Source organism: Streptomyces kebangsaanensis, assembly GCF_001906585.1.
In the GTDB taxonomy this organism is placed as follows: domain Bacteria; phylum Actinomycetota; class Actinomycetes; order Streptomycetales; family Streptomycetaceae; genus Streptomyces; species Streptomyces kebangsaanensis.
The window spans coordinates 147,969-192,822 of record NZ_JUJA01000058.1 but is presented as its reverse complement, the minus strand read 5'-3'; the positions used below and the strand labels follow the sequence as shown (position 1 = coordinate 192,822).

Sequence of the window (44,854 nt, the reverse complement as noted above, 5' to 3'; positions counted from 1 at the left end):
CCTGGATCCACCGCGTAGCGGACGGGCCGTGGACGGAGAAATCAGAAGAGGTGCCCGCTGACCTGGGATGATGGGAGTTCCTACGCTTCCACCGGTCCCGACCTGCAAGGCACCTCTCAAGTGAAATCGTCCCACAGCCCGGCGCGGGTGTTTGCCGCGTTCGACGAGCCGAATCTCATCGCGCATGCCGGACTGGTCCCGGTGATCCGGCTGGCCGAGCGGTGCGGCCTGCCGGCTCTGGTGGCCGAGAAGGTCAAACTGACCGGCGCGGCCAACGGCGCCGGCACGGCCCCCGACGCGAAGGCGATGAGCATCGTGGGCGGCATGGCCGCCGGCGCCGACTCCATCGACGACCTGGATGTCCTGCGGCACGGAGGGCTGCGGAAGCTCTTCGCAGGGGTGCGGGCACCGTCCACGCTGGGCACCTTCCTGCGCGCCTTCACCTGGGGACACGTCCGGCAACTCCAGTCCGCGACAAGCGCGTTCACCTGCAACCTGGCCGCCCACACCGGACTGGTGCCCACGACGGACGAGGTGGTGTTCGTCGACATCGACTCCAAGGTCAAGCAGGTCTACGGCCCGGCCAAGCAGGGCGCCTCGTTCGGCTACACCAAGGTCCGCGGGCTGCACTTCCAGATCGTCACGGTCAAGACGTCCACCTGCGCGCCGGTCATCGTCGCCACCCGGCTGCGCAGGGGCTCGGCGGGCTCCGGCAAGGGGGCGGCGAGTCTGCTGCGCGAGGCGCTGACCACGGTGCGGGCCATGGGGATCACCGCACAGATCATCGTGCGCGCCGACTCGGCCTACTTCTCCCACAAGGTCGTCGCCGCCTGCCGTCGGGCCGGCGCCCGCTTCTCGCTGGCCGTCGCGGTCACCAAGACGATCCGCGAAGCGATCGCGTCCATCGCCGAGGACGCCTGGACGCCGATCCGGTACACCGACGCGATCTGGGACGCCGAGGAGGAACGCTGGATCTCCGACGCCGAGATCGCCGAGATCCCGTTCACCGCGTTCACCAGCAAGAAGAAGCAGTTCCACACCACCGCCCGGCTGATCGTCCGCCGCGTGAAGCGGCTGAACCCGAAGACGGTGCCCGACGGACAAAGTGAGCTGTTCGCGGTCTGGCGCCATCATGTGGTCTTCACCGACAGCACCTTCGTCCTGACCGACGCCGAGCCCATGCATCGTGCTCACGCCGCGGTGGAACAGGTCTTCGCCGATCTGGAGGACTCCGCCCTGGCCCACCTGCCCTCGGGGAAGTTCACCGCGAACGCGGCCTGGCTCACCCTGGCCGCCACCGCCTACAACCTCACCCGCGCGGCCGGACACCTCGCTTCCGCCTTCCACGCACGGGCACGGACCGGCACGATCCGCCGTCATCTCATCGCCGTTCCGGCCCGCATCGCCCGCCCGGGACGACGAGTAGTGCTGCATCTGCCCCGACGCTGGCGCTGGGCCGACGACTTCACCGACCTGTGGACCGCCACCGGGCAGCGGATGCAGACCTGACCAACCGGACCCCCGCCCGTCCACGATCTGGAAGACCTCGGAGAACCCGCCACCGGAACGGCCATCCGGAAACCCGCCCTGCCCGGAACCGAAAATCCACCCCGAAACCAATCACACCGCGCGATCAAAGATCACGCGGTGGATCGAGGCTGAGGTTTCACGGAACTGTGCTGGAAGAAGATGCAAACGAAGTAGGCGGTGTAGTAAGTGACGTCGGCACCTGATTTCACTGCTTCTCCGCTGCTGAGGAAGGAAGCCGGGCTTTTCCTGTCCCAGTGTGTAGCCGTGCAAGGTGTCTCTGGGCGGCGGGCTCTGAGGCGTAGTGGCGCTTCATCTCGGCCCCGAGTTTGCGGCTGGTCATGATGAGCGACCGCACCGACTGTCGGTCTCTTACGAGGGCCTGTTCGCCCATCGTAAGGGCCTGCTCCAAGTCCCCCTCGCGCGCCGCCGTGGCGCCCAGCGTGACGTGGGCCTCAGCGTTGCACATCGGCGAGCGTTCGGTGCCGTCGAAGTCCGTTCTTGCCCTCAGCGCCTCTTCGGCGAGCATGCGGGCAAGCTTGCCTTCGCCGACGAGTGACATTTTCTCAGCGAAATGATCTACGCGAAGCGGCATGAACCACTCCATGCGTGAGCAGGCCGGACGGACTGGACCCGGCCGCGGACAGACGTAAAGCCCCTGGTAGGACAGGTCTCACCACAAGATCATGTCCGTAACCGTCAGAGGCTTCACGTTGGTCACCCATGTTGCCACGCTCGACGTCCCGGGCCACGTCGTGGAGCACCTCTCGCGCCTGCTGGCCGCGCACCGGCGGCGAATCGGCACTCCGCGCGGCAGCCGGGCGCTCGGCCCGTTCCGCCAGGCGGTGCTGGTCCTGCGCTGGTTCCGCGAGGGGGGCTGCGTGCACTGCCTGACCCGCGACGCGGGCATCTCCCGGGCCACCGGCCACCGCCACCTGCACGAAGGCATCGACGTCCTCGCCGATCAGGCCCCCAACCTGCACGAGATCCTGGACCACTACCGACACGCGGGCATGACCCACGTGATCCTGGACGGCACGCTCATCGAAACGGACCGCCTCGCCGGCGTCCGGGACAACGACAACGACTGGTGGTTCAACCAGAAGCACAAGGCATTCGGCGGCAACATCCAGTTCCTGGCCGCCCTGGACGGGGCCCGCTGTGGATCTGCGACGTCGAACCCGGCTCCACCCCCCGACATCACCGCCGCCCGCATCCACGCCCTGCCCGGCCCTTCGGGCGGCGGCCGACGGCCTGCCCACCCTGGCCGACGAGGGCTACATCGGCGCCGGGATCGGTATTCTCCTCCCGGTCCGCCGCCCGAAGGGCCGGTCCGAAAGGCCCTGGACGCCGACACGCGCACCACGAACAGCCTGATCAGAGGCGTCCGTGCACTCGGCGAACGCGCCGCAGCCGAGCCCAAGCAGCGCCGGCGAACGCTGCAGCACGTCACCCTCAGCCCCAGCTGGATCGGCGACATCGCCCGCGCCGCCCTCGTCCTCAACGGAATCTGGAAGTGATCACCGCTGAGAAAACGTCAGTGACCCGAAATTCCTCGTAGGTGCACCTATCGCGCATCCTGGCGCCTCTGGAGGAACAGACGTGATGTGGCAGAACGCGGAGCAACAGCCGGGCATCGCTGCGGCCGTCATCGTTCACGAGGGACGTGTACTGATGGTGCGTCGCCGTGTCAGTGAAGGTTCGCTCTCCTGACAGTTCCCGGCCGGCAAGGTCGAACCTAACGAGACACGCGAAGACACAGCCGTGCGTGAGACACAGGAGGAGACCGGCCTGACCGTGGCTGCTGTGAAGCTGCTCGGCAAGCGGGTCCACCCGAAGACGGGCTAGCTGATGTCGTACACCGCGTGCGAGGTAGTGAGTGGCACGACCCACATCGCGGCCCCTGCGGAGCTGGCGGAGCTTGCCTGGGTGGCCCATGGCGAGATCCCGCAGTACGTGCCGTACGGGCTGTTCGAGCCTGTGCAGGAGTACCTCGACGCACCCCTGCCGCCCTGAGAGTCGGTCGCCCCTCGACCGGCGGTCGGAAGTTCCTCCCAGCCGCCAGCCTAGTTCGCGGTCGTGGTCACTAGCGGGCGGTTTTCCGGGCGTCGAACGGTATGGCATCCGGTTGTTGGACCGTAACCGCCTGGAGTGGTAGAGCGGCGAGGGCCGGGCGCGGCCGGAAGTGCTTGGGGATGTCTGGCGCCCCAAGCGCCTGCCTGGCCTGTGACCGAGCGGACACGTACGTCAACTCGTGCGACGGCCGGTTCTGTCTCGGCTGACTTCCGCTCCGCTCGCCGCCCCTGAACCGGCAAAGAGCGATGAAAGCTCGCAGCCCGGCCTCCCCCTTCGCGGACATAGGGAAGGCCGGAAGATATCTCGATACACCTCTCGATGAGGTGGTTACGCATGTAAATCACCCGATGGGATGAACACATGCGGATAGTGGTCGCTCAGCCTCAACGACCGGTGGCAGTTTTCCTCCTGCACGTCGGTGGTTCGTCACCGTCGTCCGCCTCATGCCGCCGACGGCGGAGCAGGAGCAAGTCGCGAGATGCCCAGGCACCACAAGGGGTGCTGTTCGGGCTGATCCTTCTACGGGCGCTGGCAGTCGGATCGTACGGAGCGGAACACGCCGCACTCCCACGGGGAACGGCTTGCATCCCGCTGGCGCGAGGCTTCGGCTTTCGGGCGCGTGTCACGCTCCCGCGGAGGCGGAGCGTGCTTTTCGCCCGGCGCCTGCCGGGAGGAAGGCGGTAGTCCCGTGGCCAACAAACGGCCCGACGGCGTATACCCATACATCGGCACCGAGACCTGGGCTAAGCACCTGGCGGACGGCATCGAGAACACCTGCGAGCAACAGGGCGTGATCCCGCCGCCGCGTACTGCGATCATCGAGGGCCTCGCCACCGCTCTCGGCGACACCGAGATCAAGAAGATCGTGGCCACCGTAGGGGGGAAGAAGGTCCTGCGCCCCAACACGTGGCGGCTGGTGCAGGCAGGCGCCGACACGGTGCTCCTCCTCATCTGTGACGTCCACGGTGCTGCCGTGGTGCCCTGGGACCTCAACGACCGTACGGTTAGCTCCTGGACACCGCCCAGTCCGGAGGCAACGCGGCGCGTCTCAGCCCTCATTGCCGCCGAAACGGCGTTGGAGAAGGCCGAGAAGGAACAGAAGATCGCCGAAAAGGAGCGCGACGCCCGCCGCCGCGCACCCGGCGACGAGACCCATGCCGCCGAGGCGCTCGCCGCCGCCGAGGAGAAGTTCGCTGAGGCAACCCGGCACGTGAGAGACGCCAAGCGCGAACGCGACGCTCTCCTGGCCGCGCTCGGGCACCGTCGGCCCCGCCCCGTAGTACAGGCGGCGGACAACAACGGCCAGCCCATGGCAGCCCTGACGCTCGCGGAGCAACCCTACGAGGTGGCCGTCCACATCCAGCGCTACGCTGCGGCCACCCTGCGGCGTGCAGGTAAGACTCGAGGCTACGACCTTGCTGAGTCCTTGGTCGCCTCAGGCCAGCTCTCTCGCGGCATGAGCGTGCTTCAGCAGTGGCAGATCAAGACTGCCGACGGCACCTCCTCCAGGCTGTGGCGGATGGTTGCGGTGACCGCTAACAACCGGGCACTGGCCCGCCTCGACATCTTCGGATTGCGCCCGGAACACCTGGTCACCGGCATGCCCCAGTCCCTGTGTCCGCTGCCGAAGGAGAAGAACGACCCCACCCTGCTGCTGCTCAACCAGCGCGAGATCCTCAACCGCGTCTCGGCCCGCCTCAACGAGACCAGCGCCGTTGCGGAGACGGAGCCCGAGCACGCAGCCCGGCGTGCCGCCAAGATCGCCACCGTTCCGATGGAGATCGTCATCGGTTGCAGCAAGCCAGAGGCGCTGGAGCACGTGCTACGGGCCCTGAACGTCAACGACCACCTGCGCGGAATCCAGCCCTATGACGAAGACGCACGCCTGATCGCCCTGTTCGCCACGCTCGTCGACGCGTACGCCAGGGAGGGCCTGCTCGGCGTGGTGCTCGCCGACACCTTCCCCACTGCGCGGGGGGTGGACCTGCTCGATCTGGGCGGCGTACGTGATGCCCTGACCGCGAATGGGCCGCTCGACCCGCTGGCATCCCTGTTGCCGCCGGGCGAGGAGGTCTCGCCGGTCACGATGCGGGATGTCGCCATCCGGGCCATCACCGCGCTCGTGTTCCCGGAGGTTCCTTCCGCTCCGCCGTCGACGGGGAAGCGCCAGGTCCGTGACACCGGATTGTTCTGGCCGATTGTGCAGGGAGCCCTCCAGGAGCCGGCGTGGAGCCAGATCCGCGCCAAGGCCGCCGAGGCCCGCACGAGGCTGTGGTCCGCGGCCATCGCCCAGCTGTACCTGCACCGGGAAAACATCCTCTCGGCGCTGGGCTTGTTCGGAGTGCAGGAGACCAAGGAAGGGTCCGGGCAAGACCCGAGGTCGCTGAAGGACCTCTTCCTCGGGGCCGAGGCTGGCGATCCCACCGCGTGGGCCGCACTGGTCCGCCGGATGGCGCCGAACCTGATGCATGCTCCTGAGCCGCTGATCACACCCGGCCAGGGCAGCGAGGCGGGAAACAGCCGCAAGGGTGTGCGCCGTACCCCGTCCAGTGCCCTCGCGGCCTTGACGCTGGCGTACACCGAGCAGACCCCGCACATCAGCAGGGCGCTCCTCCTCGCCTTCGCGCGGGCCGTGTTGGAGCACCCTGATGCGACGGAGGCACCCGAGGCACCCGAGGGCGGCCAGCCGGTCTGCTACGGCGAACGGTACTGGGACGAGGCGGCACGAACCGCGATCGTGCCGGGGATGGTGCTCGTCCCGGACATCGGCGGCCGCCCCACCTCCTTCGTCGCCGACAAGGCGTGGTTCGACGAGATGTTCCCCGTGGAGTTGGGCCGCGCCACACAGAGCCATGCTGCTGGCGGCGCGAGCGGAGGGCTGTCGACTACCAGGACCACCGACCCCGCCGACGCCAGCACCACGGTGCACGAAGACGTGCCGGTGGACCCGCGCGATCAACTGGCCAACCTCCGAAGGGAATTGCCGGCCCGCGTCGAGTTGGTTGAGGGCAGCTACCAGAGCGCGGTCGCCGCTGCCGACGCTTTGCTCGCCGACTTCGAGGAGGCACGCCGTCTGCGCACCCAGTTGGGCGAGGAACCGCTGCCCGCCGACCAGCGGATCGCGTGGATGGAGAAGCTTGTGAAGGCGCGTGATGCCGCGCAGACCAGCGTGTCAGCCCTGAAGCAAGTGGAGAGCCTGATCCTGCAGATTTAGAGGCGCCGCGGGGTCAGTCATGGACCCGGCCTTCACCGTTCACCTTCATCATCTGTGAAGCAGCCGGTACCGCTCAGCGCCCGGTCTCTCCGACAGAGAGACCGGGGGCCGCGTCGTCCGATGTCAGTGTGCCGCACGACCTCGTCGCCTCATTCGCCGACTCCCTCAGTTCCACCGCACCGGTCCTGCGTCGGGTGCTGTCCGAGAGCACTCAGGACCGGCTCTTGCGAGCGCCAGCCGGCTGACAACCGCTGCTCTCGCACCCGGCGCAACCAGCCCGGCCTCCTCGACTTAGGAGGCCGGGCTTTGTGCGCAAAGTCCGTAGCTACGACAGTCCACGCCGGGTCCCGGATCGGCCCGGTGCCTGCTGCAATGCAGGGTTGGCCGAGTGCTGGGTCGTGTGGGCGTTGGTCAGAGCGTGGCTGGTGTCGGCCAGCAGGTCGGCGGTCCGGCGCAGACGCCACACCAGCACGTCGCTCATGGAGTCCGCGGTGTCGAGTTCCCGCCGCCCGGCGGCGTCGGCCAGGAGGGCTGTGGGGTCGTGGCCGGCGGCCTCGGCGTCGGTGAGGGTCGCGGCGAGCGCGTACCAGCCGGGCTCGGTGAGGACCTGCTCCGCCAGCTCCGGCACGGCTTCGCGCAGCACTGCTGTCTGCCGCTGGAGGAGAGGGCGACCCAGGCGCCGACCGCGCTGGTAGAGGGCGCCGAGAGGCTGGGCGGCAGCGGCCTGGTAGGCGGCACGCAGGTGCTCGGCGGCCTGGCGGGCGGCGGCGGCCTGCTGGGCGTGGCCCTTCTTCGCGTGCCAGTGGATGGCGGCGGTGACGAGGAAGAACAGCATGTCGATTGCCATGGCAGTGGTCGCGCCGTCCTCCCCGCGGCCGAGGGCAGGTCCGCCGTGGACGAGGTCGCGGGCGGCCTGCCGCAGCGCCCGGTTGCGCCCGTGCTCGGCTCTTACGTGCGAGCGGGAGGCCCGCTCGAACGCGATGGCGGCATCACGCAGTTCCGCCCGGGTGTGGGCGGCGGACGTCTTCGCGAGCGCGTCGAGGACCTCGCCGGTCGAGGCGATGTGAGCGGCTGCCACAGCGTCGTCCCCGTCTTCGAGGACGATCACGACCTGCCAGGCTGCGGAGGCAGTCCGTCGTCGAGCGGCGGACGGGTCGCTCGGGGCCGTATGCAACGGCGGATCGGCCGGCGCGGCGCCCTGGTCGTCGCTGTCGGCCGACCAGCGCTCCCGGATCCGGGGCAGGGACAGATCCGGCGCCAGGCGCGCACCCGGGTAGAACACCGGCTCGCCGTGCGCGTTGCGGTCGTCGGGGAGGGCGACCTTGTAGCCGAGCAGGTCCCCAGAGGGGGCGATGCGCTTGCGGATCAGGAGACCGGCGGCGGCCAGCCGATCGAAGAACTCTCCCTCGCTCGTCGCGCCGGCCACCGCGCGGCGCACGGTCTCCCGTAGTTCTTCCCGCGCGGTGCGCTCGCGGCCTTGGCGGTTGGCCTTGTGGCGTTCGGCGCTGGTGGGGCGCTGGGCGGCGGTGCCGTCGCCCTTGTTGAGCCGGTGCAGGCCCAGCTCTGCTTCCAGAGTGCGGGCTTGGGCTTGGACGCGGGCGGCGTCGTGGTGGAGGTCGGGTTTGTAGCCGTCCTCGCGGACGAGGGTGGCGACGATGTGGATGTGGTCGTCGGCGTGCCGGACGGCCGCCCACCGGCATCCCGCGCCCTGGTCGGGGTCGTCGATGCCGGCGGCGGCGACCATCTGGCGGGCCACCTCGCCCCACTCCTCGTCGGTCAGGATCCGGTCCTCGGCGGCGTTGCGGACGGACAGGTGCCACACGTGCTTCTTCGGTCGCTCGGCCCGGTCGGTGTTCTCCACGGGCTGGTCCAGAAGCTGCTGGAGCTGTTTGAGGGTGGCGGACGGGTTCCGGCCGGGGTCGGGAGCGTTGTGGTCCCAGGAGGCGACCAGATGCGGGTCGATGTGCTCCTCGTGCTTCCCGGGTCCGTATAGGTAGGACAAAAGGCCGATGGTGCGCTGCCCGCGCTTCTGTATCCGGGGGATCATGCTGCTGTCCGAGGGTGGTCAGTGGGAATGGCGGTTGTGGGTGTCGTGGCAAGTCAGGTCAGTGCTGGTCCAGCAGCCGGTCGGTGGCTGCCTGTACGCGGGTCACGGCGCGCTGGACCGCCGCGACGACCGCGTCGATCTCTGCTGGTCGGCCACCGGAGTTGATGGCGCGGGCAATCTGGTTGAGGTTGTTGCCGACCTGGCCGAGGTGCCGGCGTGCGGCGAACAGCTCGGCGATCAGCTCGCGTTGGCCGGCGATGGCAGCGGCGGTGTTGTCGAGGTCGTGTGCGGCGGCGAGGCCGCTGCGGGCGAGGAAGGCTGGCAGGCTCGTACGGGTCGCGCTGGCGGCGGCGGAGAGCTGGGTCTTCTCGTCGTCGTTCAGGCGGACGCTGCACACGTAATCACGCTTATGCGAGGGCGGCTTCGGCGAGCGCTTGCGCGAGGTCTTCTTCGCGTCGTGGCGCTTGCGTGGTGACGGTTTCCCCTCAGGCTGCGATCCGCCCTCGGTCGCTGCCTCACGGGCCAGCACCTCCCGGTGCTGGTCCGCTCCCGCCACCCTCGGGGCGGGCTCTGGCCAAGTCGCCTTCCCCGACGGGGAAGAGTGTCTTGGCCGATAACTTGCTCCGCCTGGGGCCAGGGTGGTGGTCTTCGGGCGCGTGTCGTCGGCCGTTTCGTGGTGTGGCTGGTGCATGGACTCTCTCTGGGCGGGTGGTTTGAACTGTGTCTCATGCTGTGGCGGTGCGGGGCTCGCATGGCGGGAGGACTGGGGTGCGGGACGGCGCGGGGTGGTCCTGTGCTCTGGGTCGGGCTCAGTGCGGGGACCGGTCCCCGGTTCCTGTGGCTCATCAGGTTCGGGGACCGCGTGCTGTCGATCGCCGATTTGCCGGTCCCGGAGAGGCGGAGGACATGTGGTCCCGGTCCCCGGTAACCGACGTACGGCCGCATCACAGGACCGCTTTCCGCGGCCTTGTAGGGCGGTGACCTGCTGCTTTGCCGCGACCGGTCCCCGTATCCGATAGGTCCGTTGGGGACCGGTCCCCGAATCGAACGGGGACCGCTCGCTGTTTGACGGGGACCGTCCCCGGTTTCGGGTGGCCACGGTCCCCGGATGGGACGTCCGGTCCCCGCGTCGTTGCTGCGTCGGTCCCGAGTGGTCCCCATGCCGTTGGGGACCGGTCCCCGGTCCCCTGGCTCGGTCCCCGATGAGGCCGGTCCCCGTTTCTGGACGGCTGCGCTCTGCGGGTCTGGCCGTGCGGCGGCCGGGCCTCGTGGAAGGTCAGGCGGGGTGGTGGCGGCGTCGGTCGGGGCCGGTGAGGACGACGCGTTCGGTCATCTCGGCGAGGCGGGAGGCGACGCGGTCGCCGAGGGTGGTGCGGAGTTCGGCGGTGGGGAGGTTGGTGGTGATGAGGGTGGGGAGCAGGTGCTCGTACCGGTGGTTGATCAGCCGGTAGGTCAGCTCCTCGGTCCATTCGCTGGTCTTGGCCGCGCCGAGGTCGTCCAGGAGCAGCAGCGGGCTCCGGGCCAGGGTCTGCAGGTCGCGTTCGGCGTCGTGGCCGGCGCGGGGGCGCAGGCGGGCGTGGAGGTCGGCGGTGGTGGTGGCGTCCCAGCGCAGGCGGACGCCGCGGGCGAGGAGGGTGCGGACGGCGCCGTATGCCTGGTGGGTCTTGCCGGTGCCGGTGGGGCCGGCGATCAGCAGCGAGGGGCCTTCGGCGATGCCGGGTCCGCCGGGGCCGGGGCGTCCGGCGCGGGCGATCTCGTCGGCCCAGGCGGTGACCTGCGGGTGGTCGGCCAGGGCGCGGCGGTAGCGGGCGGGGATCCGGGCGTCGGCGAGCTCCAGCGCGGTGACGGGCTCGGCGTGCGCCTCCTCGACCGCTGCGGTGGCGGGGTCGATGCCGCGGCTGGCGAGGATGCCGTTGAGCCGGTCGGCGAGCGGGCCGACCCGGTGGGGCTCTCGGGTGAGGGCGGCGGTCAGAGGTCACCTCCGAAGGCGGCTTCGACGTCGGTGGGGTTTGTCCACGCCCTGTGGACGGCGGGCGCGGCGGGGGTGGCGTTCATGGCCTCGTGTACGAGGCTGGGCAGGGTGCTGGGGTGCAGGCCCTTGGCGCGGTGCCGTTCGAGTCCGGCCCGGATGTGGGCGGGGGCGATGCCCTCCTCCAGCAGCTTGCGCGCCTCCCGGCCGAGACGGCCCAGGACGTCCCTGGGCGGGCGGTGCGTGCAGGCGGCGGCGTACTCGGCGATGAGCTGCTGGGCCGAGACGGTGTCGGGTGCGGGGGCGCTCGCGCCCCCCGAAGGGGTATCTCCTAGATCCATGATCCTAGGTCCTAGATCCAGACCGTGAGGCGTCACTGCTCCCTCACTGAGTCCTCCCTGCTCCCTCACGGAGGGCTCCGTGAAACCGTCCTGACCTGCCCTTTCGCTGTCGACGGCGGGATTCACCGCAGGCTCGCACGCCTGCCCGGAGCCCTCATGGAGGGGTCCGTGAGGCTGCGGTGCGGGCTCCGTGATGCCGGCCCCCGCAGCCGGCGCGGCGACTCCTGGTGCCGTGCCGGGTGGTGTGTCGTGGTGCGGGCAGGCGGGGAGGCGGCTCACGCTGGGCCGGTTGATCTTCTGATGCTGCCGCCAGGTGACGATGTGCAGGTAGCGCTTGTCGTCCGGGCCCGTGTAGCGGCAGATCAGGCCGGCGTCGGCGAGTTGGGCGAGGTCCTTCTCGACGTCGGCGGGCGTGTGCTCGGGGCGCAGGACCCACAGCTGCCCGGCGATGATCGCGGCGTGGTCGCGGTGGCGGCCCTGGTCGTCGGCCTGGGTGAGCAGGCCGAAGAAGGTGCGCTCGGCAGTCAGCGTGACGGCGGCCAGGGACTCGGAGACGAAGGCTTCGGGCTTGATGGTGCGGATTCGTGCCAAGAGGGGCGGTCCTCACTCGGTGGCCGGCGGGCTGGGTGCCCACGGCTCACCGTCGGTCGGGGCGGTACGGGCGTGAAGGGCGGGGAGGCGTCCGGCCGTTGGCGCGGGCGCTCTGATGACCGCTCGTGCTTTCCGGGCCGCCGTCAACATAGCCACACCCGGGTCGCACAAGTCCAGCCCTCTCCGGCGCAATCTCTGACGGCAGAAATACCGCTGGAAATCGAGTCGGAGATGGCGGTGCGAAAACGGTAGGGCACGATCGGCGGTTGACCAAATAGTTGCCCCGCATCCCGAGCCAGAAGGATCACATCGGGAAGCCGTTGACCTACTGCGAGCGACGAAGCTACAACACAACACCCCGCGTCAGAGAGGGTCTCTGATGTCGGGACGTGTTCGGGGATCCGGCCCTTCGGAGCATCCCGACCGCCTCGCTCACCGATTGAGCGCGGCGCAACATAGCCGACGATCGCCGGTTAACCAAACCGGCGAATGCACGCTACAACTTGGAGCCATGGCAGCACGATTTCTGGAAATAGGGCCCGCAGGAATGCTGGCGGCTCGCACCATCGAAATCCTCCGCACGGAACGCGGCCTTGGGCAGCGCCGACTCGCCGCGCGGTGTACCGCTTTGGGCCGTCCTATGTCCAACACGATGCTGTCCCGCATCGAACTCGCCAAGCGGCGATGCGATATCGACGACCTCGTCGCCATCGCCGAAGCCCTGCAGGTATCACCCCTCGCCCTCCTCCAGGGCACGGGCGCCACCTGAGCCGCTCACGCATCCGTCCCCGCCCTCGCGACCAGGAGCCGCCCCCTTGCACCGATCCACGCCCGCGCCCGTCCTCCACAGGCCGTCCGACGCCCCTCCGCCCCGCCTCTACCGCCCCGAGGAGATCGCCGACACCCTCGGCTGCTCGGCCTGGTGGGTCAAGGACCGCGCGCGACGGCGCCTGATCCCGCACACCCGGGTCGGCCGCGCCTACCGCTTCACCGCCGAGCATCTCGCCGAGATCATCCGCCTCTACGAGGAGCGGCCGGTCCAGCCTGCGCAGACAGCCGCGCGGGCGACCGAGCCGCTCTCCGAGCCCGGTACGCAGACCGACTCCGCGCAACGTCGCCGCCCTGCCGTGGCTCCGGCGACTCGCCTGCGGGCCCGCCCGCCGCGTCGACAGCAGCAGTACGGCACCGTCGCGTGACCCGATCGAATCTGCCGTAGACGAGGACAACCCAGAGGGGGACAGCGGGACTTGGGTTTCGCGGAGAAGCGCGGAAATTACTGGCGCGGCCGGTACAAGGTCGCGCCCGGCAAGCACAACACGGTCGTCGACGAGAACGGCAAGGCGATCAGGTTCGCCACCAAGGGCGAGGCCCAACGGGCAGCGGCCGAGGCCGAGAACAAGTACCGTCGCGGCGACTGGCGCGACCCGGCCCTCGGCCAGGAGACCTTCGGCGAGTACGCGAACCGCTGGTACGAGGCCCAGGACCTGGCGGCCTCGACCATGCAGAACTACAAGCGCCACATCGAGGAGCACCTGCTCCCCGAGTTCGAGGACAAGGCGCTCGCCGGCATCCTGCGCACGGACGTCGACCTGTGGGAGAAGAAGGAGAAGGCTCTCTACGCGGCCTCCAGCGTCAAGACGTGGCGCTCGACGCTCCACCTGATCCTCGAGGACGCGATCGACGAGGGCCTGATCACGTCCAACCCAGCCGCCCGGCGGCGCGGACGGGGTAAGCGCGCCGGCCGCTCCCGAGACCGTGGCCCGGAGAAGGTGGTCACCGACGCGCTCGGCATCCTGCTGACCGCCGAGCGCGCCGCCCTGCTCTCCGGCCGCGACGACGAGTTCGTCGCCGTGGTCCTCAAGGGGTATACCGGCATGCGCTGGGGCGAGATCGTCGGCCTGGAGGCCGCGTTCGTCCGCCCCGGAGCCGTCCGTGTCGAGTGGCAGCTGTACGAACTCGACACGGGGGAACTGGTGCGCTGCCCGCCCAAGGACGACAGCTACCGCACCATCGACTCGATGGACTGGCTGTCCGCGCTGGTCGCCAACCACATCGCCCGCACGAAGCCCAAGCCGTGCCCCTGCCACGGCAAGACCTACGTCTTCCGAGGGCAGGGCGCGGCCCGTACCGGGGGCCACCAGGGCGCGAAGCTCGTCGACGTCTCCCGTCGTGCCGGCGTCTCGACCGGCACGGTGTCCAACGTCCTCAACCACCCCGAACGCGTCACCGAGGCCACGCGAGAGAAGGTCGAGCAGGCCATCGCGGACCTCCGGTTCGTCCGGGGCGGCGTCGTACCGGAGCATGCCGCCCACTGGCGCAGGAACGGTTTCGCGACCTGGCTGTTCACGCCGGCGGTCTCCGGCTGGTACCCGAAGAAGGCACCACAGGAGCCACGGCCGGTGCCCCTACTCGGCGAGCCTTGGCCCGGCGTCCCGGCCCGGGGGCGGGGTGCCAGCGAACGGGCCGACGCCTGCTGGCTCCCGATAGCCAAGGGACTCACGCCCCACGGACTCCGCCACACCCACCGGACGATGATGGAGGACCTGGGAACCGAGAAGGTGCTCATGGACGAACGCATGGGCCACATCGACGGCTCGGTCTCGGCGCGCTACGCCCACGTCACCCCAGGCATGCGCAAACGCCTCATGCTGGGGCTGACCGAGCAGTGGGAGACGGCACTCGACGCGCGTTTGGCCATGAGTGCCACGTCGCCCGTGCGTGTACTGAGTGATCTCCTGCGGGCACGCGGGGTGTCACGCGTGCCCGCCAAGGCGTAGCAAGAAGCGGCACTCTGTGCCCATTCGCGGGCCGCCTCTTGTCGGCGTACGCCCGTGTCCGTCCGGTGGGAGGGCGATGACTACGACTACCAAAAATAGGCCAGGCCAATTTTTGTGAGGGGTTTCTCGGAAAGAGGTTTCGAGTTTTCGGCGTCACTGATAGTGTGCCAGTCGTCACAAAATGTGACTCGGCCCGGCGACATTGCTTGTCCAGAGCTCTGTGTCGCCGGGCCGATCCCTACTGTTGCGGACCGAGGTCCGCAGGAAGCAGGTTATCGTGACCGCCCGTTCGACTGACGTCGAGCAGCTGCGCGCCAAGCTCAAGGGCAAGCGACCCATCCGCTTCGAGCGGATCGCGTTCATGTCGCAGGCCGGCAAGGTGCGCAAGCTCACTTGGTCCGAGCCCATGCCGGCGCTCGCCGAGCTGTGGAACTTCGAGTCCCTGCTCAAGCGCAACGACTACGACCTGGACGACGCAAGCCGCCCGGGGCAGCGGGACGTCTACGAGTCCCACATCAAGAAGATCGCCGAAGGCATCCGCACGTCCGACCGCCCGTACTTGGGGACGCTGGTGATCGGCATGGACCCGGACCCGGAGTTCGTGGACATCGAGGAGATCCAGGAACTCGCCACCGGCGTGACCCTGGTCAAGATCACCGTGTACGAGGGGGCGCCCGTCACGTGGTCGGTTGATGGGCAGCACCGCGGGATCTCCCTGGGGCGGGTCTGGGAGATGGTGAGGGACGCTACCGAGGGTGACGCCCTGGTGGTCCGCGAGCACATCGAGCAGTCCGCCGTGGAGATGACCCTGCTGCTCGAAGGCGACCCCGACATCCTGTCGACGCTCTTCATCAAGATGGCGAGCACCAAGCCGATCTCGCCCTCGCTGATCGCCGTCATGGACAAGGGAAGCGCGCAGAACCGTCTCGGCCAGTACGTCATCAAGAACGCGGCGCTGTGCCAGGGCCGGGTCACCTACCTGGCGAACGCGGCGCACAAGAAGCGCGCCGCCGAGAACGGCAGCAGGTTCGAGGGCCTCTACCCGGCGGCTGCGGTCCGCTCGGCCGCCGCCGCCATCGCGGGCGTCGGCGTCCGCGACCGCACCCCTGACGCCCGCGAGGACCACCTGAACGCCGTCATCAAGCAGCGCACGACCGGGAATGGTACTTCCGGCGATGAGGCACTCGACGAGATCGGCGCGGAGATCGTGGAGGTTCTTGACTACGCCTTCCAAACCATCCCTGGTTGGCGGGAGATCAATGATGGCACTCTGACCGTCGCCGAGTTCCGCGAGAACTACCTGCACTCGGCTGCGGCCGGGCTGCATGCCATCGCCAACACCATTGCCGCCGCCCGGATGGCCGGCGTGCCCCCGCGTAAAGCCGTGGACGCGCTCACCGGGATCCCCTGGCGGCGCGACGCTCTCAAGACCGTCGGCGAGGACGAGACGATGGCACACGAGTTCTTCGAGGGCACCCTCGCCAAGACCACGTGGGACCTGCGGGGCCTGCGCTGGCGGGCGGGCGCGTCCGGCGCCACCCGCTCGAATTACGAGGCCGCCATCAGCAACGTCCTCAAGCACATCGCCGAGAAGTACCCCGAGCTCAAGGCAATGGCGACGGACGAGACCTTCACCGAGCTCGGCCTGATCGCGCGTAAGCGCGGCCCGGGCCGCCCGAAGAAGACGGAGATCGTCGCGCAGTAAGCTCACACGCACTCGGATGCCCTCGCACCCTCGGTAGCGGGGGCATCCGCATATCTGGGCTCGGATGGTGCCGTACGTGGTGTGGCACAGACTTCCTTCGGTCAACCTCAGTGCTGCCGCAACCAGCCGTTTGCGACCTGCTCGATCCCGCAGTCCTCGTCCTGGCCCGCGTCCGGGTCGTCCATCGTGACCGCGGCGTCGGTGTGCTGGTCGTCCAGGAGCGCCAGCTGGCCGGCGGGAAAGGCCAGCTCGATGCGCGCGGCTCGTCCAGCGCTCTTCCCTGACGGGCCAGGCGTGCGGGAAGAGCGCTGCGGCAGGGCCCAGTACCCGGGTGGCGGCACGCAGCCGATGAACGGCAAGGGCCGCCGTCCACTCACCGTCGTCCAGGTCCTCGATCTCCTGTGGGACCGGCAGACGAGCGCGATCACAGCCGCGCGACTGGGCCGCGCCCGGGGCGAACTCGTCGTACCCGCCCGGCACCATCCCGCACCCAGCGGACCAAATCAGGCAGTGAGCGGGCCCCGGGCCCCGGCACCCGGGGCCCCGGGTGCCGGGCGCGGAGCCGGGGCCCGCCCGCACAAGTGCCGGGCGGGGGACGTGCACGTGTCTCCCGGAGAACGACGAGCCCGCAGTCGCTTGGTCACGGGAGGCCGGAGCCCTTCGCTGCCTACGACGGGGGTTGAGGAACATCGACGTCAAGACGTGCGCTAAGTCCTCCGGGGCCCGTTACCGCAGATAAGAGGGTCGCTTCACGTTTTACCGGATATCTGCCCGGCCGCCCCGAGCGGCTCCTACGCTGGATCACCTGCACCACCCGACAACGAAGGACACCGATGGACACCCCAAGCCAGCCCCAGTCACTGACCGGCCCGCAGACGTTCGTGCTCGGCACCGTTGCGGCGCTCACCGTCGCAGCGTTCTCGGCCGCACTTTGGGGAAACGCTGAGCAGAGCGAGCGCGGCTTCCGGCTGCTGAACTGGCTGCACAACCGCAGCGAGACCGAGCTCCCGCCCGCAGAGTCGGACCTGTAACGCTCACAGGCCCCGTCTGTGTCGTGCCGCGTCTGCGGGAGAGTGGACTCCTCCGCAGGCGTCGGTTTTCGTTCCAATGTTCCTCGTCCGCCTACGAGCGGTGCCAGGCAGCCGGAACACTCGGCGGCAGCGGGATCTCGTCCAGCCGCAGCCACCGCTCCCGATCGCTCTGATCGGGCAGGCAGAACCGCACGTCACCGGCCTCGTCCGCCTCGTATGGGGCGTCCCCGACCGCCCGCAGCAGCGCCCGCAGCCTCGGGTGGGGCGCCTGCATCGCCCGCTCGCGCACACCCTCGCCGCGCAAGGCGACCAGCGCGAAGGAAGTGACGTTCACCCCGGTGCGACGGTGTTCGTCTGTATGGGCCGCTTCCTCCCGGTGTCCCACAATGGAGGTCAGCGACTCCGGGCCGGCGACCGTGTACGTCAGCAGCAGTTCCCCGCGCTGGAGCACCACCTGCGCCCCCGGCTCCATCAACGAGCCGTTGCCGTCAATCGACAGCGCCACCTTGCTGACCATCGGGCCCATTCCGATCTCACGGGCCTCGTCGAACTGCTCCACCGTGGCGTCCACGAACCGCTCCGCGTCGGGCAGCACCAGCACGCAGTGCCCGTTCCGCGAGGTGCCCGTCCAACTCGGCGCGAGCGAGCCGTAGCGGGTGCCGCCTCCGTCCTTGTGCTGAACCGCCAGGTCGACCGCCAGCAGTTCAGCCCTCACCCCCAGCTGGCCGTAGGCGTTCCGCAGCGTCATACACGCGTCCACGCCCACATTCGCCGGCACACGACCGTCCACTAGAGCCACCCACAGGTACGGCAGCACCAGCTCCACCAGCTGGTCCGGTTTCGCGTGCTCCAGCATCCGCGCCGCATGGTCCAGGCTCCCCGCAGCGGCAACCCGCCACCCGGCAGCACCCCAACCGCCGTACGCGGACGCGGTAACGGAGAACGGCCGGGGACCCGCTTCTGGGGCATTCGGTGCTTCCTGCCCCGCTTCTGCTTCGACATGAGCAGGGCCTAAAGATCCCAACCGGCTCCGCGACAGACCGCCTCCACAGCACCACCAGCACCGATCGGCATACCCGAACCGCTGTGCCGTAGCGCCACGGGGCCGGGACCGGACTACCGGCCCCCCAGATAGTCGGCGGCCCGCTCGTCAGCCTCTTCAACAGACCTTCGGTGGGAGCCGCTGGGGAGCCGGTTCTGGAAGTCGGCTCCCAAATGGCTCCCAAAACGGGGCGCCAAAGCAAATCAGGCCCGGCGCTGATCTCTCAGCACCGGGCCTGACCTGGTGTTTCTCTGTCGGGGTGGCGGGATTTGAACCCACGACCTCTTCGTCCCGAACGAAGCGCGCTGCCAAGCTGCGCCACACCCCGGTGTCGCTGCTTGTCGCGGCGACGACGATTACTTTAGCCCACTGGCGGCCGGAGACGAAATCCGGTTTTGGTGGGGTGGCGGCGGACCGGGGTGCAGGTGGGGGTGGGGGGCTACTCCCGCCCCACCAGCGTCAGCAGCGTCGCCTCCGGTGGGCAGGCGAAGCGGACCGGGGTGTAGCGGTTGGTGCCGCAGCCGGCGGAGACGTGGAGGTAGGAGGTGCGGCCCTCGGAGGTGTGGGTGGACAGGCCCTTCACCCGGTCGGTGTCGAGGTCGCAGTTGGTGACCAGGGCGCCGTAGAAGGGGATGCAGAGCTGGCCGCCGTGGGTGTGGCCGGCCAGGATCAGGGGGTAGTCGTCGGCCGTGAAGGCGTCCAGGGTGCGCAGGTACGGGGCGTGGACCACGCCCATCGAGAAGTCCGCCGTGTCGGAGGGGCCGCCCGCGACCCGCGCGTAGCGGTCCCGCTTGATGTGCGGGTCGTCCAGGCCGGTCAGCTCCACCGAGACGTCCTCGACCTTGAGGGTGCCGCGCGTGTTCGTCAGATTGAGCCAGCCGGCCTCGTCGAAGCCGTCGCGCAGGTCCTCCCACGGGTTGTGGATCACCCCCACGGCGGGCGGGTTGCCGTTCAGGCCGTGGCGGCCGGTCGTCTTCTCCATCAGGTAGCGGGCGGGGTTGCGCAGCTTGGGGCCGTAGTAGTCGTTGGAGCCGAAGACGTACGCGCCCGGGAACTCCATCAGGGGGCCGAGGGCGTCCAGGACCTCCGGTACGCCCTCCGGGTCCGACAGGTTGTCGCCGGTGTTGATCACGAAGTCGGGGCGCAGGCCGGCCAGCGAGCGCAGCCAGCGCTGCTTCTTGCGCTGGCCGCTCACCATGTGGATGTCGGAGACCTGCAGGACGCGCAGGGGGCGCATGCCGGAGGGCAGGACCGGGACCGTCACCCGCCTCAGGCGGAAGGAGCGGGCCTCGAAACCCGCCGAGTAGAGGAGGCCTGCGGCCGCAACCGCCGTGATGCCCAGGGGAATTCCGTATCGCGCGCGCATGTGCCCATCGTCTCAGGCCCGTCCTCGCAGGGAAAATCAGCCGCGGTTCGCCGGGGAGCCGACCCGCGGGCCCCGTGAATTGACGCGCGGGGACGCGGCCGTAGCTGCGACAATCACCTCCATGACCACGCTCAAGTCGAAGCTGCACGATGACCTCAACGCCGCGATCAAGGAGCGCGACGAGCTCCGCTCCTCGACGCTCCGGCTGACGCTTGCCGCGATCACCAAGGAGGAGGTCGCGGGCAAGGAGAAGCGCGAGCTCTCCGACGACGAGGTCCTCAAGGTGATCACCAAGGAGGCCAAGAAGCGCCGGGAGGCGGCCGAGGCCTTCGCGCAGGGGGGTCGTGCGGAGTCGGCCGAGCGGGAGAAGGCCGAGGGCGAGGTGCTCGCCGCCTATCTGCCCAAGCAGATGTCCGACGAGGAGCTGAACGCGATCGTCGCCCAGGCCGTCGAGGAGGCCAGGGCGGCGGGTGCCGAGGGGCCGCGGGCCATGGGGGCGGTCATGAAGATCGTGAACCCCAAGGTCGCGGGGCAGGCCGAGGGCGGCCGGGTCGCCGCCGCGGTCAAGAAGCTGCTGGCGGGCTGATCGGCAGCGGACCGGCAGCGGATCGGCAACTGATCAGCGAAAGGGGCGCCGGCTCTCAGCCGTGCGCCCCTTCGCCGTTGTTCTTCCCGTGGTGGCCGGCAGGCCCGTCAGCCGCGCTGGCCCCCGTTGTCGGTGCCCCGGGGAACGCCCTGGCCCTGGAAGAAGCCCTCCGGGACGGAGAAGGACGGGTTCGGGCCGGGGCCGCCGCCGTTGTTCCCGCCGTTTCCGCCGATCAGACCGCCGAGGAACCCGCCGTTGTTTCCGCCGTTCCCGTGGCCCCTTCCCCTTCCCCTGCCCTGGTCCTCGTCCCTGTCGTCCTCGTCCCTGTCCCTGTTCCTCTCCGGGTCCGGGATGTCCACGAGCTGGAAGGACGGGGCGTCCTTGCCCTCGAGCGCGCCGCTCATCATGTCGCGCCAGATGGGGCCGGGGACCTGGCCACCGAAGACCTTGGAGTGCCAGACGCCGCCGATCGAGATGTCGACCATCCTCCGCTTGTGCGCGGGGTCGCCGACCCAGACCGCGCCGGCCATGTTCGGCGTGTAGCCCACGAACCAGGCCGCGTAGCGGAAGTCCGTCGTACCGGTCTTGCCGGCGCTGGCGCGGCTGCCGAGGCCGGCCTGCGTACCCGTACCGTCCTCGACCACGCCCCTGAGGAGCGTGTTGATGGTGTCGGCGGTCTTCTCCGACATCGCGCGCGAGCAGGTCGTCTTCGGGACCGCGAGCGACTTGCTCTTGTCACCGATGCGCTGGCTGATCGACGCGATGGCGACCGGGGTGCAGTACATGCCGCGCGAGGCGAAGGTGGCGTAGCCGTTCGCCATGGTCAGCGGAGACATCTCCTGGGTGCCGAGGGCGATGGACGGGGCCTGGGTCATCTTCTTGCCGTCCGCCCGCTCGACGCCCATCTTCTTGGCCATCTCCGTCACCGGGCAGATGCCGATCTCGCTGATCAGCTCCACGTAGTAGGTGTTGACCGACTTCGCGGTCGCCTCCTTCATGGCGTAGGGGCCGACCTCCGCCTCGTTCTCGTTCTCGACCGGGACGCCCTTCTCGTTCCACGTCCTGCCGCCGCAGGCCGAGACCGGGGTCGGGTAGTCCATCTTGTACGGCGAGGCGTACGACTTCGTCGGGGGCATCCCGCGCTCGAGGGCCGCGGCCGCGACGATCGGCTTGAACGTCGAACCGGGCTGGTAGCCGGCGCCGCCGCCCATGGCGCCGTCGACGGAGAGGTTGATCTGCGTCTCGTTCTTGCCGAAGCCGTACGGGCGGGACTGGCCCATGGCGAGGATCTTGCCGGTACCGGGCTCGACGATGGCGGCGGCGGTGGCCACGTCGTCGCTCTGTTTGACGTGGTCCCGGATCGACTTCTGCACCGACTCCTGCGCCTGCGGGTCGAGCGTCGTGCGGATGGTCAGACCGCCCTGGTTCCAGATCTTCGCCCGGTCCTCCCTGGTCTTGCCGAAGACGGGGTCGTTCAGGAACACCGCGCGGACGTAGTCGCAGAAGAAGCCCGCGCCCTTGACCGCCGTGATGCAGCCGTTGCGCGGCGGGGTGACCTTCAGGCCCAGGGGCTCCTTCTTGGCCTTGTCGGCCTCCGCCTGCGAGATGTCGCCGACGTCGGCCATGCGCTGCAGCACGACGTTGCGTCGCTTGGTGGCCTTCGCCGGGTCGTTGGCCGGGTCGTAGTAACTGGGCGACTGGACGAGACCGGCCAGCAGCGCCGCCTCCGGAAGGGTCAGGTCCTTGGCGTGCTTGGAGAAGTAGCGCTGTGAGGCGGCCTCGACGCCGTAGGCCTGCTGGCCGAAGAAGGTGATGTTGAGGTAGTTCTCGAGGATCTTGTTCTTGCCCAGGTCCTGCTCGACCTGGATCGCGTACTTCAGTTCCTTGATCTTGCGGCCGAGGGTCTGCTGGGTGGCCTGGGCGACCTTCGTCGGGTCGTCGCCGGCCTCCTCCACGAAGACGTTCTTGACGTACTGCTGGGTGAGCGTGGAGGCGCCCTGGGTGACCCCGCCTTCTTGCGCGTTCTTGTTGAGCGCGCGCAGCACGCCCTTCAGGTCGATCGCGCCGTGCTCGTAGAAGCGCGAGTCCTCGATCGCGACGATCGCCTTCTGCATGTACGGCGAGATGTTCTTCAGCTCCACCACCGTACGGTCGCGGGAGTAGACCTGGGCGATCTGGTGGCCCCGGTTGTCCAGGATCGTGGTGCGCTGGCTGAGCGGCGGACGCTTGAGGTTGGCCGGGATGTCGTCGAACCCCTCGACCGATCCCTTGGCCGCCAGGCCCAGCGCGCCGGCCGCGGGCAGCGCGATGCCGGCCATCACGACTCCCGCGAGCACACTGACACCGAGGAACTTGGCGGCCTGCTGTGTGGGCGACAGGCCTCCACCGGAGCGCTTCTTTGGCATGAGGGCAGCCTACGTTCTCATTCGCCGGACACGCGTATATGCCTTGGCCTAAGCTGCTCTCACTGTCACAGCCGTGTGGCCACGTATCAATACGTCCGGCGGCCTCGAAAGGTTCCGGGTCCGCTCGATTTTTTCGGACGGGACGGGTCCGGGAGTGTGTCGGGGCGTGCCGCGAGGGCGTGTTGGGTGTGCGCCCGAAATCACCTCGTGTGCCACCTGGCGTCCGTTGTGGCGCACCGTAATTGCCCCATGGTGCCGGTAATGCCGCACATGTCGCCAGCTCACTCCCCCGGGTGATCTGCCGCTTCCCCATAGTCCGTTCGGACCATTCAAGATTGGGCCCGCTGGGGGTGTTGCGCCGTGCCCACCTTCCGTAACGTCCTCAACTGGCGGCGGTGAATATGCCGCTGCCGCCGTGGGGGAGCCTCGATTCGGGAGAGGACGGCGCCGGTATGGGCTGGGTAACCGACTGGAGTGCGCAGGCGGCCTGCCGCACTACCGATCCGGATGAACTGTTCGTTCAAGGAGCAGCGCAGAACAGGGCCAAGGCGGTGTGCACCGGATGTCCGGTTCGCACCGAGTGCCTCGCCGACGCGCTCGACAACCGCGTGGAGTTCGGGGTCTGGGGAGGCATGACGGAGCGTGAGCGCCGCGCACTGCTGCGCCGGAGGCCGACCGTCACGTCCTGGCGCCGGCTGCTGGAGACCGCGCGCATGGAGTACGAGCGCGGGGTGGGCCTGGTGCCTCTGGAGGACGGCCAGGTGTACGAGAACTACGCGGCGGTGGGCTGAGCATCCTCCTGAACCGGACCGGACCGGACCGGACCGGACCGGATCGGACTGGATCTGGCTGGGACGGGCTGGATCGGATCGGGCTGGACTGGGCTGAGGCGTCCCCTGGGCTGCGCGCGTCAGGCGCTCGGCTCGGGCAGCTCGCGGCGGTTGTCCGCGAGCTTGTTTCCGATGTCCCGCAGCCCCGAGAGGTCGTGCACATCGCCGGGCAGCGCGGCCACTTCGGCCACCGCCACCTCGGGATGCAGGGCGGTGAAGCGGTCCCGCGTGCGCTGCTCGCGGAAGAGCAGTTGCATGCGCTCGGCGTGCAGCCTCAGCAGGCCCGCGGTGACCTGGTCGACGGACGGGTCCGGGTCGGGGGCGTCGGCGGAAGCGGGCGCATCGGTGTCGGGGGGTGCATCGGTGCCGGTGGGCGCGGGGGTGTCGGCGCGCGTAGCACCGGGATCGGGGTGGGAAGAGGGAGAGTCCGAACCGCCGTACGTGTCGGGGGAGTTACAAGGTTCTTTCCCGTCCTCCTGATCCACAATGCGGGACTCTTCAAGATTTTCCGCGGCGGCCAGCGCCCGCTCGGCCGACAGATGGCCGGCGCCGCTGCCGTGCACCCGGTTGAGCACCAGACCGGCGAGGGGCATCTTCTCCGCGGCCAGTCGCTCCACGAAGTACGCGGCCTCGCGCAGCGCGTCGCGCTCCGGGGCCGCGACCACCAGGAACGCCGTCCCGGGCGCCTGCAGCAGCTTGTACGTGGCGTCCGCGCGCGTGCGGAAGCCGCCGAAGGTGGTGTCCATCGCGGCCACGAACGTCTGGACGTCCTTGAGCAGCTGACCGCCCAGCAGCTTGCCGAGCGTGCCGGTCATCATCGTCATCCCGACGTTCAGGAACTTCATGCCCGCGCGCCCGCCCAGCTTCGCCGGGGCCGTCAGCAGCCGGATCAGCCGGCCGTCGAGGAAGGAGCCGAGCCGCTTGGGGGCGTCCAGGAAGTCCAGCGCGGAGCGGGACGGCGGGGTGTCGACGACGATGAGGTCCCACTCGTCCCTGGCCCGCAGCTGGCCCAGCTTCTCCATGGCCATGTACTCCTGCGTGCCCGCGAAGCCGGCGGAGAGCGACTGGTAGAAGGGGTTGGCCAGGATCGCGGCCGCCCGCTCGGGGTCCGCGTGCGCCTCGACGACCTCGTCGAAGGTGCGCTTCATGTCGAGCATCATGGCGTGCAGTTCGCCGCCGCCCTCCGTGCCCTTCACCCGGCGCGGCACGTTGTCGAGCGAGTCGATGCCCATGGACTGGGCGAGCCGGCGGGCCGGGTCGATGGTCAGGACGACCACCTTGCGGCCCCGTTCGGCGGCGCGCAGGCCGAGGGCGGCTGCGGTGGTCGTCTTGCCGACCCCGCCCGAGCCGCAGCACACCACGATCCGGGTCTCCGGGTCGTCGAGCAGCGGATCGATGTCGAGCATGCGCGCGGGTGCGAGACGACGGGCGCTCTCGTGCGCGCGTGGGTTGTCGTGCGTACGGGACGTCTCACGCGCGCGTGGCGTCTCGTGTGCCTGCGCCGGGTCCGGGCTCATGACATCCCCTGCTTCCGCAGCTCGGTCGCCAGTTCGTACAGGCCCGCCAGGTCCATGCCCTCGGCGAACAGTGGCAGTTCGTGCAGCGGCAGGCCCAGCTCACCCAGCTCGGACCGCTGCTCCTCCTCCAGCGTGTACCGCTCGGCGTACTCCTCGGCCTGTCCCAGCAGCGGTTCCACCAGCCGCTCGGCGTTCCCGCCGCGCCGCGCGCCGCCGAGTCCGGCGGATGACAGCGACCGGGCGAGAGCGGCACGCGGAACGGTCCGTACGAGTTCCAGGTCTTCCGCGTCCAACACCTGCGGACGCACCATGTTGACGACGACCCGGCCCACCGGCAGCCGGGCGGCGCGCAGTTCGGCGATGCCGTCGACCGTCTCCTGGACGGGCATCTCCTCCAGCAGCGTCACCAGGTGCACGGCCGTCTCGGCCGACTTCAGCACCCGCATCACCGCCTGCGCCTGATTGTGTATCGGGCCGATCTTCGCCAGGCCCGCCACCTCGTCGTTGACGTTGAGGAAGCGGGTGATGCGCCCGGTGGGCGGCGCGTCCATGACGACGTAGTCGTAGACGAACCGTCCGCCGCGGTCCTTGCGCCGTACCGCCTCGCACGCCTTGCCGGTCAGCAGGACGTCCCTGAGACCGGGCGCGATGGTGGTGGCGAAGTCGATGGCGCCGAGCTTCTTCAGGGCCCGGCCGGCGCTGCCCAGCTTGTAGAACATCTGGAGGTAGTCCAGCAGAGCCTGTTCGGGGTCGATGGCGAGTGCGTACACCTCCCCGCCCCCGGGAGCGACCGCGATCTTCCGTTCTTCATAGGGCAGCGCCTCCGTTTCGAAGAGCTGTGCGATGCCCTGCCGGCCCTCGACCTCGACGAGGAGCGTGCGCTTCCCCGCCGTGGCCAGGGCCAGCGCGAGAGCGGCGGCGACCGTCGTCTTTCCGGTCCCGCCCTTGCCGCTGACGACCTGGAGCCTGCTCACGCCTTCGAGCCTAACCAGTCCGAGCTCCTCGCACGCGGGAGGCTGTGGACAACCGTTGTCGTGGTCGGCCGCGTGACCGGCGTACGACAGGAGCTACAGTCGGCCCATGACCAAGTGGGAATACGCAACCGTGCCGCTGCTCGTCCACGCCACGAAGCAGATTCTGGACACCTGGGGCGAGGACGGCTGGGAGCTCGTCCAGGTCGTGCCCGGGCCGAACCCGGAGCAGCTGGTGGCCTACCTGAAGCGGGAGAAGCAGGGATGAGCGCGGTCGAGGCGAAGCTGGCCGAGCTGGGCCTGACGCTGCCGGAGGTCGTGCCGCCGCTGGCCGCCTACCAGCCGGCCGTGCGCTCCGGCGTGTACGTCTACACCGCCGGCCAGCTGCCGATGGTGGACGGCAAGCTGGCGGTCACCGGCAAGGTCGGCCACGAGGTCACGCCGGAGGAGGCCAAGGGCCTGGCACGCGTCTGCGCGCTGAACGCCCTCGCCGCCGTCAAGTCCGTCGCGGGCGACCTGGACCGCGTCGCGCGCGTGGTGAAGGTCGTGGGCTTCGTCGCCTCCGCCCCGGACTTCACCGGCCAGCCGGGTGTCGTCAACGGCGCCAGCGAGCTGCTGGCCGAGGTTCTCGGCGACAAGGGCGTGCACGCGCGCAGCGCGGTCGGCGTGGCGGTACTGCCGCTGGACGCGCCCGTGGAGGTGGAGATCCAGGTCGAGCTGGAGCCGTAGGCCCCGCCGGCAGGACCCGGCAGGGCCCTGAACAGGCTCCGGCCTCGGACCCCTCTCGAACATTCGCCCACCACGGGATAGCCTCCGCCCATGGCGAATGGGCAGTGGTTTCCCCCGGACTGGCCGGAACGCATCCGCGCGCTCGCGGACGGCACCCTCACCCCGGTCACGCCGAAGCGCGCGGCCACCGTGATGCTCCTGAAGGAAACCGACGCCGGTCCCGCCGTGCACATGCTGCGCAGACGCGCCTCCATGGCCTTCGCCGGAGGCGCGTACGCGTACCCGGGCGGTGGCGTCGACCCCCGCGACGACGACCACCTGGTCCGCTGGGCGGGCCCCACGCGCGCGTGGTGGGCCGACCGGCTCGGCGTCGACGAGAGCGCGGCCCAGGCGATCGTCTGCGCGGCCGTCCGGGAGACGTACGAGGAGGCCGGCGTCCTGCTCGCGGGACCCGACGCCGACTCGGTCGTCGGCGACACCACGGGCGCGGACTGGGAGGCCGACCGTGCCGCCCTGGTCGCCCGTGAGCTGTCCTTCGCGGACTTCCTGGACCGCCGGGGCCTGGTGCTGCGCTCGGACCTGCTGGGCGCCTGGACGCGCTGGATCACCCCGGAGTTCGAAGCCCGCCGCTACGACACCTGGTTCTTCGTGGCCGCGCTCCCCGAGGGCCAGCGCACCCGGAACGCCTCCACGGAGGCCGACCGTACGGTGTGGATCCGCCCCGAGGACGCGGCGGCCGCGTACGACAAGGGCGAGCTGCTGATGATGCCGCCCACCATCGCCACCCTGCGCCAGCTGGTCCCCTGCGCCGGCCCCGCCGAGGCGCTCACGGCCGCGCGGGAACGCGACCTGGCCCCCGTCCTCGCGCAGGCCCGCCTGGTGGACGACGAGATCGTCCTGTCCTGGCCGGGCCACGACGAGTTCACCCGGCACATCCCGAACGGGGCGGCTCCCGCGTGAGCCGCGGCTCCCGTACGGCAGACGTCCAGGAAGGTCTCCCCGCATGACGGACGCAGCAGCGCTCCCCGGGCAGCCCCGGGGCGGTGTCCTCACCGGTCCCGCCACCGCGCGGACCGTCAACGTCCTCGCGCCCAACGCGTCCCCCATGACCCTGGACGGCACCAACACCTGGATCGTCTCGGAGCCGGACTCCGACCTGGCCGTGGTGGTCGACCCGGGGCCGCTGGACGAGGGCCATCTGACCAACGTGGTCGACATGGCGGAGAAGGCGGGCAAGCGCGTCGCGCTGACCCTGCTGACGCACGGCCACCCCGACCACGCGGAGGGCGCCGCCCGCTTCGCCGAGCTGACCCGCACGCGCGTGCGTGCGCTCGATCCGGCCCTGCGGCTGGGCGACGAGGGCCTGGGCGCCGGGGACGTGATCAAGGTGGGCGGTCTGGAGCTGAGGGTCGTACCGACCCCCGGGCACACCGCCGACTCCCTCTGCTTCCACCTCCCGGCCGACCGGGCGGTCCTCACCGGCGACACGGTCCTGGGCCGCGGCACGACGGTCGTGGCGCACCCCGACGGCCGCCTGGGCGACTACCTGGACTCCCTGCGGCGCCTGAGGTCCCTCACGGTCGACGACGGCGTCCATACGGTCCTGCCCGGCCACGGCCCCGTCCTGGAGGACGCCCAGGGCGCCGTCGAGTACTACCTCGCCCACCGCGCCCACCGGCTCGCCCAGATCGAGACGGCCGTCGAGAACGGCCACCGCACCCCGTCCCAGGTCGTCGCCCACGTGTACGCCGACGTGGACCGCGCCCTGTGGCCGGCCGCGGAGCTGTCGGTACGGGCCCAGCTGGACTACCTGGAGGAGCACGGGCTCATCCAGTGACGGGTGAGCAGCGACGGGCGAACAGCGACGGGCGAACGAGGACGGGCCCCGTCCCACCGGGGAGGGGCCCGTCGAAGTACGCCGTACGGCCGCCGTCAGCGCGAGCGCTTCGCGAGGCGCTCCACGTCCAGCAGGATCACCGCGCGGGCCTCCAGGCGGAGCCAGCCGCGCTGGGCGAAGTCGGCCAGGGCCTTGTTCACGGTCTCGCGGGAGGCGCCGACCAGCTGGGCCAGCTCCTCCTGGGTGAGGTCGTGGACGACGTGGATGCCCTCCTCGGACTGCACGCCGAAGCGGCGGGAGAGGTCCAGCAGGGCGCGGGCGACACGGCCCGGCACATCGGAGAAGACCAGGTCGGACATCTGGTCGTTGGTCTTGCGCAGACGCCGGGCGACGGCGCGCAGCAGGGCACCGGCCACCTCGGGCCGCGCGTTCAGCCAGGGCTGGAGGTCGCCGTGGCCGAGGGCGAGCAGCTTGACCTCGGTCAGCGCGGTCGCGGTCGCGGTGCGCGGGCCCGGGTCGAACAGCGACAGCTCGCCGATGAGCTCGCCGGGGCCCACCACGGCCAGCATGTTCTCGCGGCCGTCCGGGGACGTGCGGTGCAGCTTGACCTTGCCCTCGGTGACCACGTAGAGACGGTCGCCCGGGTCACCCTCGTGGAACAGAGAGTCGCCCCGTGCGAGGGTCACCTCCGTCATGGAGGCGCGGAGCTCCGCGGCCTGCTCGTCGTCGAGCGCCGCGAAGAGCGGATTGCGCCGCAGAACGTCGTCCACGAGTTCTCTCCTTGTCGACCTGCTCAGGGGATCCTGCTCCCCCGTGTGCCAGGGGTCCGTGTTCCCCATTTTGCCGGACGTTCCAAACAGTGTGATCTGTCACAAGGATGCCGCACAGATGTCCCGGGGTACGCGGCAGGGGTCCAATCGGGACCCGATCACCGGGCTCCGGGACGGATGTCGGCGCCGGGCTCTAGGCTGGCCGGGTGTCCAAATCGCCGGTGAGAGCACAGGTCGAGGGGGCTGCGCGGGTGGTTGTACGTCAGAATTCCGCCTTGGGCGAACAAGAGCCCGACGATGGAACAAGCATGGCAAAAACGGCGAAAGGGGTGCCCGCCGGGAAGGTGGCGCCCGTGAAGAAGACGGCCTCCGCCAAGAAGGCCGCGCCCCCCGAGAAGGTGACCGTCGTGCCGGAGAAGGCCACCGCCGCCGTCAAGAAGGCCCCGCCCGCGAGGACCGTCGCCCCGAAGCCGCCGAGGAACGAATCGCGCACCGCCCTGGTCCGCCGCGCCCGCCGGATCAACCGCGAGCTCGCCGAGGTGTACCCGTACGCCCACCCCGAGCTGGACTTCGAGAACCCCTTCCAGCTGCTGGTCGCCACGGTCCTGTCCGCTCAGACCACGGACCTGAGGGTCAACCAGACGACGCCCGCGCTGTTCGCCGAGTACCCCACCCCGGAGGACCTCGCCGCCGCCGACCCGGAGGAGGTCGAGGAGATCCTGCGGCCCACCGGCTTCTTCCGGGCCAAGACCAAGTCGGTCATGGGCCTGTCCAAGGTGCTGGTGGAGGAGTTCGGCGGCGAGGTCCCGGGACGGCTCGAGGACCTCGTCAAACTGCCCGGTGTCGGCCGCAAGACCGCCTTCGTGGTGCTCGGCAACGCCTTCGGCCGCCCCGGCATCACCGTGGACACGCACTTCCAGCGGCTGGTGCGGCGCTGGCGGTGGACCGAGGAGACCGACCCCGACAAGATCGAGGCCGCCGTCGGCGCGCTCTTCCCCAAGAGCGACTGGACGATGCTCTCGCACCGCGTGATCTTCCACGGCCGCCGTATCTGCCACGCCCGCAAACCCGCGTGCGGCGCCTGCCCGATCGCCCCGCTCTGCCCGGCCTACGGAGAGGGCGAGACGGACCCGGAGAAGGCGAGGAAGCTGCTGAAGTACGAGAAGGGCGGCTTCCCGGGCCAGCGCCTCAAGCCCCCGCGGTCCTACCTGGACGCGGGCGGCAGGCCGGCACCGCCGCTGGGGGCCGGATGACGCCGGCGGGGCCCGCGCGGCCCCGCGGCGGGCGGAACGATCCCGGTGCCCTCGGGCGTTGGGCACGTCAGGGCGACGGCCGGACGGCGACAGCGACGGACGACGGCGGCGGACGACGGCGACGGGGGTGGCGATGACGCGGGGGAGTGAGACGGCGAGCGGCATGCGGGGCGTGCGGGGCGGCTCCGCGGCGCTCAGCGCGGAGGGGCTGCCGGGCTGGCTGCAGCCGGTCGTACGGGTCGCCGAGACGGTCCAGCCCGTCCAGCTGAGCCGCTTCCTGCCGCCGGAGAACGGCGCGGGGCGCCAGTCCGCCGTCCTGATCCTCTTCGGGCAGGGCGAGCACGGGCCCGAGCTGCTGCTCATGGAGCGTGCGAGCTCCCTGCGCTCGCACGCCGGCCAGCCCTCCTTCCCCGGCGGGGCCCTCGACCCGGAGGACGGCGACCCGCAGGGCGAGGGTCCGCTGCGGGCCGCGCTGCGCGAGGCCGAGGAGGAGACCGGGCTCGATCCGGGCGGCGTCCAGCTGTTCGGTGCGCTGCCCCGGCTGTACATCCCGGTCAGCGGATTCGTCGTCACCCCCGTGCTCGGCTGGTGGCGCGAGCCCAGTCCGGTCGGCGTCGTCGACCCGGCGGAGACCGCCCGCGTCTTCACCGTCCCCGTGGCGGATCTCACGAACCCGGACAACCGGGCCACGGCCGTCCACCCCAGCGGCCACCGGGGTCCGGCATTCCTGGTCGAATCCGCCCTGGTGTGGGGGTTCACCGCCGGAGTCATCGACCGCCTGCTCCACTACGCCGGCTGGGAGCGGCCCTGGGACCGCGCCAGGCAGGTCCCGCTCGACTGGCGATCATGACAGGGTGGGCACCGCAGCCGGGCCCCCGGCCGGCCTGTGGCGATCGGAACATGATGAGGCGAGGCTCGACGCGGTGAACGTGCTGGACATCCTGCTGCTGATCGCCGCCGCGTGGTTCGCGGTCGTGGGCTTCCGCCAGGGATTCGTCGTCGGTGTCCTGTCGGTGATCGGCTTCCTGGGCGGCGGCCTGGTCGCCGTGTACGCGCTGCCGGTCATCTGGGACGCCCTGACGGACAACACACCCGTCAGCACCGCCGCGGCGGCCGTCGCGGTCATCGTCGTGATCGTCTGCGCCTCGGTCGGCCAGGCCCTGACCACGCACCTCGGCAGCAAGCTGAGGGTCTACATCACCTGGTCCCCGGCCCGCGCCCTGGACGCCACCGGCGGCGTCCTGGTCAACGTCGCCGCCCTGCTCTTCGTCGCCTGGCTGATCGGCTCGCTCCTGGGCGCCACGACGATACCGACCATCGGCAAGGAGGTCCGCACCTCCAAGGTGCTCATCGGGATCTCCGACGTGCTGCCCGACGAGGCCGACAACTGGTTCGCGCACTTCACCTCGACCCTCGCGCAGAACGGCTTCCCCCAGGTCTTCAGCCCGTTCACCGACGAACCCATCACCGACGTGCGGCCTCCGGACCCGGCCCTGGCCGACAGCGCCGTCGCCCTTCGCGCCAAGCAGTCCGTCGTCAAGGTCATGGGCACCGCGCGCAGCTGCGGGAAGGTCCTGGAGGGCACCGGCTTCGTCTTCGGGGAACGCCGTGTCATGACCAACGCGCACGTCGTCGGCGGCGTCGACGAGCCCACCGTCCAGATAGGCGGCGAGGGCAGGAAGTACGACGCCACCGTCGTCCTGTACGACTGGCGCCGCGACATCGCCGTGCTCGACGTGCCGGATCTCAAGGCACCCGCCCTGAAGTTCACGGACACGGACGCGCGCAGCGGCGACAGCGCCATCGTCGCCGGCTTCCCGGAGAACGGGCCGTACGACGTCCGTGCCGCGCGGGTGCGCGGGCGCATCGCGGCCAACGGCCCGGACATCTACCACCGCGGCACCATCCGCCGTGACGTCTACTCGCTGTACGCGACCGTCCGTCAGGGCAACTCCGGCGGACCGCTGCTCACGCCCGACGGCAAGGTGTACGGCGTGGTGTTCGCCAAGTCGCTCGACGACGCCGACACCGGTTACGCGCTCACGGTGGACGAGATCCGGCAGGACATCGCCCGGGGGCGTGCCGCGAACCAGCAGGTGGGCAGCGACAACTGCGCGCTGTAGGCCGGATGGACCCGTGACGGGTCAGCCGCGTGGGTGACGCAGGCGCATCGACACCCAGCGGGCGCGGCGGCGCAGGATGCGTGGAATGCCCACCCGGGGGTCCGTGCTCGCCAGTTGCGGGACGTCCCGATGCTGGGAGCCCGGACCGCTCGCCGAACGGCGGGTGCGTGCTACGTCACTGTAGTCGTGCGTCCAGCCCATACCCGGTCCTCTGCCCCCACCCCAAGGTCGATAACCGCCCCAGGGGGCTCCAATTGGCCTATGCGCCGGGCACATGGCCGTTCGTAGGGCAGGTGTTCCCGTTCGGATACCGGGCGCGGTGGCCGGGTCACCGATCGGGCTCGGGGTCTTTCAGCCAGTTGACGAGTTCGGCCGAGAAGGCCGCCGGGTCCTCCTCGTGCGGGAAGTGCCCGAGACCGTCGAACAGGCGCCAGCGGTACGGCGCCTCGACGTACTCGCCCGAGCCGGCCGCGCTGCGGGTGCGCTGGACCGGGTCGAGGGAGCCGTGCAGATGCAGCGTCGGGACGCGTACGGGCCGCTTCATACGGCGGTAGAACTGGATGCCGTCGGGGCGGGCCAGGGAGCGCACCAGCCAGCGGTACGGCTCGATCGAGCAGTGCGCGGTGGAGGGGATGCACATGGCGCGGCGGTAGGTCTCCACCGCCTCGTCGTCGGGCAGCCGCGGCCCCGACCAGTCCCGTACCAGACGGGCCACCAGGGCGCCGTTGTCGGCGGTGAGCTGCCGTTCGGGGATCCAGGGCCGCTGGAACCCCCAGATGTACGAACTCGCCGCCGTCTGCCGGACGTCCGCGAGCATCGCCGAGCGCCAGCGCCGCGGGTGCGGCATCGAGACGACCGCGAGCCGCCGCACGAGCTTGGGGCGCATCGCGGCGGCCGTCCACGCCAGATAGCCGCCGAGGTCGTGGCCGACCAGCGCGGCGTCCGGCTCGCCGAGCGAGCGGATCACGCCGGTGACGTCGAGGGCGAGGTTGGCCGGGTCGTAGCCGCGGGGCGTACGGTCGCTGCCGCCCACGCCCCGCAGGTCCATCGCCACGGCGCGGAAGCCCGCGTCGGCGAGGGCGGTCAGCTGGTGGCGCCAGGTCCACCAGAACTGCGGGAAGCCGTGCAGCAGCAGGACCAGCGGTCCCTCGCCGAGTTCCGCGATGTGGAAGCGTGCGCCGTTGGCGGCGACGTCCCGGTGGGTCACCTTTCTGCCGCCGGGCACGTCGAGCCGTACGACCGACGTCGATTGCGCCGAAGGGGGAGCGGGCTCCGTCATGAGGACGAGCGTGCCACAGCCTCGATGGCCGCGGGGGAGCGGTCCTCGAGGGCGGGCGGCGCGGGACGCGGGTGCGGCTTGGCCTTCTGCAGCACGCCGGCCGTCTCCTTCATGGAGGCGGCGACCTTCTGCGGGCCCTTGCTCTTCTTGGCCTTCTTCGCGAACACCCAGCCGATCAGCCCCAGTACGGCGGCGACCAGGACGTTGGCCGCGAAGGACAGCAGGAAGCAGACCGCGAGGTTCCAGCCGCTCCAGGTCCGAATGCCGTAGGCCAGCGCGAAGTTGAGCATCGGTAGGGAGAACAGCAGGATCGCGCCTGCCAGGGCGAACACGGTGCCGCTGGTCGCCCCGCGCTTGGCGTCCTGCCTCAGCTGGGCCTTGGCCAGCGCGATCTCGTCGTGCACCAGCGCCGACAATTCGGTGGTCGCCGAGGCGAACAGCTGGCCGATGCTGCGTTCGGCGCCGACCGGGCTGCCGTCGGGTGCGCTCATCGCGGTCTCCCTCTCCTGCCTGTCCGAGAACTCTGCCGTGCGTCCGTCCGGCCGCTGTCCGGCTTCGACTGCTGCCTGACTTCTGCCCGACTGGGAACGGTCCTGTCTTTTGTACCGTCCCGTCAGATCATGCCGGACTGTCGTTCTCCTCGCCTGCCCCGCCCGGTACTTCGGCAAGCCGTCCGGTCCGTTCGGCCTCCTTGAGTCCGGCGAGCCGGCGGTGCTCGGCGGCCTTGCGCTCCAGGATCTCGGCCATGCGCAGGTGGTACGCCGGGTCGTCCTGCTCGTAGACGTCCGGGATGCCGTCAAGGTCCTCGTCCCGCTCCTCGGCCTCGTACAGCCGGCGGTACCGGGCGTTGCGCATCTTCAGCAGGACGGTCGCCAGGATCGTCGCGATGAGGGAGCCGGTGAGGACGGCGGCCTTGACCTCGTCGGTGAGCGCGGCGTCGCCGTCGAAGGCCAGTTCGCCGATCAGCAGGGACACGGTGAAGCCGATCCCGGCGAGCGTGGCCACCGCGAACACGTCGGCCCAGGCCAGGTCCTCGCTGAGCGAGGCCTTCGTGAAGCGGGCGGTGAGCCAGGTCCCGCCGAAGATGCCGAGCATCTTGCCGACGACGAGTCCGAGGACGACACCGAGGGTCTCGGGCTGGGTGAACACGTCCGCCAGCGCCCCGCCCGAGACGGAGACGCCCGCGCTGAACAGGGCGAACAGCGGCACCGCCAGCCCCGCCGACAGGGGCCGTACGAGGTGCTCGATGCGCTCGCCGGGGGAGGTCTCCTCGCCCTCGCGGGGGGTGCAGCGCAGCATCAGGCCCATCGCGACGCCCGCGATGGTGGCGTGCACGCCGCTGTTGTACATCAGCGCCCAGATCACCAGGGCGAGCGGGACGTACACGTACCAGCCGCGCACGCCCTTGCGCAGCAGCAGCCAGAAGACGGCCAGGCCGGCCACCGCCCCGGCGAGGGCGGCGAAGTTCAGGTGGCTGGTGAAGAAGACGGCGATGATCAGGATCGCGAACAGGTCGTCCACGACGGCGAGCGTCAGCAGGAAGGCGCGCAGGGCGCTGGGCAGGGACGTCCCGATGACCGCGAGTACGGCGAGCGCGAAGGCGATGTCGGTCGCGGTCGGCACCGCCCAGCCGCCGAGCGCACCGCCCCCCGTCAGGTTGGTCACCACGTAGACGACCGCGGGCACCGCCATGCCGCACAGCGCGGCGATCACCGGCAGGGCCGCGGCTCTGGGGTCCTTCAGGTCACCGGCGACCAGTTCGCGCTTGAGTTCGACCCCGGCGACGAAGAAGAAGATCGCGAGCAGTCCGTCGGCGGCCCAGTGCGCCACGGAGAGGTTCAGGCCGAGGGAGGCGGGGCCGAGGTGGAAGTGACTGAGGCTCTCGTAGCCGGCGCGCAGCGCGGGGATGTTCGCCCAGAGGAGGGCGGCGACCGCGGCGAGGAGCAGCAGCATGCCGCCGACGGTCTCGGTGCGCAGGGCGTCCGCGACGAAGTTCCGCTCGGGCAGGGACAGACGTCCCAGGAACTTGCGTGCGGACTTGGTGCGGGGCGCGGTCACGGAAACCTCCGGTCGGTGGGCAGGACGGAACACATGCCGACCAGACTTCCCGGCGCACCTGAGGAGCTTTTCAGTTGTGTTGCTTTCCTTAGCTTACCTAAGGTGCGGCGGGAACTCACCCAAGGTGCGACGGGTGGGCGCGGCGTCTTCCCGGAGGGTGCGCGGAGGGGCACCCGGCGCGTGTGCCGCCGAGTGCCCCTCGTGGCCGTAATCAGTCCTCGCCCGGACCGCCCGGACCGCCCGTACCGTGCGCGGTTTCCGCTCGGTTCCTGCTCGGTCCTCGCTCGGTCCCTGCTCGGTCGTCCGTGCTCAGTCCTCGCTCGACGTCACGGGGAGCTTGGCCTGGATGAGGTCCATGACGGTGGAGTCGGTCAGCGTCGTGACGTCTCCGAGCTGCCGGTTCTCCGCCACGTCACGCAGCAGCCGCCGCATGATCTTCCCGGAGCGGGTCTTCGGCAGCTCCGCCACCGGAAGGATCCGCTTGGGCTTGGCGATCGGGCCGAGCGTCGAACCCACGTGGTTGCGCAACTCGCCGACCAGGGCCTCGGTCTCCGTGACCGTGCCGCGCAGGATCACGAAGGCGACGATCGCCTGTCCGGTCGTCTCGTCCGTCGCGCCGACCACGGCCGCCTCGGCGACCGACGGGTGGGAGACGAGGGCGGACTCGACCTCGGTGGTGGAGATGTTGTGCCCGGAGACGAGCATCACGTCGTCGACGCGGCCGAGCAGCCAGATGTCGCCGTCGTCGTCCTTCTTGGCCCCGTCGCCGGCGAAGTACCGGCCCTCGAAGCGCGACCAGTAGGTGTCGATGAACCGCTGGTCGTCGCCCCAGATGGTGCGCAGCATCGACGGCCACGGCTCGGTGAGCACCAGGTAGCCACCGCCGCCGTCGGGCACCTCGTTCGCCTCGTCGTCCACCACGGTGGCCGAGATGCCGGGGAGCGGCCGCTGGGCCGATCCGGGCTTGGCCTCGGTCACGCCCGGCAGCGGGGAGATCATGATCGAGCCGGTCTCCGTCTGCCACCACGTGTCCACCACCGGGGTGCGGTCGCCGCCGATGTTCTTGCGGTACCAGATCCAGGCCTCGGGGTTGATCGGCTCGCCGACCGAGCCGAGGACACGCAGGGAGGACAGGTCGAACTTCGCGGGGATCTCGTCGCCCCACTTCATGAACGTACGGATCGCGGTCGGCGCCGTGTAGAGGATCGTCACGCCGTACTTCTGCACGATCTCCCAGAAGCGGCCCTGGTGCGGGGTGTCGGGCGTGCCCTCGTACATCACCTGCGTCGCGCCGTTGGCCAGCGGCCCGTACACGATGTACGAGTGGCCGGTGACCCAGCCGACGTCGGCGGTGCACCAGAAGACGTCGGCCTCCGGCTTGAGGTCGAAGACGGCCCAGTGCGTGTACGCCACCTGCGTGAGGTAGCCGCCGGAGGTGTGCAGGATGCCCTTGGGCTTCCCGGTCGTCCCCGAGGTGTAGAGGATGAACAGCGGGTGCTCCGCCTCGAAGGCCTCCGGGGTGTGCTCGGCCGGCTGCCGCCCGACGAGCTCGTGCCACCACAGGTCCCGGCCCTCGGTCCAGGCGACCTCCTGGCCGGTGCGGCGGACCACGACCACGTGGTCGACGTTGTCCACACGGCCGATCGCCTCGTCCACGGCCGGCTTGAGCGCGGAGGGCTTGCCGCGCCGGTACCCGCCGTCGGCCGTGATCACGACCCTGGCGTCGGCGTCCTTGATGCGGGTGGCGAGCGCGTCCGAGGAGAAACCGCCGAAGACCACGGAGTGCGTGGCGCCGATCCTGGCGCAGGCCAGCATGGCGACCGCCGTCTCCGGGATCATCGGCATGTAGATGGCCACCCGGTCGCCCTTTCGGACGCCCAGTTCGAGCAGCGCGTTCGCGGCCCTGGAGACCTCGTCCTTGAGCTCGGCGTAGGTGATGGCGCGGCTGTCACCGGGCTCGCCCTCGAAATGAATCGCGACGCGGTCGCCGTGGCCCGCCTCGACATGCCGGTCCACGCAGTTGTACGCCACGTTGAGCGTGCCGTCCTTGAACCACTTGGCGAACGGCGGGTTCGACCAGTCGAGCGTCTCGGTCGGCTCCTCGGCCCAGGTCAGCCGGCGGGCCTGCTCGGCCCAGAAACCGAGCTGGTCGGCCTTGGCCCGTTCATACGCCTCCGCCGTGACGTTGGCGTTCGCGGCCAGGTCGGCGGGCGGCGCGAAACGTCGCTCCTCCTTCAGGAGGTTGGAGAGTGAAGAACGCTCGTTGTCTGCCATCGCATACCGTCCCAATTGGTTTAAACCATTCCGGGCCCGATTCTCCGAACACCGGGGGCACCGGTCAACCCTTCCCCCATCCTGGCACCCGCTCACTCACGGGTCACGGACGACGGACCTCGGGGGTTCATTCCCCCCGAAAGGCACGTCATCCCGGGTGTCCGCCCCGCGATCGGGCGCCGGACAGGCCTGCCGCCTGTGGGTCCTCCGCCGTTCCCACCCGGGTGAACACCTCCTCCCCGTCCGTCTCCGTCAGCAGGTACGCCTGGGCCTCGCCCACGTGGAAGTACATCCCGTGCAGCTCCAGCCTCCCCTCCCGCAGGGCGCGGGCCACCGCGTCGTGGGCGCGCAGGTGGTCCAACTGCTGGACGACGTTGGCCAGGCACAGCCGCTCGAGCGCGTCGTCGGGCGGCCGTCCGTCCAGCCGGGGCCCCCGGCGGCTGTCGTCGGCCGGCCGCTCCAGACTGGGCAGCCCGTGCCGCAGCCACCGCTCGAGCGGCGTACGGGTGTGCCCGGAGCCGGAGCCGGAGCCGGAGCCGGAGCTGGGGCCGGAGCTGGAACTGGGGCCGGAGGCGAGCAGCGCCTGCATCGCCCCGCACCCCGAGTGGCCGCACACGGTGAGGGAGCGCACCCCGAGCCCGTCCACCGCGTACTCGACCGCGGCGGCCACCGAGTCGTCGCCGTCACGGCCCGGCGGCGGCACGAGGTTGCCCATGTTCCGCACGACGAAGAGGTCGCCGGGGCCGCTGGAAGTGATCATCGACGTGACCAGCCGCGAGTCGGCGCAGGTGAGGAAGAGCTGGGACGGCCGCTGTCCCTCCCGCGCCAGCCGCGCCAGTTCCGCCCGCACGTGCGGTGCGGTGGTGTGCTGGAACGCGCGGAGGCCGTGTACCAGTCGCCGGCCGCGTTCGTCGGGTGCCGGTGCCGTCCACGGACCGCCCTTGCACTGGTGGTTGCGCCAGGGCGTCCAGGGCCGGCACCGGCATCGGGTGCCGTCCGGACCGGCCGGCTCGGCGGTGCGGACCCCCGCACGCGGGCCCGTGAGCTCGGCCGAGCCGCCCTGCGCGGAGTGCGTCCGCCGCCAGTCCCGCAGTGACTCGTACGCCGCGTGGTCCATGAACGAGCCGTCCAGCCGGACGACCGCGTCGGCCCCTCGGGGGACAAGGTGCAGGACACGAGTGAGCCGCGGCACCGCGAGGAACGTCAACTGCCCTCGTACGTGTACGTGGTGGACTCCTTTCCGCTCTTCGTGCGTGATGCGGGTGCGGGCGAGGCGGTGCAGGGCGACGGCGACGGCCACGGCGAATCCGAGGGCCACGCCCCGCAGGACGCCGAGGGCCGCCACGCCGAGGGCGGTGACGGCGTAGACCAGCACCTCTCGATGGCGGGTCACCGTGCGGATGTGATGCGGGGACACCATCTGGATGCCGACGGCCATCACCAGGGCGGCGAGCGAGGCGAGCGGGACGAGCTCCAGGGCCGGGACCATCAGCAGTGCGGCGATCACTACGAGAACGCCGTGCAGCATCGTGGAGTTCCGGCTCACGGCACCCGCGCGCACATTTGCCGAACTGCGCACGGCCACGCCGGCGACCGGCAGCCCGCCGAGCGCCCCGGAGACGACGTTGGCGGCGCCCTGACCGAGCAGTTCCCGGTCCAGGTCCGAGCGGCCGGCGGGGGCGGCCGGTCCGGCGCGGTCCGCCACCAGCTTGTCCACGGCGACCGCGCCGAGCAGTGACTGCACGCTGCACACCAGCGTGGTGCCGAGCACGGCGGCGACGAGGCCGAGCACCGGTCCCTCGGGCAGCCCGGCGAGGGCGTGGCTGCGCCAGGACGGCAGGTCGACCCTGGGCAGCACCAGCCCGGCGACGGAGGCGACGGCGGTGGCCCCGGCGACGGCGACGAGCGCGGGCGGCACTTTGCGCAGCAGGCCGCCGGGCCGTCCGGGCAGGCGCGGCCAGGACAGCAGCAGCGCCAGGGTCAGCGCGCCCACGGCGAGCGCCGCCGGGTCGAGGCCGGCCAACTGGTCGGGCAGGGCACGGAGGTTGTCGAGCACGGAGCTCTGCGGGCTGCCGCCGAGGACGATGCGCAGCTGGGCGACGGCGATGGTCACACCGATCCCGGCGAGCATGCCGTGCACGACGGCGGGGCTGACGGCGAGCGCGCCACGGGCCACGCGCAGGCAGCCCAGGCCGAGTTGGGCGAGACCGGCGAGAACGGTGATGGCGCAGGTCGTACGCCATCCGTAGTGGTGGATCAGGTCGGCGGTGACCACCGTGAGTCCGGCGGCGGGGCCGCTGACCTGCAGCGGACAGCCGCCGAGCCGGCCGGCGACGAGTCCGCCCACGGCTGCGGCCACGAGGCCGGCCCGCAGCGGGGCGCCGGTGGCCAGGGCGATGCCGAGGGACAGGGGCAGGGCGATCAGGAAGACCGCGACGGACGCCGTCAGGTCGGCGCCCGCGAGACGAGGGCGAGGTGGGTGCGGCGGTGGGCTGTGGGGCGGGTGGAAGCGCTCGGTACGGGGGGAGTTCACGGTGTGGGCGGGGGCGCGGGCCGGCATGTTTTCCGTCTCCTCGGGGTGGTGCGGTCGCGGAACCGTCGACCGGCTCAATGGGGACCGGCTGATTCAACATTGGGTAAAGCGATCGTAATGCCAAGTAAAAGGTGTTTGTTGATTTCCAGTGCAAATGGGGGGTCGAGTCACCTTGACGAGTGAAGTGAGCTTTTCATCGGCTTGTCGTATTAATTCCTCCTCCGGCCTATGCGACCTTGGCGGCGCCGTCGGCACGCCCGGCGCATCACCAGCACACGCCGTCTCGGCGTTGGACGAGAGAAGGAAGAAGGTGGGCGGAACATGGCCGCCACCCAGAGGATCGCCGCGGGCCTCGCCGTCGCCGCGGCCTGTGCCTCGTCGCTCGCCGGTTGTGCGAGCGGCCCCGAGGCGCCCGGACAGGGCACGCACGGTGCTCCGCGCAAGGGCGCGCCGGCGCCCGGGAGTGCCGTCCGTCTGATCGGTGACGGGTCCACCGCGTACACCGGGGCCCAGCCGTACCTGCCGCGGCCGGAGCGGCTCAAAGCCGGTGAGAAGCCCCCGCAGTTCGTCGTGTTCTCCTGGGACGGGGCGGGCGAGGACAGTCAGAAGCTGTTCTCGCACTTCCGCAAGGTCGCCAAGGAGAACCACGCGGCCATGACGTACTTCCTCAGCGGCGTCTACCTGCTGCCGAAGGAGAAGCGCGGCCTGTACCAGCCCCCACAGCACGCCCCCGGCAGTTCCGAGATCGGCTTCAACGACGAGAAGGGCATCGCCGACACGGTCAAGCAGGCCCGTCTGGCGTGGCTGGAGGGCAACGAGATCGGCACGCACTTCAACGGCCACTTCTGCGGCCCGGACGGCGGGGTCGGCCAGTGGTCGGTCGAGGAGTGGAAGAGCGAGATCGCCCAGGCCAAGCAGTTCGTGAAGACCTGGAAGTCCAACACCGGCATGAAGGACGCGGCCCCGCTGCCCTTCGACTACGACAAGGAGCTCGTCGGCGCCCGCACCCCCTGCCTGGAGGGCCAGGAGAACTTCGTGAAGGCGGCGAGCCGGCTGGGCTTCCGCTATGACAGCAGCGGTGTCAACAACCAGGTGTGGCCCAAGAAGCGCGAGGGCCTGTGGGACCTGTCGATGCAGCTGGTGCCCTTCCCCGGGCGCACCTTCGAGCAGCTGGCCATGGACTACAACTTCATGGTCAACCAGTCCGGCACGCAGACCCAGGGCGACCCCGGCAAGTTCGACCACTGGGGCGCCCAGATGCGCGACGGCCTGCTCCAGGGCTTCTCCCGGGCCTACGACGGCAACCGCGCCCCACTGATCATCGGCAACCACTTCGAGTCCTGGAACGGCGGCACCTACATGCGCGCCGTCGAGCAGGTCGTGAAGGAGGTGTGCAACAAGCCCGAGGTGCGCTGCGTCTCTTTCCGTCAGCTGGCCGACTGGCTGGACGCCCAGGACCCGCGGACCCTCGCGAAACTGCGCACGCTGGAAGTGGGCGAGGCACCCAAGCAGGGCTGGGCGTCCTTCCTCTCGGCCCGCCCGGCCCCGGCCCCCAAAGGCGTACCCGGGGCGCCCAGGCCGTAGCGGCGCCCAGGCCGTGGCCGCGCCCAGGCCGTGGCGGCGCTCAGGCCGTGGCCGCGCTCACGCCGGGGCGGTGACGCCCTCGCCGAGGACGAAGCCGGGGTCGACCTGGGCCGCCAGGTCGGCCCCGGTCCGCTCGTTCCCCCACGAAGCGGCGTTCTTCAGGTGGAAGTGCACCATCTGCCGGGTGTAGTGGTCCCAGTCGCGCAGCTCGTACGTGGCGTCGGCGGCGACCTGGAGCAGACGCAGGGCGTGGCGGTTGGCGTCCTCCAGGAGCTCGAACCGGGGTGGCCGGCCCTTCTCCATGGCACGCACCCAGTCCGAGTGCCCGACGGTCACGAGCAGGTCGTCCCCGACCTCGGCGCGCAGGAAGTCGAGGTCGTCCTGTCCCTGCACCTTGTTGCCCACGACCCTCAGCACGACGCCGAAGTCGCGGGCGTACTCCTTGTACTGGCGGTAGACGGAGACCCCCTTCCGGGTCGGCTCGGCGACGAGGAACGTGATGTCGAAACGGGTGAACATCCCGGAGGCGAAGGAGTCCGAGCCCGCCGTCATGTCGACCACCGCGTACTCGTCGCGGCCGTCCACCAGGTGGTTCAGGAACAGCTCCACCGCTCCGGTCTTGGAGTGGTAGCAGGCGACCCCCAGGTCGGCGTCCGTGAAGGGGCCGGTGACCATCAAACGCACGGCGCCGCCGTCGAGTTCCACCGGGCGGGCGCAGGCGTCGTACAGCGGGTTGTCCTCGCCCAGGCGCAGCAGGCGCGAGCCCTCGCCCGGCGGGGTCGTCTTGATCATCGTCTCGGCGGAGGCGATGCGCGGGTTGCTGCCGCGCAGATAGTCCTTGATCAGTGGAAGCCGGTCGCCCATCGCCGGCAGCGCGGCGGCCTGCGCCTCCTCCAGTCCGAGCGCGGCCCCCAGATGCTGGTTGATGTCGGCGTCGATCGCGACGACGGGCACGCCCGAGGCCGCGAGATGGCGGATGAACAGGGAGGACAGGGTGGTCTTGCCGCTGCCGCCCTTCCCGACGAAAGCAATTTTCATGTTCACGAAGCGTAGTACGGCAATAGCTGTATGTGACAGTTTGCGTGAGGAAGACCACTCCTTCGGGGAGTGTGCCGCTCGGGTGCGTAGGGTCGTACTCATGAGTACGACAGGCGCGACCGCCGATCCTCCCCCAAGCTCTCGAGCGGGCTCGGGCAGGGAGGACCCCCTCGCGGCCCTGGGCGCGCTGCCCGGTGTGGCCGAGTCCGTGGAGTCCGTGCGCAAGGCCGTGGACCGGGTCTACGGACACCGGATCATGCGGCGCCGGAGCAACGAGATCACCTCCGAGGCGGCGCTGCGCGGTGCGCGCGGCTCCGCGGCGCTGTCCGGCGCGGACTGGGCCCTGGAGGAGGTGCGCCGACGCACCGACTTCAGCGGCGACGACGAGGCCCGGGTGGTGGGCGCCGCCCTTCGCCTGACCGCCGAGGCCGGTCAACTGCTGTCCGTCTGGAGGCAGTCGCCCCTGCGCGTTCTGGCCCGGCTGCACCTAGTGGCCGCCGCGAGCCGGGAGGACGCCGTCGGGCGGCCCCGCCAGGAGGGCGAGGGCGTCGACGAGCCGCTGGTCGAGTCGGCACCGCCGAGCGCGACCGAGGTCTCCGGGCGCCTGGAGGGCCTGTCGGAACTGATCATCGCGGGCAGTTCCGCGCCCGCCCTGGTGACGGCGGCCGTGGTGCACGGCGAGCTGCTGGCGCTGCGCCCCTTCGTCTCCCACAACGGGCTGGTGGCGCGGGCGGCCGAGCGCATCGTCCTGGTCGGCAGCGGCCTCGACCCCAAGTCGGTCTGCCCGGCCGAGGTCGGCCACGCCGAACTGGGCCGCGCGGCCTACCTGGCCGCCTTCGACGGCTACGTGTCCGGCACCCCTGAGGGCATGGCGGCCTGGATCGCCCACTGCGCCGGGGCGGTCGAACTGGGCGCGCGCGAGTCGACGGCGGTGTGCGAGGCGCTGCAGCGCGGGGCGGCCTGACGGCGGGCCCGGACACAGGGTTGCGGCGGTACGAGGACTCGTACCGCCGCTGGCATGAGCACCGAGTTACCAAGCGTCCTCGATATGTCGCCCATCAGGTCGGGAACTTCGCCCGTCACCTGGTGCGGCTGGCCCGTAATCGACGGGTCGACGTCGCGTGGGTGCCCGGTGTTCATGCTCGGTCCGTGGGCCAAACTGCGTCTTAAAGGTGATCCTTTCGGATGTCCTTTGGTCTCGCGGGCCTTGAGTCCTTTCTACTGCAAGCAGGGAGCAAGCGGAACCCCTGGCCACGCTTCTTTACTTTTAGGACCAAACGGGATCTGTGCGGCCCGAACGGGCGCGGTGCCGTCGCGCGGGATTTCCCGGTGGCGAGACAACGGGCGCGCCGGCTCAGGCCACCGCACCCCGGCGCCGGCT

Annotated in this window: 37 protein-coding genes, 1 tRNA gene and 3 pseudogenes; 21 read left to right on the top strand and 20 right to left on the bottom strand. The window is 70.4% G+C overall.

Annotation, left to right across the window (positions count from 1 at the left end):
- Positions 1-120 precede the first annotated feature (120 nt).
- Positions 121-1,509 carry an IS1380 family transposase gene (locus tag RH94_RS09060; RefSeq protein WP_073945630.1) on the top strand — a complete coding sequence of 463 codons (1,389 nt, stop codon included), beginning with the start codon at positions 121-123 and terminating at the stop codon, positions 1,507-1,509.
- Between the two features lie 226 nt (positions 1,510-1,735).
- Here the strand turns inward: RH94_RS09060 and RH94_RS09055 are convergent, their stop codons facing one another.
- On the bottom strand, positions 1,736-2,122 hold the full coding sequence (locus RH94_RS09055) for a hypothetical protein (protein ID WP_234425635.1): 387 nt from the start codon (positions 2,120-2,122) through the stop codon (positions 1,736-1,738).
- 118 nt (positions 2,123-2,240) lie between these two features.
- On the opposite strand from RH94_RS09055, the pseudogene RH94_RS09050 reads away from it, so the two are divergent.
- The 4 genes and pseudogenes from RH94_RS09050 to RH94_RS46965 all read left to right on the top strand — a co-directional run.
- Positions 2,241-3,047 (top strand): annotated as a pseudogene (locus tag RH94_RS09050) (transposase family protein).
- A gap of 85 nt (positions 3,048-3,132) precedes the next feature.
- A pseudogene (locus RH94_RS09045) lies at positions 3,133-3,543 on the top strand (NUDIX hydrolase).
- Positions 3,544-4,291: 748 nt separating this feature from the next.
- Positions 4,292-6,817, top strand: a complete 2,526-nt coding sequence (locus tag RH94_RS09040) for a hypothetical protein (RefSeq protein WP_073947106.1) — start codon at positions 4,292-4,294, stop codon at positions 6,815-6,817.
- A 107-nt stretch (positions 6,818-6,924) separates the two neighbouring features.
- Positions 6,925-7,062 (top strand): annotated as a pseudogene (locus RH94_RS46965) (DUF317 domain-containing protein); the annotation flags it as partial.
- A gap of 80 nt (positions 7,063-7,142) precedes the next feature.
- Here RH94_RS46965 and RH94_RS09030 read toward each other — a convergent pair.
- The 4 genes from RH94_RS09030 to RH94_RS09015 form a co-directional block, all read right to left on the bottom strand.
- Entirely contained in the window at positions 7,143-8,864 is a 1,722-nt protein-coding gene (locus RH94_RS09030) for a relaxase/mobilization nuclease domain-containing protein (protein WP_073947105.1), read from the bottom strand.
- A gap of 58 nt (positions 8,865-8,922) precedes the next feature.
- A complete protein-coding gene (locus RH94_RS09025; protein WP_234425634.1) occupies positions 8,923-9,393 on the bottom strand; it encodes a plasmid mobilization protein in 471 nt (156 codons plus the stop codon).
- 747 nt (positions 9,394-10,140) lie between these two features.
- Complete coding sequence (locus tag RH94_RS09020) at positions 10,141-10,836, bottom strand: ATP-binding protein (RefSeq protein ID WP_073947121.1); 696 nt, start codon at positions 10,834-10,836, stop codon at positions 10,141-10,143.
- Entirely contained in the window at positions 10,833-11,765 is a 933-nt protein-coding gene (locus tag RH94_RS09015; protein WP_073947103.1) for a hypothetical protein, read from the bottom strand. The genes RH94_RS09020 and RH94_RS09015 overlap by 4 nt, the downstream gene beginning before the upstream one ends.
- Before the next feature lie 511 nt (positions 11,766-12,276).
- Between RH94_RS09015 and RH94_RS09010 the strand changes: the two genes are divergently transcribed.
- The 4 genes from RH94_RS09010 (at position 12,277) to RH94_RS08995 (ending at position 16,247) form a co-directional block, all read left to right on the top strand.
- Positions 12,277-12,534, top strand: a complete 258-nt coding sequence (locus tag RH94_RS09010) for a helix-turn-helix domain-containing protein (RefSeq protein ID WP_073947102.1) — start codon at positions 12,277-12,279, stop codon at positions 12,532-12,534.
- 46 nt (positions 12,535-12,580) lie between these two features.
- Positions 12,581-12,961 (top strand): helix-turn-helix domain-containing protein, encoded by a 381-nt coding sequence (locus RH94_RS09005; RefSeq protein WP_073947101.1) that lies wholly within the window; start codon positions 12,581-12,583, stop codon positions 12,959-12,961.
- Positions 12,962-13,012: 51 nt separating this feature from the next.
- Positions 13,013-14,542: a LacI family DNA-binding transcriptional regulator gene (locus RH94_RS09000; protein WP_073947100.1), complete on the top strand. Its 1,530-nt coding sequence runs from the start codon at positions 13,013-13,015 to the stop codon at positions 14,540-14,542.
- 277 nt (positions 14,543-14,819) lie between these two features.
- Complete coding sequence (locus tag RH94_RS08995) at positions 14,820-16,247, top strand: DNA sulfur modification protein DndB (RefSeq protein WP_073947099.1); 1,428 nt, start codon at positions 14,820-14,822, stop codon at positions 16,245-16,247.
- Between the two features lie 107 nt (positions 16,248-16,354).
- Here RH94_RS08995 and RH94_RS08990 read toward each other — a convergent pair whose 3' ends face one another.
- Complete coding sequence (locus RH94_RS08990; RefSeq protein ID WP_143203979.1) at positions 16,355-16,624, bottom strand: hypothetical protein; 270 nt, start codon at positions 16,622-16,624, stop codon at positions 16,355-16,357.
- Positions 16,625-17,080: 456 nt separating this feature from the next.
- On the opposite strand from RH94_RS08990, the gene RH94_RS08985 reads away from it, so the two are divergent.
- Positions 17,081-17,278, top strand: coding sequence for a hypothetical protein (locus RH94_RS08985; protein WP_073947097.1), 198 nt, complete (start codon positions 17,081-17,083; stop codon positions 17,276-17,278).
- A 91-nt stretch (positions 17,279-17,369) separates the two neighbouring features.
- Here RH94_RS08985 and RH94_RS08980 read toward each other — a convergent pair whose 3' ends face one another.
- The 3 genes from RH94_RS08980 to RH94_RS08970 all read right to left on the bottom strand — a co-directional run bounded on the left by RH94_RS08980 (position 17,370) and on the right by RH94_RS08970 (position 19,686).
- Positions 17,370-18,134 carry a hypothetical protein gene (locus RH94_RS08980; RefSeq protein WP_073947096.1) on the bottom strand — a complete coding sequence of 255 codons (765 nt, stop codon included), beginning with the start codon at positions 18,132-18,134 and terminating at the stop codon, positions 17,370-17,372.
- Positions 18,135-18,574: 440 nt separating this feature from the next.
- Positions 18,575-18,648: transfer RNA gene (locus RH94_RS08975), tRNA-Pro, on the bottom strand.
- 111 nt (positions 18,649-18,759) lie between these two features.
- Complete coding sequence (locus tag RH94_RS08970) at positions 18,760-19,686, bottom strand: metallophosphoesterase (RefSeq protein WP_073947095.1); 927 nt, start codon at positions 19,684-19,686, stop codon at positions 18,760-18,762.
- 121 nt (positions 19,687-19,807) lie between these two features.
- On the opposite strand from RH94_RS08970, the gene RH94_RS08965 reads away from it, so the two are divergent.
- Complete coding sequence (locus RH94_RS08965) at positions 19,808-20,272, top strand: GatB/YqeY domain-containing protein (RefSeq protein ID WP_073947094.1); 465 nt, start codon at positions 19,808-19,810, stop codon at positions 20,270-20,272.
- Between the two features lie 107 nt (positions 20,273-20,379).
- On the opposite strand, the gene RH94_RS08960 is transcribed toward RH94_RS08965, so the two are convergent.
- A complete protein-coding gene (locus RH94_RS08960) occupies positions 20,380-22,677 on the bottom strand; it encodes a transglycosylase domain-containing protein (protein ID WP_073947093.1) in 2,298 nt (765 codons plus the stop codon).
- A 452-nt stretch (positions 22,678-23,129) separates the two neighbouring features.
- On the opposite strand from RH94_RS08960, the gene wblA reads away from it, so the two are divergent.
- On the top strand, positions 23,130-23,468 hold the full coding sequence (wblA, locus tag RH94_RS08950; RefSeq protein WP_181447120.1) for a transcriptional regulator WblA: 339 nt from the start codon (positions 23,130-23,132) through the stop codon (positions 23,466-23,468).
- 119 nt (positions 23,469-23,587) lie between these two features.
- Here wblA and RH94_RS08945 read toward each other — a convergent pair whose 3' ends face one another.
- Positions 23,588-25,024, bottom strand: a complete 1,437-nt coding sequence (locus RH94_RS08945; protein ID WP_073947091.1) for an ArsA family ATPase — start codon at positions 25,022-25,024, stop codon at positions 23,588-23,590.
- Complete coding sequence (locus tag RH94_RS08940; RefSeq protein WP_073947090.1) at positions 25,021-25,998, bottom strand: ArsA-related P-loop ATPase; 978 nt, start codon at positions 25,996-25,998, stop codon at positions 25,021-25,023. The genes RH94_RS08945 and RH94_RS08940 overlap by 4 nt, the downstream gene beginning before the upstream one ends.
- Before the next feature lie 106 nt (positions 25,999-26,104).
- On the opposite strand from RH94_RS08940, the gene RH94_RS39495 reads away from it, so the two are divergent.
- The 4 genes from RH94_RS39495 (at position 26,105) to RH94_RS08920 (ending at position 28,561) form a co-directional block, all read left to right on the top strand.
- Positions 26,105-26,263, top strand: a complete 159-nt coding sequence (locus tag RH94_RS39495) for a DUF4177 domain-containing protein (protein ID WP_073947089.1) — start codon at positions 26,105-26,107, stop codon at positions 26,261-26,263.
- Positions 26,260-26,724: a RidA family protein gene (locus RH94_RS08930; RefSeq protein WP_073947088.1), complete on the top strand. Its 465-nt coding sequence runs from the start codon at positions 26,260-26,262 to the stop codon at positions 26,722-26,724. The genes RH94_RS39495 and RH94_RS08930 overlap by 4 nt, the downstream gene beginning before the upstream one ends.
- Positions 26,725-26,814: 90 nt before the next feature.
- Positions 26,815-27,684, top strand: coding sequence for an NUDIX hydrolase (locus RH94_RS08925; RefSeq protein ID WP_073947087.1), 870 nt, complete (start codon positions 26,815-26,817; stop codon positions 27,682-27,684).
- 43 nt (positions 27,685-27,727) lie between these two features.
- Positions 27,728-28,561: an MBL fold metallo-hydrolase gene (locus RH94_RS08920; protein ID WP_073947086.1), complete on the top strand. Its 834-nt coding sequence runs from the start codon at positions 27,728-27,730 to the stop codon at positions 28,559-28,561.
- 95 nt (positions 28,562-28,656) lie between these two features.
- Here the strand turns inward: RH94_RS08920 and RH94_RS08915 are convergent, their stop codons facing one another.
- Positions 28,657-29,331 (bottom strand): Crp/Fnr family transcriptional regulator, encoded by a 675-nt coding sequence (locus RH94_RS08915; RefSeq protein WP_073947085.1) that lies wholly within the window; start codon positions 29,329-29,331, stop codon positions 28,657-28,659.
- A 308-nt stretch (positions 29,332-29,639) separates the two neighbouring features.
- On the opposite strand from RH94_RS08915, the gene nth reads away from it, so the two are divergent.
- From nth to RH94_RS08900, 3 genes are all read left to right on the top strand, one after another.
- The gene (gene nth, locus RH94_RS08910) at positions 29,640-30,584 is read left to right on the top strand and encodes an endonuclease III (RefSeq protein WP_079188947.1); all 945 of its coding nucleotides are present in this window, start codon (positions 29,640-29,642) and stop codon (positions 30,582-30,584) included.
- A 133-nt stretch (positions 30,585-30,717) separates the two neighbouring features.
- Positions 30,718-31,434, top strand: coding sequence for an NUDIX hydrolase (locus tag RH94_RS08905; RefSeq protein ID WP_073947084.1), 717 nt, complete (start codon positions 30,718-30,720; stop codon positions 31,432-31,434).
- 73 nt (positions 31,435-31,507) lie between these two features.
- Positions 31,508-32,707 carry a MarP family serine protease gene (locus tag RH94_RS08900; protein WP_073947083.1) on the top strand — a complete coding sequence of 400 codons (1,200 nt, stop codon included), beginning with the start codon at positions 31,508-31,510 and terminating at the stop codon, positions 32,705-32,707.
- Positions 32,708-32,728: 21 nt separating this feature from the next.
- Here RH94_RS08900 and RH94_RS42810 read toward each other — a convergent pair whose 3' ends face one another.
- From RH94_RS42810 to RH94_RS08870, 6 genes are all read right to left on the bottom strand, one after another.
- Positions 32,729-32,908 (bottom strand): hypothetical protein, encoded by a 180-nt coding sequence (locus RH94_RS42810; protein ID WP_073947082.1) that lies wholly within the window; start codon positions 32,906-32,908, stop codon positions 32,729-32,731.
- Positions 32,909-33,035: 127 nt separating this feature from the next.
- Positions 33,036-33,986, bottom strand: coding sequence for an alpha/beta fold hydrolase (locus RH94_RS08890; RefSeq protein WP_073947081.1), 951 nt, complete (start codon positions 33,984-33,986; stop codon positions 33,036-33,038).
- Positions 33,983-34,477 (bottom strand): phage holin family protein, encoded by a 495-nt coding sequence (locus RH94_RS08885; protein WP_073947080.1) that lies wholly within the window; start codon positions 34,475-34,477, stop codon positions 33,983-33,985. Before RH94_RS08885 ends, RH94_RS08890 begins: the two co-directional genes overlap by 4 nt.
- A gap of 127 nt (positions 34,478-34,604) precedes the next feature.
- Positions 34,605-36,044 (bottom strand): Na+/H+ antiporter NhaA, encoded by a 1,440-nt coding sequence (gene nhaA / locus RH94_RS08880; RefSeq protein ID WP_073947079.1) that lies wholly within the window; start codon positions 36,042-36,044, stop codon positions 34,605-34,607.
- Positions 36,045-36,353: 309 nt separating this feature from the next.
- Positions 36,354-38,318 (bottom strand): acetate--CoA ligase, encoded by a 1,965-nt coding sequence (gene acs / locus RH94_RS08875; RefSeq protein ID WP_073947078.1) that lies wholly within the window; start codon positions 38,316-38,318, stop codon positions 36,354-36,356.
- Positions 38,319-38,466: 148 nt separating this feature from the next.
- Complete coding sequence (locus RH94_RS08870; protein ID WP_073947077.1) at positions 38,467-40,878, bottom strand: SulP family inorganic anion transporter; 2,412 nt, start codon at positions 40,876-40,878, stop codon at positions 38,467-38,469.
- Between the two features lie 294 nt (positions 40,879-41,172).
- Between RH94_RS08870 and RH94_RS08865 the strand changes: the two genes are divergently transcribed.
- Complete coding sequence (locus RH94_RS08865; protein ID WP_073947076.1) at positions 41,173-42,435, top strand: polysaccharide deacetylase family protein; 1,263 nt, start codon at positions 41,173-41,175, stop codon at positions 42,433-42,435.
- Positions 42,436-42,492: 57 nt separating this feature from the next.
- Here the strand turns inward: RH94_RS08865 and RH94_RS08860 are convergent, their stop codons facing one another.
- Positions 42,493-43,473 (bottom strand): ATP-binding protein, encoded by a 981-nt coding sequence (locus RH94_RS08860; protein WP_073947075.1) that lies wholly within the window; start codon positions 43,471-43,473, stop codon positions 42,493-42,495.
- Between the two features lie 100 nt (positions 43,474-43,573).
- Here RH94_RS08860 and RH94_RS08855 point away from each other — a divergent pair, with 100 nt between their 5' ends.
- Positions 43,574-44,437: a Fic family protein gene (locus tag RH94_RS08855; RefSeq protein ID WP_073947074.1), complete on the top strand. Its 864-nt coding sequence runs from the start codon at positions 43,574-43,576 to the stop codon at positions 44,435-44,437.
- Positions 44,438-44,854 lie beyond the last annotated feature (417 nt).

Bases quoted from the DNA above. Each gene is read 5' to 3' on its own strand.
- RH94_RS09055 (WP_234425635.1), bottom strand. From the start codon at position 2,122: ATGCCGCTTCGCGTAGATCATTTCGCTGAGAAAATGTCACTCGTCGGC.
- RH94_RS09030 (WP_073947105.1), bottom strand. From the start codon at position 8,864: ATGATCCCCCGGATACAGAAGCGCGGGCAGCGCACCATCGGCCTTTTG.
- RH94_RS09010 (WP_073947102.1), top strand. From the start codon at position 12,277: ATGGCAGCACGATTTCTGGAAATAGGGCCCGCAGGAATGCTGGCGGCT.
- RH94_RS08985 (WP_073947097.1), top strand. From the start codon at position 17,081: ATGGACACCCCAAGCCAGCCCCAGTCACTGACCGGCCCGCAGACGTTC.
- RH94_RS08980 (WP_073947096.1), bottom strand. From the start codon at position 18,134: ATGCTGGAGCACGCGAAACCGGACCAGCTGGTGGAGCTGGTGCTGCCG.
- RH94_RS08970 (WP_073947095.1), bottom strand. From the start codon at position 19,686: ATGCGCGCGCGATACGGAATTCCCCTGGGCATCACGGCGGTTGCGGCC.
- RH94_RS08965 (WP_073947094.1), top strand. From the start codon at position 19,808: ATGACCACGCTCAAGTCGAAGCTGCACGATGACCTCAACGCCGCGATC.
- RH94_RS08960 (WP_073947093.1), bottom strand. From the start codon at position 22,677: ATGCCAAAGAAGCGCTCCGGTGGAGGCCTGTCGCCCACACAGCAGGCC.
- wblA (WP_181447120.1), top strand. From the start codon at position 23,130: ATGGGCTGGGTAACCGACTGGAGTGCGCAGGCGGCCTGCCGCACTACC.
- RH94_RS08945 (WP_073947091.1), bottom strand. From the start codon at position 25,024: ATGAGCCCGGACCCGGCGCAGGCACACGAGACGCCACGCGCGCGTGAG.
- RH94_RS39495 (WP_073947089.1), top strand. From the start codon at position 26,105: ATGACCAAGTGGGAATACGCAACCGTGCCGCTGCTCGTCCACGCCACG.
- RH94_RS08930 (WP_073947088.1), top strand. From the start codon at position 26,260: ATGAGCGCGGTCGAGGCGAAGCTGGCCGAGCTGGGCCTGACGCTGCCG.
- RH94_RS08925 (WP_073947087.1), top strand. From the start codon at position 26,815: ATGGCGAATGGGCAGTGGTTTCCCCCGGACTGGCCGGAACGCATCCGC.
- RH94_RS08920 (WP_073947086.1), top strand. From the start codon at position 27,728: ATGACGGACGCAGCAGCGCTCCCCGGGCAGCCCCGGGGCGGTGTCCTC.
- nth (WP_079188947.1), top strand. From the start codon at position 29,640: ATGGCAAAAACGGCGAAAGGGGTGCCCGCCGGGAAGGTGGCGCCCGTG.
- RH94_RS08905 (WP_073947084.1), top strand. From the start codon at position 30,718: ATGACGCGGGGGAGTGAGACGGCGAGCGGCATGCGGGGCGTGCGGGGC.
- RH94_RS42810 (WP_073947082.1), bottom strand. From the start codon at position 32,908: ATGGGCTGGACGCACGACTACAGTGACGTAGCACGCACCCGCCGTTCG.
- RH94_RS08890 (WP_073947081.1), bottom strand. From the start codon at position 33,986: ATGACGGAGCCCGCTCCCCCTTCGGCGCAATCGACGTCGGTCGTACGG.
- RH94_RS08885 (WP_073947080.1), bottom strand. From the start codon at position 34,477: ATGAGCGCACCCGACGGCAGCCCGGTCGGCGCCGAACGCAGCATCGGC.
- acs (WP_073947078.1), bottom strand. From the start codon at position 38,318: ATGGCAGACAACGAGCGTTCTTCACTCTCCAACCTCCTGAAGGAGGAG.
- RH94_RS08870 (WP_073947077.1), bottom strand. From the start codon at position 40,878: ATGCCGGCCCGCGCCCCCGCCCACACCGTGAACTCCCCCCGTACCGAG.
- RH94_RS08865 (WP_073947076.1), top strand. From the start codon at position 41,173: ATGGCCGCCACCCAGAGGATCGCCGCGGGCCTCGCCGTCGCCGCGGCC.
- RH94_RS08860 (WP_073947075.1), bottom strand. From the start codon at position 43,473: ATGAAAATTGCTTTCGTCGGGAAGGGCGGCAGCGGCAAGACCACCCTG.
- RH94_RS08855 (WP_073947074.1), top strand. From the start codon at position 43,574: ATGAGTACGACAGGCGCGACCGCCGATCCTCCCCCAAGCTCTCGAGCG.